This is a genomic window from Hyalangium gracile, assembly GCF_020103725.1.
Taxonomy (GTDB): Bacteria; Myxococcota; Myxococcia; order Myxococcales; family Myxococcaceae; genus Hyalangium; species Hyalangium gracile.
In genome coordinates, this window is record NZ_JAHXBG010000022.1 from 1 (window position 1) to 55,369 (window position 55,369).

The 55,369-nt window shown below is 69.9% G+C and carries 55 protein-coding genes (1 of these 55 cut by a window edge); 30 read left to right on the plus strand and 25 right to left on the minus strand.

Going from position 1 to position 55,369, the window contains the following annotated elements; translation table 11 throughout:
* Positions 1-168: 168 nt before the first annotated feature.
* Positions 169-651 carry an FKBP-type peptidyl-prolyl cis-trans isomerase gene (locus tag KY572_RS34245; protein WP_224247884.1) on the minus strand — a complete coding sequence of 161 codons (483 nt, stop codon included), beginning with the start codon at positions 649-651 and terminating at the stop codon, positions 169-171.
* A gap of 305 nt (positions 652-956) precedes the next feature.
* Here KY572_RS34245 and KY572_RS34250 point away from each other — a divergent pair, with 305 nt between their 5' ends.
* Positions 957-3,350, plus strand: coding sequence for an ABC transporter permease (locus KY572_RS34250; RefSeq protein WP_224247885.1), 2,394 nt, complete (start codon positions 957-959; stop codon positions 3,348-3,350).
* 25 nt (positions 3,351-3,375) lie between these two features.
* Here the strand turns inward: KY572_RS34250 and KY572_RS34255 are convergent, their stop codons facing one another.
* From KY572_RS34255 to KY572_RS34265, 3 genes are all read right to left on the minus strand, one after another.
* Positions 3,376-3,870, minus strand: a complete 495-nt coding sequence (locus KY572_RS34255) for a DUF4112 domain-containing protein (RefSeq protein WP_224247886.1) — start codon at positions 3,868-3,870, stop codon at positions 3,376-3,378.
* Between the two features lie 64 nt (positions 3,871-3,934).
* Entirely contained in the window at positions 3,935-5,974 is a 2,040-nt protein-coding gene (locus KY572_RS34260; protein ID WP_224247887.1) for an ABC transporter permease subunit/CPBP intramembrane protease, read from the minus strand.
* An 11-nt stretch (positions 5,975-5,985) separates the two neighbouring features.
* The gene (locus KY572_RS34265) at positions 5,986-6,711 is read right to left on the minus strand and encodes an ABC transporter ATP-binding protein (RefSeq protein WP_224247888.1); all 726 of its coding nucleotides are present in this window, start codon (positions 6,709-6,711) and stop codon (positions 5,986-5,988) included.
* Positions 6,712-6,784: 73 nt separating this feature from the next.
* Between KY572_RS34265 and KY572_RS34270 the strand changes: the two genes are divergently transcribed.
* The gene (locus KY572_RS34270) at positions 6,785-7,255 is read left to right on the plus strand and encodes a YqaA family protein (protein ID WP_224248018.1); all 471 of its coding nucleotides are present in this window, start codon (positions 6,785-6,787) and stop codon (positions 7,253-7,255) included.
* Between the two features lie 18 nt (positions 7,256-7,273).
* Here KY572_RS34270 and KY572_RS34275 read toward each other — a convergent pair whose 3' ends face one another.
* The 3 genes from KY572_RS34275 to KY572_RS34285 all read right to left on the minus strand — a co-directional run bounded on the left by KY572_RS34275 (position 7,274) and on the right by KY572_RS34285 (position 10,547).
* On the minus strand, positions 7,274-7,918 hold the full coding sequence (locus KY572_RS34275; RefSeq protein ID WP_224247889.1) for a hypothetical protein: 645 nt from the start codon (positions 7,916-7,918) through the stop codon (positions 7,274-7,276).
* A 65-nt stretch (positions 7,919-7,983) separates the two neighbouring features.
* A complete protein-coding gene (locus tag KY572_RS34280) occupies positions 7,984-9,501 on the minus strand; it encodes an alginate lyase family protein (protein WP_224247890.1) in 1,518 nt (505 codons plus the stop codon).
* 200 nt (positions 9,502-9,701) lie between these two features.
* Positions 9,702-10,547 carry an alpha/beta hydrolase gene (locus tag KY572_RS34285; RefSeq protein ID WP_224247891.1) on the minus strand — a complete coding sequence of 282 codons (846 nt, stop codon included), beginning with the start codon at positions 10,545-10,547 and terminating at the stop codon, positions 9,702-9,704.
* A gap of 62 nt (positions 10,548-10,609) precedes the next feature.
* On the opposite strand from KY572_RS34285, the gene KY572_RS34290 reads away from it, so the two are divergent.
* The 8 genes from KY572_RS34290 to KY572_RS34325 all read left to right on the plus strand — a co-directional run bounded on the left by KY572_RS34290 (position 10,610) and on the right by KY572_RS34325 (position 21,015).
* On the plus strand, positions 10,610-11,923 hold the full coding sequence (locus KY572_RS34290; protein WP_224247892.1) for a bifunctional folylpolyglutamate synthase/dihydrofolate synthase: 1,314 nt from the start codon (positions 10,610-10,612) through the stop codon (positions 11,921-11,923).
* A gap of 9 nt (positions 11,924-11,932) precedes the next feature.
* Positions 11,933-13,210, plus strand: coding sequence for a lysophospholipase (locus tag KY572_RS34295; protein WP_263452238.1), 1,278 nt, complete (start codon positions 11,933-11,935; stop codon positions 13,208-13,210).
* A gap of 86 nt (positions 13,211-13,296) precedes the next feature.
* The gene (locus KY572_RS34300) at positions 13,297-14,793 is read left to right on the plus strand and encodes an AMIN domain-containing protein (protein ID WP_224247894.1); all 1,497 of its coding nucleotides are present in this window, start codon (positions 13,297-13,299) and stop codon (positions 14,791-14,793) included.
* A 12-nt stretch (positions 14,794-14,805) separates the two neighbouring features.
* Entirely contained in the window at positions 14,806-17,367 is a 2,562-nt protein-coding gene (locus tag KY572_RS34305) for an LPS-assembly protein LptD (protein ID WP_224247895.1), read from the plus strand.
* A gap of 74 nt (positions 17,368-17,441) precedes the next feature.
* Positions 17,442-17,792, plus strand: a complete 351-nt coding sequence (locus KY572_RS34310) for a helix-turn-helix domain-containing protein (RefSeq protein ID WP_044193679.1) — start codon at positions 17,442-17,444, stop codon at positions 17,790-17,792.
* A gap of 146 nt (positions 17,793-17,938) precedes the next feature.
* Positions 17,939-19,489, plus strand: coding sequence for a hypothetical protein (locus KY572_RS34315; protein WP_224247896.1), 1,551 nt, complete (start codon positions 17,939-17,941; stop codon positions 19,487-19,489).
* Positions 19,490-19,576: 87 nt separating this feature from the next.
* Positions 19,577-20,287 carry a TetR/AcrR family transcriptional regulator gene (locus KY572_RS34320; RefSeq protein ID WP_224247897.1) on the plus strand — a complete coding sequence of 237 codons (711 nt, stop codon included), beginning with the start codon at positions 19,577-19,579 and terminating at the stop codon, positions 20,285-20,287.
* A complete protein-coding gene (locus KY572_RS34325) occupies positions 20,230-21,015 on the plus strand; it encodes an enoyl-CoA hydratase/isomerase family protein (RefSeq protein WP_224247898.1) in 786 nt (261 codons plus the stop codon). Before KY572_RS34320 ends, KY572_RS34325 begins: the two co-directional genes overlap by 58 nt.
* 13 nt (positions 21,016-21,028) lie before the next feature.
* Here the strand turns inward: KY572_RS34325 and KY572_RS34330 are convergent, their stop codons facing one another.
* Complete coding sequence (locus KY572_RS34330; RefSeq protein WP_224247899.1) at positions 21,029-22,030, minus strand: M23 family metallopeptidase; 1,002 nt, start codon at positions 22,028-22,030, stop codon at positions 21,029-21,031.
* A gap of 260 nt (positions 22,031-22,290) precedes the next feature.
* Between KY572_RS34330 and KY572_RS34335 the strand changes: the two genes are divergently transcribed.
* The 8 genes from KY572_RS34335 (at position 22,291) to KY572_RS34370 (ending at position 26,634) form a co-directional block, all read left to right on the plus strand.
* Positions 22,291-22,773 carry a hypothetical protein gene (locus KY572_RS34335; RefSeq protein WP_224247900.1) on the plus strand — a complete coding sequence of 161 codons (483 nt, stop codon included), beginning with the start codon at positions 22,291-22,293 and terminating at the stop codon, positions 22,771-22,773.
* Positions 22,774-22,786: 13 nt separating this feature from the next.
* Positions 22,787-23,554, plus strand: coding sequence for an endonuclease/exonuclease/phosphatase family protein (locus KY572_RS34340; RefSeq protein WP_224247901.1), 768 nt, complete (start codon positions 22,787-22,789; stop codon positions 23,552-23,554).
* A 139-nt stretch (positions 23,555-23,693) separates the two neighbouring features.
* The gene (locus tag KY572_RS34345; protein WP_224247902.1) at positions 23,694-24,146 is read left to right on the plus strand and encodes a phage holin family protein; all 453 of its coding nucleotides are present in this window, start codon (positions 23,694-23,696) and stop codon (positions 24,144-24,146) included.
* The gene (locus tag KY572_RS34350) at positions 24,136-24,351 is read left to right on the plus strand and encodes a DUF3618 domain-containing protein (protein WP_224247903.1); all 216 of its coding nucleotides are present in this window, start codon (positions 24,136-24,138) and stop codon (positions 24,349-24,351) included. Before KY572_RS34345 ends, KY572_RS34350 begins: the two co-directional genes overlap by 11 nt.
* A 55-nt stretch (positions 24,352-24,406) precedes the next feature.
* Positions 24,407-24,607: a hypothetical protein gene (locus KY572_RS34355; protein WP_224247904.1), complete on the plus strand. Its 201-nt coding sequence runs from the start codon at positions 24,407-24,409 to the stop codon at positions 24,605-24,607.
* A 34-nt stretch (positions 24,608-24,641) separates the two neighbouring features.
* On the plus strand, positions 24,642-25,091 hold the full coding sequence (locus KY572_RS34360) for a hypothetical protein (protein WP_224247905.1): 450 nt from the start codon (positions 24,642-24,644) through the stop codon (positions 25,089-25,091).
* 48 nt (positions 25,092-25,139) lie between these two features.
* The gene (locus tag KY572_RS34365) at positions 25,140-25,421 is read left to right on the plus strand and encodes a YtxH domain-containing protein (RefSeq protein WP_224247906.1); all 282 of its coding nucleotides are present in this window, start codon (positions 25,140-25,142) and stop codon (positions 25,419-25,421) included.
* A 121-nt stretch (positions 25,422-25,542) separates the two neighbouring features.
* A complete protein-coding gene (locus KY572_RS34370) occupies positions 25,543-26,634 on the plus strand; it encodes a hypothetical protein (RefSeq protein ID WP_317987938.1) in 1,092 nt (363 codons plus the stop codon).
* 88 nt (positions 26,635-26,722) lie between these two features.
* Here KY572_RS34370 and KY572_RS34375 read toward each other — a convergent pair whose 3' ends face one another.
* Positions 26,723-27,586, minus strand: a complete 864-nt coding sequence (locus KY572_RS34375) for a hypothetical protein (RefSeq protein WP_224247907.1) — start codon at positions 27,584-27,586, stop codon at positions 26,723-26,725.
* 94 nt (positions 27,587-27,680) lie between these two features.
* Between KY572_RS34375 and KY572_RS34380 the strand changes: the two genes are divergently transcribed.
* Together KY572_RS34380 and KY572_RS34385 are read left to right on the plus strand one after the other, a co-directional pair.
* Complete coding sequence (locus tag KY572_RS34380; protein ID WP_224247908.1) at positions 27,681-30,272, plus strand: CHASE2 domain-containing protein; 2,592 nt, start codon at positions 27,681-27,683, stop codon at positions 30,270-30,272.
* A complete protein-coding gene (locus tag KY572_RS34385; protein ID WP_224247909.1) occupies positions 30,244-31,392 on the plus strand; it encodes a M48 family metallopeptidase in 1,149 nt (382 codons plus the stop codon). Before KY572_RS34380 ends, KY572_RS34385 begins: the two co-directional genes overlap by 29 nt.
* On the opposite strand, the gene KY572_RS34390 is transcribed toward KY572_RS34385, so the two are convergent.
* Positions 31,369-32,061, minus strand: a complete 693-nt coding sequence (locus KY572_RS34390) for an OmpA family protein (protein ID WP_224247910.1) — start codon at positions 32,059-32,061, stop codon at positions 31,369-31,371. The genes KY572_RS34385 and KY572_RS34390 overlap by 24 nt on opposite strands.
* 532 nt (positions 32,062-32,593) lie before the next feature.
* Between KY572_RS34390 and rnk the strand changes: the two genes are divergently transcribed.
* Together rnk and KY572_RS34400 are read left to right on the plus strand one after the other, a co-directional pair.
* Complete coding sequence (rnk, locus tag KY572_RS34395; RefSeq protein WP_224247911.1) at positions 32,594-33,013, plus strand: nucleoside diphosphate kinase regulator; 420 nt, start codon at positions 32,594-32,596, stop codon at positions 33,011-33,013.
* A gap of 29 nt (positions 33,014-33,042) precedes the next feature.
* The gene (locus KY572_RS34400; RefSeq protein ID WP_224247912.1) at positions 33,043-33,300 is read left to right on the plus strand and encodes a hypothetical protein; all 258 of its coding nucleotides are present in this window, start codon (positions 33,043-33,045) and stop codon (positions 33,298-33,300) included.
* Between the two features lie 122 nt (positions 33,301-33,422).
* Here KY572_RS34400 and KY572_RS34405 read toward each other — a convergent pair whose 3' ends face one another.
* From KY572_RS34405 to KY572_RS34440, 8 genes are all read right to left on the minus strand, one after another.
* On the minus strand, positions 33,423-33,779 hold the full coding sequence (locus KY572_RS34405) for a (2Fe-2S) ferredoxin domain-containing protein (RefSeq protein ID WP_224247913.1): 357 nt from the start codon (positions 33,777-33,779) through the stop codon (positions 33,423-33,425).
* Between the two features lie 168 nt (positions 33,780-33,947).
* Complete coding sequence (locus KY572_RS34410; RefSeq protein ID WP_224247914.1) at positions 33,948-34,676, minus strand: NuoI/complex I 23 kDa subunit family protein; 729 nt, start codon at positions 34,674-34,676, stop codon at positions 33,948-33,950.
* Positions 34,677-34,712: 36 nt separating this feature from the next.
* Complete coding sequence (locus KY572_RS34415) at positions 34,713-36,209, minus strand: complex I subunit 1/NuoH family protein (RefSeq protein WP_224247915.1); 1,497 nt, start codon at positions 36,207-36,209, stop codon at positions 34,713-34,715.
* The gene (locus KY572_RS34420; protein ID WP_224247916.1) at positions 36,210-38,093 is read right to left on the minus strand and encodes a 2Fe-2S iron-sulfur cluster-binding protein; all 1,884 of its coding nucleotides are present in this window, start codon (positions 38,091-38,093) and stop codon (positions 36,210-36,212) included.
* On the minus strand, positions 38,090-39,346 hold the full coding sequence (gene nuoD, locus KY572_RS34425) for an NADH dehydrogenase (quinone) subunit D (protein ID WP_224247917.1): 1,257 nt from the start codon (positions 39,344-39,346) through the stop codon (positions 38,090-38,092). The genes KY572_RS34420 and nuoD overlap by 4 nt, the downstream gene beginning before the upstream one ends.
* A 15-nt stretch (positions 39,347-39,361) precedes the next feature.
* Entirely contained in the window at positions 39,362-39,880 is a 519-nt protein-coding gene (locus KY572_RS34430) for an NADH-quinone oxidoreductase subunit C (protein WP_224247918.1), read from the minus strand.
* Between the two features lie 164 nt (positions 39,881-40,044).
* On the minus strand, positions 40,045-40,464 hold the full coding sequence (locus KY572_RS34435) for an archease (RefSeq protein WP_224247919.1): 420 nt from the start codon (positions 40,462-40,464) through the stop codon (positions 40,045-40,047).
* 87 nt (positions 40,465-40,551) lie between these two features.
* Positions 40,552-41,826, minus strand: a complete 1,275-nt coding sequence (locus KY572_RS34440; protein ID WP_224247920.1) for an adenylate/guanylate cyclase domain-containing protein — start codon at positions 41,824-41,826, stop codon at positions 40,552-40,554.
* A 727-nt stretch (positions 41,827-42,553) separates the two neighbouring features.
* Here KY572_RS34440 and KY572_RS34445 point away from each other — a divergent pair.
* Positions 42,554-44,032, plus strand: coding sequence for a sulfatase-like hydrolase/transferase (locus KY572_RS34445; RefSeq protein WP_224247921.1), 1,479 nt, complete (start codon positions 42,554-42,556; stop codon positions 44,030-44,032).
* Between the two features lie 26 nt (positions 44,033-44,058).
* Positions 44,059-44,529, plus strand: a complete 471-nt coding sequence (locus tag KY572_RS34450; RefSeq protein ID WP_224247922.1) for a PaaI family thioesterase — start codon at positions 44,059-44,061, stop codon at positions 44,527-44,529.
* 18 nt (positions 44,530-44,547) lie between these two features.
* Here the strand turns inward: KY572_RS34450 and KY572_RS34455 are convergent, their stop codons facing one another.
* The 3 genes from KY572_RS34455 to KY572_RS34465 all read right to left on the minus strand — a co-directional run bounded on the left by KY572_RS34455 (position 44,548) and on the right by KY572_RS34465 (position 46,215).
* Positions 44,548-45,057 (minus strand): response regulator, encoded by a 510-nt coding sequence (locus KY572_RS34455; RefSeq protein ID WP_224247923.1) that lies wholly within the window; start codon positions 45,055-45,057, stop codon positions 44,548-44,550.
* A gap of 216 nt (positions 45,058-45,273) precedes the next feature.
* Entirely contained in the window at positions 45,274-45,840 is a 567-nt protein-coding gene (locus KY572_RS34460; protein ID WP_224247924.1) for an NADH-quinone oxidoreductase subunit B, read from the minus strand.
* A 6-nt stretch (positions 45,841-45,846) separates the two neighbouring features.
* Positions 45,847-46,215, minus strand: coding sequence for an NADH-quinone oxidoreductase subunit A (locus KY572_RS34465; RefSeq protein WP_224247925.1), 369 nt, complete (start codon positions 46,213-46,215; stop codon positions 45,847-45,849).
* A 245-nt stretch (positions 46,216-46,460) separates the two neighbouring features.
* Here KY572_RS34465 and KY572_RS34470 point away from each other — a divergent pair, with 245 nt between their 5' ends.
* Positions 46,461-48,020: a methyl-accepting chemotaxis protein gene (locus tag KY572_RS34470; protein ID WP_224247926.1), complete on the plus strand. Its 1,560-nt coding sequence runs from the start codon at positions 46,461-46,463 to the stop codon at positions 48,018-48,020.
* Positions 48,021-48,031: 11 nt separating this feature from the next.
* On the opposite strand, the gene KY572_RS34475 is transcribed toward KY572_RS34470, so the two are convergent.
* Genes KY572_RS34475 through KY572_RS34485 form a run of 3 tightly spaced genes read right to left on the minus strand, consistent with a single transcriptional unit; the run spans position 48,032 to position 51,133 of the window.
* On the minus strand, positions 48,032-48,409 hold the full coding sequence (locus KY572_RS34475) for a response regulator transcription factor (RefSeq protein WP_224247927.1): 378 nt from the start codon (positions 48,407-48,409) through the stop codon (positions 48,032-48,034).
* On the minus strand, positions 48,406-49,986 hold the full coding sequence (locus tag KY572_RS34480; protein WP_224247928.1) for an ATPase domain-containing protein: 1,581 nt from the start codon (positions 49,984-49,986) through the stop codon (positions 48,406-48,408). Before KY572_RS34480 ends, KY572_RS34475 begins: the two co-directional genes overlap by 4 nt.
* A 16-nt stretch (positions 49,987-50,002) precedes the next feature.
* Positions 50,003-51,133 carry a hybrid sensor histidine kinase/response regulator gene (locus tag KY572_RS34485; RefSeq protein WP_224247929.1) on the minus strand — a complete coding sequence of 377 codons (1,131 nt, stop codon included), beginning with the start codon at positions 51,131-51,133 and terminating at the stop codon, positions 50,003-50,005.
* A gap of 167 nt (positions 51,134-51,300) precedes the next feature.
* Here KY572_RS34485 and KY572_RS34490 point away from each other — a divergent pair, with 167 nt between their 5' ends.
* Positions 51,301-51,816, plus strand: a complete 516-nt coding sequence (locus KY572_RS34490) for a hypothetical protein (protein ID WP_224247930.1) — start codon at positions 51,301-51,303, stop codon at positions 51,814-51,816.
* Between the two features lie 110 nt (positions 51,817-51,926).
* Entirely contained in the window at positions 51,927-52,409 is a 483-nt protein-coding gene (locus KY572_RS34495; RefSeq protein WP_407660054.1) for an SMI1/KNR4 family protein, read from the plus strand.
* On the opposite strand, the gene KY572_RS34500 is transcribed toward KY572_RS34495, so the two are convergent.
* Positions 52,406-53,236: a PHP domain-containing protein gene (locus tag KY572_RS34500; RefSeq protein WP_224247932.1), complete on the minus strand. Its 831-nt coding sequence runs from the start codon at positions 53,234-53,236 to the stop codon at positions 52,406-52,408. The genes KY572_RS34495 and KY572_RS34500 overlap by 4 nt on opposite strands.
* Before the next feature lie 156 nt (positions 53,237-53,392).
* On the opposite strand from KY572_RS34500, the gene KY572_RS34505 reads away from it, so the two are divergent.
* The 3 genes in view from KY572_RS34505 to KY572_RS34515 are tightly spaced (at most 43 nt apart) and all read left to right on the plus strand, a layout consistent with a single transcriptional unit that may run on beyond the window.
* Complete coding sequence (locus KY572_RS34505) at positions 53,393-53,659, plus strand: hypothetical protein (protein ID WP_224247933.1); 267 nt, start codon at positions 53,393-53,395, stop codon at positions 53,657-53,659.
* A gap of 43 nt (positions 53,660-53,702) precedes the next feature.
* Entirely contained in the window at positions 53,703-54,923 is a 1,221-nt protein-coding gene (locus tag KY572_RS34510; RefSeq protein ID WP_224247934.1) for a deoxyhypusine synthase family protein, read from the plus strand.
* 28 nt (positions 54,924-54,951) lie between these two features.
* Positions 54,952-55,369, plus strand: the 5' portion of a protein-coding gene (locus KY572_RS34515; protein WP_224247935.1) for an OsmC family protein. Its footprint extends 29 nt past the window's final position; the window shows 418 of its 447 coding nt (coding positions 1-418); it begins with the start codon at positions 54,952-54,954; the stop codon falls past the right edge of the window.

The following is a 55,369-nucleotide window of genomic DNA, read 5'->3' on the forward strand; positions in this document are numbered from 1 at the left end:
CGCAGGGGATTGGCGTGCCACTGTCTCTCCCGGGCCCTCACGCCGTATTTCGACGGTCTGCTTGTCATACCAGTTCGGTCCCGGTCCGCTCACAGGGCGCCTCCCTGGCCAGGCCGGTCCCCTGGCACAGGTGAATCCCTCGAGGGGGCAAAACTTCTTTGGATCTGCTCAGTGCTCGTGGCCAGGGCTGTGCGCGTGCCCGTGCTCGAGCTCCTCCTCGGTGGCCTTGCGCACCTCGCGCACGGTGACCTCGAAGTGGAGCGTCTTGCCCGCCAGCGGGTGGTTGAAGTCCACCACCACCGTCTTGTCGCGCACCTCCTTCACCAGGAAGTCCACCTCATCGCCCTCGTCGTCCGTGGCGCTGATGATGCCCCCTTCCTCGATCTCCATGTCCGCGGGGAACTCCTCGCGCGGCACCTCCTCCACGCCGTCCGGGTCGTATTCCCCGTAGCCCTCCTCGGGGGAGACCTTCACCTTCAGGGCGTCGCCCGCCTTCTTGCCCTCGAGCGCCTTCTCCAGCCCCGGGACGATCTCCTCGTACCCGTGCAGGTAGACGAGCGGATCGCTCTCCTCGCTCTCCTCGATGACCTTCCCGTCTCCCAGGGTCAGCCGGTAGTTGATGGTGACGACGCTGTCCTTCGTGATTTCCATGGATGCTCTCCTCGCCTGCCCGGGGGTGACTCCATCCTCAATGAGGCTCACCTGCCTTCCAGGCGAGTCCGAGCCGGGGCCGTCTACCACAGACACCCTGGGGCGTGTCCGCATTCGGGACAAGGTGTCCCATCCCCGAACAGTTTCCCTTCCGCCCCGCCTCGCGCCCGCTCCTGTTCCGAGGGGATGGGGCCTCCTCCTGCGGTTGGTGCGGAACCTGCTTGGTATCCTCCCGGGAGTCCCTGAATCCCATGCCTGGCTCGATGTGCGCCAAGGCAGGTTCCCCAGCGGAGGCGGCAGTCACCATGGAAGCGTTCCTCAGAGATGTCCGCTTTGCCTGGCGAGGCCTGCGCCGGACCCCCGGCTTCACCCTCGCCGTGGTGCTCACGCTGGGACTGGCGCTGGGGGCCAACACCGTCATCTTCAGCATGGTGCATGCGCTGACGCTGCGCCCGCTGCCCTTCCCCCACGGCGAGGAGCTGGTGCGGCTGTATTGCATGCAGCCCGAGCAGGGCGGCGTCAGCGCCTCAGAACCCGAGACCGCGGCCTGGGCCGAGGCGTCCGGGGCCTTCAACGGGGTGGTGGGCTTCCACTACACCCCCGTCAACCGCACGGGAGGCGAGGTGCCCGAGCGGCTCAACGCGGTGCGCACCACTCCCAATATCTTCTCCGTGGTGGGCGTGGCTCCCCTCGCGGGCCGCCTCTTCGAGGCCGGGGATGCGCAGGCGGGCGCGGCCCCCACGGCAGTCATCTCGCACGCGCTGGCCACGCGCCTGTTCGCCACCGCGGAGGCCGCACCCGAGCAGCTGCTCTGGCTGAATGGCGCCGCGGTGCGCATCGCGGGGGTGCTCCCTCCGGGCTTCACGCTGGGGAACTCCGCTCGTGAGATCGACGTCTGGCTGCCCCTGTCGCTGCGCACCGAGCTGGAGGCGCAGGGGCACCACCACCTGACGGTGCTCGCCCGGCTGAAGCCGGGGGTGTCTCTGGAGTCCGCGCGTCTGGCCGCCGCCCAGCGCATCGCCCATCTGCGCGCGGGAGAGGACGCGGCCGAGGATGCCGAGCCTCCGCACGGCGTGCAGGTGCTCTCCTGGCAAGAGGAGATCACCGGACGCGTCCGCCCGGTGGTGTTCGCCCTCTGGGGCGCCGCCGCCTTCGTCCTCCTCATCGCCTGCGCCAACGTGGCCAACCTGCTGCTGGCGCGCGTGGTGCACCGTCGGCGCGAGGGCGCCATCCGCTCCGCGCTCGGCGCCAGCCTCAGCCACCGCCTGAGCGAGTCGATCGCCGAGAGCCTGCTGCTGTCGCTGCTGGGCGGGGCGCTCGGGCTGCTGCTGGCGCTCTGGGGCACCGATGCGCTCTCCTCGCTGGTGCCGCCCGCCCTGCGGAGCATCGCGAAGCCCGAGCTGCACCTGCCGGTGCTCCTCTTCGCCTCGGGGCTGTGCGTGGGCGTCGCGCTGCTGCTCGGGCTGGTGCCCGCGATCGACTCCTCTCGCGTCGCGCTGCTGCCGCTGCTGGCCGGGGGCCACGGCACCACCGGTGTCCGCCACCCGCTCCGCGCGGCGCTGGTGGTGGTGCAGCTCGCGCTGGCCCTCGTGCTGCTCACGGGGGCGGGCCTCCTCGTGCGCACGCTCGGGCACCTCTCCGAGGTGGATCTCGGCTTTCGGACCGAGGGCGTGGTGTCCGCGGCGGTGCAGCTGCCCGCCCAGCGCTATCCGGACGAGGATGCGCGCACCCACGCCGCCACCCAGCTGGAGGCGGCCCTGGCCTCGCTCCCGGGCGCTCAGGCGGTGGGGCTCCTGCGAGAGATCCACCTGGGCGGCTCCACCACCTCGTCGGGCATCCGGGTGGAGGGGATGGACGACACCGGCACTCGCCGGCACGCCAACCACCGCGTGGCCAGCCCCGGCGCCTTCGCGGCGCTGGGAGTGCCGCTGAAGAGCGGCCGGCTCTTCGAGGCCACGGATGCGAAGGGCGCGCCTCCCGTGGCCCTGGTCAACGAGACCTTCGTGCGCATGTTCCTCGACAAGAAGCCCGCCCTGGGCTCCCGCCTCTCCTTCGATGGGACCCACTGGTGGACGGTGGTGGGCGTCGTGGGGGACGTGCGCCACCAGGAGCTGACCCAGCCCCCGGCCCCCTCCTTCTATCTGCCGATGGCCCAGGCGGCGCCCGCGGAGATGCACCTCGTCGTCCGGGGCACGCCCGGGCCCACGCTCGCGCAGCTGCGCTCGGCGGTGGCCAGCGTGGACCCCGAGCTGCCCGTGCCCGCGCTGGAGAAGCTCGACGCGCTGGTGGCGCGCGGCAGGCAGCGGCATGAGCTGATGCTCTCCTTGCTCTCCGGCCTCTCGGGGCTGGCCCTCCTGCTGGCGGCGCTCGGCATCTGGGGTGTGATGTCCTACAACGTCACGCAGCGCATGCGGGAGCTGTCCATCCGCCGCGCCCTCGGGGCCACCGAGGGCAGCCTGATCCGGCTGGTGGTGGGCGCCGCCGGGAAGCTGGTGGGGTTCGCGCTCCTGGTGGGGCTGCCGGCGGCGGTGGGGCTCGGGCAGGCGGTGCGCAGCCTCCTGTATGGCGTCACCCCCACGGACCTCCCCACGCTGCTGGGCGTGGCGGCGCTGCTCGGCGCGGTGGGCCTGATCGCCGCGTGGCTGCCGGCGAGGCGCGCGGCCCGCGTGGATCCGGGCCTCTCCCTAAGGGCCGAGTAGCTCTCGCGCGGCCCCTCGCGGTGGCTCAGCGCGGGCTGCCCAGGGAGGCGATGGCGCTCAAGGTGAGCACGGCCAGCGCCACGCCCAGCGACAGCAGCGCCACCAGCAGCACGACGACGCCGACGACCCAGGCCCGGCTGGCACGGCGAGCGGAACCCGGGGCCTCCAGGTGCTGCTCGAGCAGCCGCACGTTGCGCACGTTGGCCTTCCAGGCCGCGTCGAAGACGTCGCCCAGGAAGGGCACCGCGCCGATGAGCGCCTCGATCGCCACGTTGCCGAGCATGCGCAGCAGCACCTCGCGCGAGGCCCCCATGCGCACCGCCTGCACGACGATATAGGCGGAGAGCAGGGCGCCCAGCCCGTCGCCCACGCCCGGCACCAGCCCCAGCACCGCCTCCCAACCGATGCGGAAGCCACCTGGCAGGCGGATGGAGGTGTCCAGCTGATGGGCCAGGCGCCGCACGTGCTCGAGCGCGGCGGGGGAGGTGGGAGGATTCACGGATGCAGGCGGTGGGCTCATGCGCTCTGCGCAGAGGAGCGCGCACGGGAGCGGCCGTCAACCGTCCGCGTGCGCTCGCCATCGGCTACGTCACAGTCGAGCCTGGCGCTCCCGGCGCAGGGGGCACCGAGGGCCTGGCGGCTTCGTGAGGCTCCAGCGGGGAGGCTCCTGGCAGCAGCCACAGCCCCACGAGGCCCGGCGCGCACAGCGCGAGCCCCACCATCCACGAGCTCATCCAGGCCGGCTCCACGCCGCCCCGAGTGACGAGCACGGCGGTGGCGTTGTTGGCGAGGTGGAGGAGCACGCCGGCCAGCAGCGAGCGCGTCCTCAGGGTCACATGTCCCAGGAGGAGGCCGACCATCGCGGCGAGGACGGCGTGCACCAGGTGCATGTGGAGGATGCCGAAGGCGAGCGCGCTGCCCACCACCGCCACCGTGCGTGAGCCCGTGCGAGACAGCCCCGCCAGCACCACGCCGCGGAAGGCTGCCTCCTCGCAGATGGCGGGGGCCAGCGCGATCACCGCCAGCGCCAGCGGCAGGGGCCAGGCGGCGGCTTCCTTCATCCGCTCGTCCATGAGGCGGACGAACTCTTCCATGCCCGGGAGCGAGACGACCCGGAGCGCCGTGTTCAGCAGCACCTGCAGGCCGATGATGCCGGGCACGAGCAGCAGGAGCGCCCCCGCGCCGCGCGGTGTGGGGAGCCGCAGCGAGAAGGCCTCACGCAGCTCCGCTCCCGAGCGTCGCACCCACAGGACCGAGGGCACCAGGAACAGGCCCACCTGCACGATGGCGATGACACCCCACAGTGGCAGCCGCCGCATCAGCAGCACACTCGTATAGAGAGAGCCCGCCAGCACCACGACGACGAAGAGCAGGGCGCTGCCGGGGGACAGGCGGTCTGCCCGGTGCAGCTTCCGGCCGAAGATGTCGCGCCAGGGCTTCTCTCCGGACAGCAGCACCTGCTCGCTCTCGAAGACGCGGGCCGCGAAGAGGACCCCCGCCATCGCCCAGACCAGGGTGCTGACGAAGACCAGCGAGAAGGTGGCCACGTCCACTCCCGTGGTGAGCAATTCCCGCAGCAGCAGGGCCATGTTGAGGAAGGGGATGAGCGCGAGCCCGGGCGTCAGCGCCACGTCCGGCATCATGGCTCCATGGGCGGCGACGATGACCAGCAGCAGCACGGGCGTGAGGTAGTTCTGGGCTTCCTTGAAGGTGCGTGCCAGCACGCCCACCGCGACGAGCATGGAGCTCACCAGCATCCCCAACGGGATGAGCGCCGCGAAGGCCGCCACGAGCACGCCCGCGCTCACGTGCACGCGCCCCAGCGTTCCGCCCGCGAACCCCAGGAAGGCCAGCCCGATGCCCAGCAGGTTCACCAGGGCGCCGCCCAGCGTGAAGAGGCTCACCACGCCGTACTTGCCCAGCACCACCTCCAGCGGGTGCACCGGCGCGCACAGCAGCGTCTGGAGCGTCCCGCGCTCCTTCTCGCCCGCGGTGACGTCGATGGCCGGGTAGAAGCCCGACATCACCAGGGCGAACAGGAGCAGGTACGGCACGCCCCACGCCAGCCACATGCCCGTGGAGCGGTAGTCCGACTCCTTCACCTGGAGCGGCTCGGCCAGCTCCGGGGCGAGCCCCGCCTGCTGGAAGCGCGCCTGCACCGCATGGAGGCGCACCGCGTCGAGCACCGTGATCAGCCGCCGGCGGGCGAGCCCTCCTCCGGGCTGCCCCGAGTCGAAGTAGAGCTCCACGGCGAGGTTCTTCCCGCCGCTCGCCAGCGGCACGGGTGTCACCACGAGCACCGCCTGGGCCTTCCGCGCGTCGATCAGCGCGCGCGCTTCGGGCGAGGGCTGCGCGGGGACGGCCTCGCGGCGGTCCACCCACTCCACGCGCTCGGCCTGGGCCACCTCCTCCAGCAGCAGCGCGGGAGCGGGGCCCCAGACGGCGAGCTTCAGCGGCTTCTCCTGGGACTGCCGCGAGAGCATGCCGGACGTCAGCATGGCCAGCCCCAGCAGGAGCGGGTAGAGCAGCAGCGGGACGATGACCAGGAGCGTGATCATCCGGCGGTCGCGCAGGGCCTCTCGCAGATCCTTGCGGAAGAGGGTGAAGGCGATGGAAGGGCGCACGGGCGGCTTCCTCAGGCGGACCGCGAGGGCAGGTAGTGGAGGAAGGCCTCGGTGAGCGTGCGGACGCCCGCTCGGGCGCACACCTCGGGGATGGGGCCCTGGTCGAGCACCTGTCCCTGGTGCAGCAGCACCACCCGATCACAGAGGTAGTCGACCTCTCCCATCACGTGCGTGGAGAAGAGGATGGCCTTGCCCGCGTCTCGCGCGGCACGGATGGCGTCCAGCAGGAAGCGCCCGGAGAGCACATCGAGCGCCGTGGTGGGCTCGTCCAGAATGAGCGCCGGTGGATCGTGCAGGAACGCGCGCGCCACGTTCGCCCGCTGCTTCTGCCCCGCCGACAGCGTGCCGCACGGCTTGTCAGCGAAGGGCCCCATCTCGAACAGGGTGATGAGCTCGTCCGTGCGCCGCTTCAGCTCGGCGGGCTTCAGCTCGTGCAGCTCGCCGAAGAAGGTGAGCACCTCGCGAGGCGTCAGCCGCTGGGAGATCGCCGTGTCCCCGGAGAGGAAGCCCAGCCGCTGCTTGACGCGGAAGGGCGCCTCCGCGGTGCTCGCCCCGGCGATGAGCCCCTCACCCTCGGAGGGCGTGAGGATGCCGGCCAGCATGCGCAGGAGCGTCGTCTTCCCCGCGCCGTTGGGCCCGAGCAGGCCCACCACCTCTCCGGCGGCCACCGTGAAGCTGGCCTCCCGGACGGCGGTGAAGGTTCCGTAGTGCTTCGTCAGCTTTCGGGCTTCGATCATGGCGTGTCCACTAGGCGGCGAATGAATCTACACCCTGGAGTGAAGGCATGTGACGTACCCTGCGTGCCGCGTGCTGCCTGATCCTTCCACGCTCGCCGCCTGGGGCCTCCCCGGCCTCTTCGTCGTCGCGATGCTGGCGGGCTCGATCGTGCCCATGCCCTCGGAGGCGTTGCTGGTGGCCATCATCTCCGGTGGCGTCTCGCCCGTGGCGGCCGTCACGGTGGCCACCGTGGGCAACGTCCTCGGAGCGCTGTCTCTCTACCTGCTCGGGCGGTGGGTGGCGCGGGGCGGGGGAGGGCGCCTGGGCCGGTGGCTCGAGCGCCGGAGTGCCCGCGAGGGGCCTCGGCTCGAGCGCGCCCGGCAGCGGCTGCGGACCTGGGGCTCTCCGATGCTCGTGCTCTCGTGGCTGCCCGTGATCGGAGATGCCTTCGTGCTCGCGGCGGGGCTCGTCGGCGTCCGCGCCGCTCCCTTCCTCGTGTTCACCACGGTGGGCAAGGGGCTGCGCTACCTCTTCGTGGCGGCGTCCACCCTGGCCGCGATGTGAGCCTCGGCGGGCGCAGGCTCACCGCAAGAACTGCTCGGTCTGCGCGAAGAGGCGCTTGAGCTCGTCGGCTCGGTCGATCAGCGGGTCCACGTCCAGCTCCTCCTGGCGCGAGGGCGTGTCGATGATCTTCGCTCCCCGCATGCGGCGCAGCTCGCGGCCGTCCTTGAAGTAGAAGCGCCACTCGCCGCGCGGCTGGAGGAAGTCCTCCTCTCCCTCGGCGTCCTCGGGCTCGGCGGGCCGCGAGTGGCAGAAGATGACCTTGCCGTCCGGGCCGAAGAGGAAGGTCAGGCGATAGCTTCGCCCGGCGATCACCGACTCCTCCGTGGCTCGGAGCAGGCGCACGTCATACGGCTTCTCCTCCGTGTCCTCGTTCCACTCCCACTCGTAGGTGATCGTGCTGTGCCGGACGCCGACGGCCGGGAAACCGCCGGTGGCGCGAGCGTTCGCCTTCACCTCGGTGATGTAGAAGCCTCCTTCCTCCGTGGAGGCGCGGGCTCGCTGCTCCACCGCCTGCCAGCGGTTGCGGATGCTCGCCACCTCCGCCTCGTTCTTCCCCTTGGCGGCGGAAGCCGGAGGCGCGGCGAGGGCCGAGCCTCCCACGAGGCACAGCATCAGGAGGCAGGAGCGCACGGAGGTGGCGCGGGCGGGAGTGAGAGGGCGCATGGCACCGGACATCATCCCTCGATTCAGCCCTTGGCTTCACCTCCGCCGAGCCGTCTGCGCCCGGATCATCCGAAGAGCATGAGGTTGGGGAGGGGGAAGCCCACGGCGGAGCCGTCCTTCATCTGCCCGCGGACGCGCTCGCCGAGCCAGCCGCTGTTCTTCTCCGCCTTCGACAGGAGGCCGGAGGCCACCGTGCGCAGCTCGCTCGAGTGGAAGCGCTCGGCGGCCAGCTGGTAGACGGCCTCCATTCCGTGCGAGGCGTTGCGCTTCATCTCCTTATAGGGCCACTTGCCCTGGTCGAGCGTGGCGGGGCCCACCGCCTCCAGCCCCTTGCGAAGGAGCTGCCCCTCGCGGGTGTTGTAGAGATCGTACCCCTCGGAGCGCGCCAGCTCGGCGAAGGCCACGAGCGGCTTGAGGGCATAGAGGTGGTAGTGCAGGGACTGGGTCCGCTTGAGCTCCGCGGGCTGCAGGCCGTCCGAGGCGCGGATGGAGTGCGACACGGCGTCGCGCCACTCCGCCACCTGCTTGTTCAGGAGCGACTTGTTGCCCGTGAGCGACGCCGCCGAGGCGATGAAGAGCATCCGCCAGTCGTGCCGGTTGTTGTACTTGTCCCCGTTGAAGATGGCGCGCTCGCCGTACTTGGAGACCCAGTCCATCACCTGGGCCTTGGATTCGGGCTTCCAGCCCGGGTAGTCCTTCAGCGCCTTCATCGAGGTGAAGACCGAGGCCAGCGGGTGGTAGCTGGAGATGCCCGCCTGGCTGGAGCCGAACCCCGGCGTCGTCGTCTTCGCCCACGCGTCCATGATGCTGATGGCCTTGTCCGCGTACTTCGAGTCCCCCGTCATCGCGTAGGCGTGCGTGAGCGAGTTCATCTGCTCCGTGAACCGGTTGAGCTGGTGGGTCTGCGTCATGTCGCGGTTCGGGTTCACCACGCCGTCCTGGCCGGGCAGGTAGCGCGGCTCGGGCTTGAAGATGCCGCGGATGGGATCTGGCGAGGACTTCAGGTAGCGGTCGGCCATCGCGATGACCTGCTTGCCCGCGGGCGTGTGGGCCTTGGCGCGCAGCGCGGCGTGGTTGCGCGGATCCAGCGCGTTGCCATACGGCACCAGCAAGTCCTTGCCGCCCGCGCTCGCGGAGGCCGGAGGCGGCGTGCCGGTGGCCCCCGTCGTCGGAGGAGGCGGCGTGCCAGGACGGGGCGTCGCGGGCGCGCCGGAGAACCCGTCATTCTCCACCTTGAAGCTCACCGTGTGGACGGTGGGCTTGCCGGACGGATCCGTCACCGTGACCTTCAGGCTGTACTGCCCGGAGGGGAAGCCCTGGGTGTCCCACCCGTTGGGCTTGCCGTTCTTGTCGCCGAACAGGGCGAAGGGCGGGTGGATCTCCCGGTGGGAGAAGGACTTGGGGCCCTGGAGGGCGAAGTCGACGCTCTTCACCGAGCCACGGTCCCCCGGCACGTCGACGAACACGCGCCCCTTCACGGTCTGTCCGTCCGTCAGGCCCCGGATGCCAGCGCGGTTGGCGCGCTCCGGAGCGCGAGCTTCCGGGGACACAGCCAGGGACTGCCGGGTGGAGGTGACGTGCATGGCGGAGGACCTCGTGAGGGGGAGGAGCCGGAGGCCGGATTCCTCGAAGAAGGCGTCGAGGGGCCTCTGTGCAACTCCATGGCCACACGGAAGGTCCTGGAATCACTGGGGTTGGAGTGCGCCCGCACCCGCGCTGGAGCGGAGGGGCGCAGTCCACGTGTCCCAGGTTGGGGACAGCCGCTGGGGCTTCCCGGGCGGGCCTACGGCTTGCGGCTCGGCGCCTCGGGAGCGAACCACTTGCGCAGCACCTGCGGCGATGAGGAGCGGTAGATGTTGTCGTGGCGCAGGTCCGGCCTGGGCTCGTACTGCCACTTCAGCTCGGCCGGGGCCTTCTTGCGGAGCACCTCCGCCAGGCTCGCGGCCGCCGGGGCGATGTTGTCCTCGTCGGCGGACGACAGGTACAGCCTGGCGCGCGGCGCGGGCCAGCGCTCGAGCCGCTGGCTGGCCTTCTTCACCAGCGCCTCGTTGTTCCACCACAGGCTCGGGCTCAAGGCGATGTAGGTGCCGAACAGCTTCGGCTCCAGGAAGAAGGTCTCGACGATGAACAGCCCCGCCAGCGACTCGCCGATGATCGCCGTCTCGCTCGTCACGCGATACTTGCGGCTCACGTGGGGCATCAGCTCGTCGCGGATGAAGGCGCGGAACGCCGCCGACCCGCCCACCCGCTTGGCGATCTTGCGGTCCTCGTCGACCTCGGTGGGGCCAGTCATGTCGCGTCGCCGCTCGGTATTCTCGATGCCCACCAGGACTAGCGGGCGCATCTCCCCGGCCCGGATGGCCGTGTCGATGGTGGTGGCCACGTGCGGGAAGTCCTCCTGCAGGCCACCATCCGGCATGTACAGCACCGGATAGCTCGTGGAGCCCGCCGCGTCGTAGCCCGGCGGCGTGTAGACGTTGATGCGCCGGGTCTCCTTGAGCTTCGCCGACTCGAGGGTGAACGACTGGTGCGGAGGGGTTGGCTCGGTCTCGGCCAGGGCACGGCCCGCCAGGCCCAGGGTGAGCACGGCGAACAGGAACAGGCGGGCCAGCTTCATCGACGGTTGCATCACAGGGCTCTCCTTGGCGCGTTTGCGGCGCGCAGGCGCGAGAGTGTAAGCCTCGCGGCCTCATGACGATGCCCCGAACACCGGACGAGGCGCTGGACTTCTTCTCCCGGCTCAACCCCTCCGTCATCAAGCCGGGCCTGGAGCGCATGCGAGTGGCGCTCGAGGCCCTGGGCCACCCGGAGCGCCGCTATCGCTCGCTCCATGTGGCGGGCACCAATGGCAAGGGCAGCACCTGCGCCTTCTCCGCTACCGTCCTGCGCGCCGCCGGCCACAAGGTGGGCCTCTACACCTCGCCGCACCTGGAGCGCGTCACCGAGCGCATCCAGGTGGATGGGGCGGAGATTCCCCGCGAGCTGCTCGGCCGGCGCATCCTCGAAGTCCTGGAGCGCTACCCCGACGCCGCCGGCACGCCCGCGCCCCTCACGTACTTCGAGTTCGGCACCGTGGTGGCCTTCTGGCACTTCGCCCAGGAGGCCGTGGACATCGCCGTGCTGGAGACGGGGCTCGGCGGGCGCCTGGACGCCACCAACACCGTGACGCCGCTCGTCACCGCCATCACGCCCATCTCCTTCGATCATATGGAGTACCTGGGCAACACCCTCGGGGCCATCGCCGGCGAGAAGGCCGGCATCCTCAAGCCCGGCGTCCCCGTCATCGTCAGCCGCCAGGAACCCGAGGCCCTCGAGGCCATCACCCGCATCGCCGCGCAGGTGGGCGCCCCCGTGCTGCTGGAGGGCAGGGACTTCACCGGGGCAGACGCTCCCGGCGGAGGGCTCTCCTACCGGGGGCCGAGGTGGAGCCTGGAGGGCCTCTCGCTCTCCCTGCGTGGGCCCCACCAGCGGCAGAACGCGGCCGTGGCGCTCGCCGTGCTGGAGCAGCTCGACGCGCGCGGCGTCACCGTCCCTCCGGACGCGGCGCGGACCGGGCTGGCCTCGGCGTACTGGCCCGGCCGGTTGGAGGAACTGAGCAGGCGACCCACCGTCGTCCTGGACGGTGCCCACAACCCGGGCGGCGTGGCCGTGCTTCTCGAATCGCTCGACTCCGTGTACCCCGGGCGGCGGCTCCACCTTGTATTCGGCGTGGTGGCCGACAAGGACCGCGCTCTAATGATGCGGGCCCTCTTCCCGCGCTGCGCCTCCGTCCACCTCACGCCGCTGGACACTCCTCGCTCCCTGGCCCCCGAGCGCTACCTCGAGGAGGCGCGGGCTCTGTGCGCGAATGTACGTGCCTATGCCAGCCTGGACGAGGCCCTGGCAGGCGCAAGGGCCCTCGTGATGGAGGATGACGTCCTCTTATGTGCGGGCTCCCTGTTTCTGGTGGGAGCAGCCCGCGTTCGGCTCGTGCGAAGCCTTGGCGCGGTGCAGCAGCGGCAGTAAATTTCAGACATGCGCCTGCCGGATGATTGGAGAAACGCAGCTCCAGGTCCGCGGTTACCGACCGTGGACGAGGTGGACTTCCGGGCGCTGTACCAGAAGACCAAGTACGTGGTGGAGACGGCGGACGGCTGGTCGCTGATGATGACGCGCTACCGGCCGGTGAAGCAGCCCTTCCCGCAGCCGCTGTTCGGCGAGGTGCTGCTGCTGGTCCACGGCTTCTCGCAGAACCGCCACGCGTGGACGAGCGGGCAGTTCGTGAAGAACCTGCTCTTCTTCGGCGTGGACATCCACATCCTGGAGCTGCGCGGCCATGGCAAGAGCTCGCTGGAGTTCCAGCGCGAGCGCGCCGAGCGCTTCCGCCGCCCGCTGCCGCCGGACCTCGACTACGACTGGGACATCGACAGCTACTTCCTCTATGACCTGCCCGCGGCCGTCTCCGGGGTGAAGCGCATCACCCGGCGCGACAAGATCTTCTACTGCGGGCACTCGATGGGCGGGATGCTGGGCTACGGCTACGCCGGCATCCACGACGACTTCGAGGGCCTCATCACCATCGGCTCGCCGGCGGACCTGGGCCGCGGCTTCTTCATGCTCAAGGCGCTGGCCATGAGCGCGCCGGCCCTGGGCGGCATGGTGGACATGACGCTGGCCGGGCTCAACGTGCAGGGCAAGCTGGGCCACCTCGGCCGCTCGCTGCTGGCCAGGGGCGCCAAGGTGGTGAGCGGCGAGCTCGGCAAGCGGCTCGCTCCCCAGCAGGAGCACCGCGACACGCGCTTCAACTACGTGCCGGTGGACACCTGGCTCAAGTTCGCGGAGAAGCAGCTGGCCCGCGCCGAGGGTCACCCGCTCTACGAGCGGCTGGCCGCGCGCATCAACCGGCTGAGCAACCCCGCCCGCGTCAGCGGCAAGGACATCCGCTGGCTGCTGCGAGAGGGCGGCGAGCGCGAGCCGCGCAAGGTGCTGGAGCAGTTCGCCCGGTGGATCCGCCGGGGGGAGATGGTCTGCTACCGCACCGACTACGACTTCAAGCGCGGGTTCTCGAAGATCAAGGTCCCCATGGCCATCATCTTCGGGGATCTGGATCCGCTGGCCTCGGTGGAGTCCACCCGGAGCGTCTACCGCGCCGCCAAGAGCGAGTACCTGCTGTGGCGGCCAGTCAAGGGCAACAGCCACATCGAGCTGACGATGGGGCACGACATCCGGCAGATCTGCTACGACATCAAGAACCTGATCGAGTACGCACGCACCCACCGTGTGCGGTCGCCGGTGCTCCCGCGCATCCGGTAGCCCGTCGAACAGGTCCAGGGCCGGGAAATTGGAGCCAGGGGGCGCTTGCTCTACATTCGCGCTCTCTGAAGAAGGGGTGTCGTTCGATGAGGTCCCTGGCGGTGTTCATGCTCGGCTGGGTGCTGGTTCCCCTCCTTGCGTTCGCGCAAGAGAAGGTGGAGCTCAACACCATCACGGGCGTGAAGGTGAACGGCAGCACGGTGGAGATCACCGGCACCAAGAAGCCGAACTTCACCACCTTCACCATGACGGATCCGCCGCGCCTGGTCATCGACATCTCCGAGGCCATCCTCAAGGGGGTGCCGGAGGAGACGCGGGTGACCAGCGGCCTCATCACCGGCCTGCGCTCGGCCAACTACGGCTCGGACTCGGCCGCCCTGGCCCGGGTGCTCATCGGCTACGACCGGGAGGTGGAGACCGACATCCAGGTGACGGGCAACGTCCTGATGGTGAGGGTGCTGGAGGGCGGAGGGCCGCTCGTGGCCCAGGTGTTCCCCGGCCCCGAGCAGTCCGGCGAGGCCGCCACGGGCCCCACCGCGGCGGAGGCCCAGGCGGGCGCCAACCAGGCGACCGTGGCGGCCCAGCAGGACCGGGCGGCGCAGGAGAAGGCCGCCGCGGATTCGGCCGCCGCGGCCCAGCAGGACCGGGCAGCCCAGGAGAAGGCCCAGGCGGATGCGACCGCCGCGGCGAAGCAGGCCGAGGAGGATCGCCGCAAGCAGGAGGAGGCCGCGCGCGCCGAGGCGGCGAAGAAGGCCGAGGACGAGCGCCGCGCCCAGGAGCTGGCCGCCGCCGAGGACAAGAAGCGCCAGCAGGAGATTGCCCGCGCGGAGGAGGAGGCCCGCAAGCAGGCCGCGGCCGAGGAGAAGAAGCGCAAGGAGGCGGAGGCGCGCGCGGAGGCCGAGGTTCGCAAGCAGCAGGAGGCCGACGAGAAGAAGCGAAAGGCGGAGGAGGCCGAGCAGAAGCGTCTGGCCGCCCTGGAGGAGAAGAAGCGCCGGGCGGAGGAGGCGCGCGCGGAGGTCGAGGCCCGCAAACAGCAGGAGGCCGACGAGAAGAAGCGCAAGGCCGAGGAGGCCGAGCAGAAGCGCCTGGCCGCCCTGGAGGAGAAGAAGCGCCGGGCGGAGGAGGCCGAGCAGAAGCGCCTGGCCCAGGCCGAGCCGAAGCCGCGTGACGAGGGCGCGCGCCCACCCCGAGTGGCCGCCGCCGAGCCGCCTCGCCGGGAGGAGCCGGAGAGCCCCTCGGCGGGCTCCGTCTCCGGGCGCCGCGGCATCCTGGAGATCGTCGGTTTCCAACAGCGGGACGGCGGCTCGCGTGTCTACGTGCGCACCAGCGAGCCGGTGAGCTACAAGGTCTCCGAGGGCCGCAACGAGATCGTCCTCATGCTGGAGAACACGCAGATCGGCAAGGGCAACAACACCCGTGCGCTCGACACCTCGTTCTTCGACACCGCCGTCACTCGCGTGGACCCCACCGTCGGGCCGGATCGCTCCGTGCGCGTGTCCATCAAGCTCAAGGAGCAGGTGCCCGTCCAGACGCGCCAGGAGGGCAACACCATCTCCCTGGAGTTCGCGCGCCCGAGCCGCTGAGCCGAGAGGCCCATGAGCCTGTTGCTTCCGGCGACCGTCGCGCTGCTCGTCTCGGCGCAGATTCCGCTGTCCACCCAGATCCAGCTCCCCACCGGGGAGACGGTCGAGGTGGCGGCGGACTACGTCGTCTACGAGCCAGACCGCCAGCTGCTCACCGCCAAGGGCCACACCGAGCTGCGCACCGCCGAGACGCTGCTGCGCGCGGACGAGGTGACGTACGACCAGTCCGCCCAGACGGCGCGCGCCAGCGGCAGTGTGATGTTCGTGAGCGGACAGTTCGCCGCCGTGGCGGACGAGGTGACGGTCGACCTCCAGTCCAACGAGGCCAACGTCAAGGGCGGCCTCTTCATGCAGAAGCGCAACGTCACCGCCGAGGCCCTGCGCGCCGCGGAGACGCCCCAGCAGCTGCGCCAGATGGGCGAGACGCCCGTCCTCATCAGCGGCACCCGCATCAAGCGCACCGGCCCCAACGCCTTCCAGGTGGATGATCTCGCCTTCACCCCGTGCGAGTGCGGCCCCGGCGAGCCGAGCTGGCGCGTGGAGGCCAACAACGCGAACGTGGCGATGGGCGAGCGCGCCATCCTCACCTGGCCCGTCGTCTACGTGCACTCGGTGCCGGTGTTCGCGCTGCCCTGGCTGTACCTGCCGCTGGCCGAGCGCCGCTCCGGCCTGCTGGTGCCGCGCCCCACCACCTCCGGGCTCAACGGCTTCAGCATCGACCAGCCCGTCTTCTTCACGCTCGGGCGCAGCTACGACATCACCTTCACGCCCGGCTACTACACCGGCGCCTCCCGCGAGAATCACGATCTCGGCGGCGGCATCACCCGGCTCGAGCCTCGCTATACGGGCATCCGCGGCCCCCGCCTGCTCACCGAGTTCCGCTACGTGCCCAGCGAGCAGACCCGCGGGCGGGCCACGCTGGGCGTCGTCTATGATCTGCAGCCCGTCCGCAACCCGGTGGACGGCCTGTTCTTCCGTCCGGGAGGCCCCACCGAGGAGGCCGTCACCGAGGCGCGCGGGCTGCGCGGCGAGGCCTCCTGGCAGCACGTGCAGGATCTCGGCAACGGCTTCCGCAACCGGATCGACGCGGCGTTCGTCTCGGACGGCTACTACACGCGCGATCTCACCGCGGACATCGTCGCCCGGGAGAACCAGTACCTGCGCAGCACCGGCGTGCTCTACCACCGGGGCGAGGAGCACTACGCCGGCGTGGAGGTCTCCCTCCGCCAGGACATCCGCTGGGCCTTCCACTTCCTGCGCGAGGATCGCGTCCCCGCCGCGGTGGATCCCTCCCGGCCCGTCATCCCGGGCCCCATCACCTTCCAGGAGCTGCCCGCCCTCACGGTGGCGCTGCCCGAGCAGCGGCTCTTCGGCAGCCGCTGGGCCGCCGGGCTGCGCGCGGAGTTCACCCGCCTGTCTCCCTTCACCCGGAGCTTCGGGGACGAGGGAGAGGATGGCCTCTTCGAGCCCTCCCGCCTTCGCGTCATCCCCGGCCCCGATGGGACGCCCCAGGTCCTCGTGGAGGAGACCCAGTCCGATGGCGTCTTCAACGCCTCGGACCGCGAGGCCCGCGACCGGCTGGACTTCTTCCCCCGGATCGCCACGTCCTTCGGGGTGGGGCCCTACGCGCGGGTGACGCCCTCGCTGGCGCTCCGGCAGGACTTCTATGTGGGGGAGGTGTCCGGGCGCGTGGCCCAGCGCGGCTATCCCTTGCTGGGCGTCGTCGCGGACTCGGAGCTGGCGCGCACCTACGAGCGGGGCGACTCCGCCTGGCGCCACACACTCATGCCCTCCGTGGAGCTGCGATACGTACCCGGCGTGTGGGGAGGCGTCCCCTCGCCAGGTGCCTCGCCCGACCGACCGCCGCAAATCTACGACGAGATTGACGCGGCGCTTCCGGTGGGAGCCGACGGCCAGGGGCAAGGCTTCCTCCAGGCGGTCGTCGAGGTCGCCCAGTCCCTTCAAATCAAGAAGGGCGACCAGCGCCGCGAGGTGCTCCGCCTGCGCCTCGGCCAGGGGTTTGATCTGACCCGGCCGGGTCTGACTTTCGGAAACTCAACACAGACCGAGCAGGCTCGAAGGGTGCTGCGCGACTCCTACGCTCGCCTCCATGCCAGCGCGGGCGTGCTCAACGGCGGGGCCCTGGTCCGCTTCGACCCGAACACCACTCGCATCACCCAGCTCAGCGCGGATGCCTCTATAGACAACGGGAAGGGCGAGGCGCTCTACGCCCGTTACGATGATCTGCTGGCGGTGGGGCCTGACCGGCTGCGTCGAGGCATCGACGCCCTGGTTGGTCCGGCTGCGGAGAGCCAGGCCCGCGCCCAGCTCCTCGTGGCGGGCGCGCGTTTGTCGCTCGGAATCGGACTCGGTCTGCGGTACGAAGCCATCGTGCAGCCACTCGCGAAGACGGAGTCGCCGCTCGCCCAGCAGGTTCTGGGCGTGTCGTACGGTCCCGCGTGTGACTGCTGGCGCATCGAGGGAGTTGCCACGCTGCGCCGTGGGCAGAGCAGGCCGGACTTCGGGATGAACCTGAATGTGGCCGGAGTCGGTGCCTTCGGGTCTGGAGGTTGACGGACAGAGGAATCCCCGAACGCCGACAGTGGTTGTCATAACCTTACAACGACCCCCAGGAGGGCAGGATTTTCGTGTCGGAACTCGGAAAACGTATCGGCCAACGCATCCGCGAGCTTCGCACGCAGCGGCCTGAGCGTTGGACCCAGGAAGAGCTCGCGGAGCGGGCTCAGATCAGTGTGTCCTTTCTCTCCATGATCGAGCGAGGTGAGCGTGTTGCCCATGTGGAGACGCTCGCCGCGCTCGCCAGCGCCCTGGGCGTGAGCCTCGGGGAGCTGTTTGCCGGAACGGAGCAGTCCCTGGCTCAGACCGAGGATCTGCTCCGCCCGCTGTCGGATTTTGCCCGCGCTCGAGGGCTGACGGCTCGAGATGTCGATCGCCTGCTCGGCGTGGCGCGGGTGATGTTCAACGGATCCACCGCCTAGCCATGGCGCCGCGGTGCCTGGAGCAGGCCCGCGGCGCCGTGCCCTGTCCTTGACTCGACACAGGGCAGCCCTGGAAGATGGGGAACTGTTGGCTGGGCGCCATCTGTGGCGCGCGGTCGTTCCTCTTCCGACAGGAGTAACAGCAGATGCGTCTGGGTCTGGCCTCATGCGTGGTGCTCGCGAGCGCCTTCATGGCGTGCTCGCCGCCGCCCCCCGCCACGCTGGAGTTCGTCGATCAATCTCCGACCAATCCCAGGCTGGGGGAGATCACCACCCTGCGATTCCGGGCGATCGACAGTCGCGGCGCTCCTCAGGCGGGAACGCCGGTTCATTTCGAGCTGCAGTCTCCGGTGCCGGGGGTGACCCTGTCTCCGACGGACTCCTCCACCAACGTGGGCGACGGCATCGTGTCCACCCAGCTGGTGGCCAATGGCCGCGTGGCCTCGGTGGTGGTGATCGCCTCCTCCGGGGACAAGGTGGCCATCAGCCCGGCGGTCTCCTTCGCCGGCGCGGGCGCCAACGGCAAGCAGTTCACCTTCCAGTGCGGCCAGATCGCGGGCGACGCCTCGGGCGGCTTGCACGCCCTGGGCGCCTGGGATGACACGCGCTACCTCATCGCGGGCGTGAAGGCGCGCTGCGTGGCCCACGTGGGCGACCGCAACGGTGACGGCATCGCCGGCGCCCAGGTGTCCTTCCTCACCGAGGCGGGCACCGTGGGCCCGACGGCCACCTCCGTGTCGGACGTGGTGGGCAACGCGGAGATCCTCTACAAGACGTCCTACCCGCTGCCGGTGGAGACGGATCCGGGCACGTTCACCTGGAATCCTCCCAACGACGCCACCCACACGGGCGAGTACCTGGCCCCGCTGTGGATGCACCCCTTCTACTGGACGCAGAACCCCATCCGGGACTACGGCACCCTCATCAACCCGCAGGAGCCGCGCCCCGAGCCGTTCCGCGACGACCCGATCCGCCCCAACCAGCGCAACAACCCGCGCGACAACCTGGTGGCGATGATCGCCGTCACCACGGGCGAGGAGGGCTACAACGACAAGAACAACAACGGCGTGTTCGACGAGGCCGGCGGCGAGTTCGATCCGAGGTTCGATCTGACCGAGCCCTTCGTGGACAACAACGACGACGGCACCTGGCAGGACACCGAGCGCTACGTCGACACCAACGGCAACGGCCGGTGGGACGGCAAGAACGGCAAGTACGACAACTCCACCCTCATCTGGGTGCAGGAGCGCATCATCTGGACGGGCTGGCCGCACCCGCTGGACCGCGAGGAGTCCGCGCTCAACCGCGCGCCCGTCGTCCGGCAGCTCAAGCCGCCCTCCGGCACCACCATCACCCTGCAGCACTTCGGCGCGACGGATGCCGTCTTCCTGCTGGCCGACCCCTGGTTCAACCGCCTCGCCCAGAACGACGGCGGTGACGGCTGCGAGGGCGGCAATGTGGGCCCCGTCATCGTGGAGAACCTGCCCAAGGGTGTGGCCTTCACCTACCCGTCCTACTCGGTGGAGCAGTTCTCCATCCGCGATCAGCACGATCCGGCCACCAACCCGCAGCCGGCGCCGTACCCGGCCCCGGGCATCCCGTTCTCGGTGGCGGCGGCCTGCTCGTACACGGCGGCCCAGGAGGACGGGCACATCGTGCAGGTCCCCTCGCCGACGATTCCGGGCGTGGTGTTCTAGCCACCGCGCAAGGGCATTGACCGGCGGCCCCGCCGTCCGTAGGGTCCTCCGCGGCTGATTTCCGAGTCAATCGGCCGCGGAGGGCGTGTGAGCCAGCAGCAGAGCAGCAATGCGGCCGACGGAGGAGGGCGTGAAGGCGAGCGCCGCCGCACCATCCTCCGCGCCGCGATCAACGTCTTCGCGAGCAAGGGCTACCACGGCTGCCGCATCGCGGACGTCGCCAAAGAGGCGGGCGTGGCCTACGGGCTCGTCTACCACTACTTCAAGAACAAGGATGAGCTGCTGGAGACCGTCTTCGAGACGGGCTGGAGCGGCTTCGTCTCGCGCGTGAGCGCGGTGGCCCTGGGCGAGGGCACGCTGGCGCAGAAGGTGCGCGGCATCACCGAGGTGGCCTTCGAGGCGTACCGGGTGGATCCGCGGGCGGTGAAGGTGCTCATCCTCGAGATCGCCCGCAGCCCCGGCGGCCGGGTGAACCGGCAGACGGCCTTCCTGGATGCCATCCGCCTGTGCTCGGAGATGCTGTCGCGGGCCCAGGCCCAGGGCGAGCTGCGGCCGGAGGTGGACCCTCAGCTGGCCGCGGCGCTCTTCTTCGGCAACATCGAGATGGGGTTCACCGCGCTGGTGATGGGGCTGGTGGATCCCCGGGACACCGAGAAGCTGGAGCGGGCCAAGGAGCAGATCGCCGGCTCCTTCCTGCACGGCGTCCTCGCCGTGGACGGTGACGCAGACCCGGAGGTGCCATGGAAGAAGGAGCAGGGGAAGTCCGCTACGCGGTCCAAGGTAGCCAGGCGCTCATAACCATCGACCGGCCGCGGGCGCGCAACGCGCTGTCGCACGCCGTGGTGCAGGCGCTGATGGAGGCGCTGGGCCGCGCGGAGGCGGACGCGGCGGCGCGGGTGGTGGTGCTCACCGGCGCCGGGGAGAAGGTGTTCTGCGCCGGAGGCGACTTGGGGCAGATGGGGGAGGGCGGCTTCCTGGCCACCCATGACGGCCGGCGCGCCTACGCCGCGCTGCTCGCCCGGGTGCAGGGGTGCCGCAAGCCCACGGTGGCGCGGGTGAACGGGCACGCGCTCGCCGGAGGGCTGGGGTTGATGCTGGCGTGCGACCTGGCGGTGGCCGTCGAGACGGCGGAGTTCGGCACCCCGGAGATCGACGTGGGGCTGTTCCCCATGATGATGATGGCGCTGCTGCAGCGGCACGTGGGCCGCAAGCGGACGCTGGAGATGGTGATGACGGGCGAGCGGCTGCCGGCGCGCGAGGCGCTGGCGCTGGGCATGCTCAACCGGGTGGTGCCGGCGGCGGAGCTGGACGCGGCCGTGGGCGCGCTGGCCACGAAGCTTGCGGGGAAGAGCCAGGCGGTGCTGGCGCTCGGCAAGCGGGCCTTCTTCACCGCCGAGGATCTGCCGCTGCCCGCGGCCCTGGAGTTCCTGGCGTCCCAGCTCTCGCTCAACGTGATGGCGGAGGACGCCGCCGAGGGCATCACCGCCTTCCTGGAGAAGCGCCCCCCGAAGTGGAACGACCGGTAGGCGCTCTTCCGGGCTACGGGCTGCCGCTGGTGGTGACGGGAGCGGCCGGCTCGCCCTTGCCGGCGAGCGGCTCGGTGGGTGCGGCCTGGACCGGGCCGGGCGCGGCGGTGGCCACGCGGGGCTCCGGCGTGCCGAAGAAGTCCAGCTTGAGCAGCGACAGGCCGTCCACCCAGAGCCCATCCACCTTCACGCCCCAGTGGAGGTGGGGGCCGGTGACGCGGCCCGTCTTGCCCACCAGGCCCAGCTTGTCGCCCTGCTTCACCTGGGTGCCCGACTTCACGTCCATGCGCGACATGTGGAAGTACGTGGTGTACAGGCCCGCGCCGTGGTGGAGGATCACCGTGCCGCCCGAGCTGTAGCAGTCGCGCGTGAGCACCACCTCGCCGTCGTTGGCGGCGTAGATCGGATCGCCCGTGTTGCCGTCGATGTCCGTGCCGAAGTGCTGGCTCTGGAGCTTGCCGTTGAAGGAGCGCCGGTCGCCGTAGGGCGCGGTGATGCGATCCTGGCGCGGCCAGGCGAAGTTGCCCTGGAAGCGCGGCGGGCTGAACTCCTGGGAGAAGGCGGTGGCGAAGGCGGCGCGATCCTCGGCCATGCGGGCCTTCACGGAAGGGGGCGGCTTGACGTACTTGCCCGCCACCTGGAGCTGGCGCTCCGGGTAGCCCGGCTCCACCACGTCCAGCGTGCCCGCGAGCTCAACGCGGGAGCCGTCCCGCTGGCGGGGGGCCGTCACCTTCACCGCCACGGTGCCCACGGCCTGCTCCACCGCGAGCCCGGAGAGGGCCTGCCACGCGCCGCCCGCGGCCTCGAAGAAGCGCAGGGGCCGGCCCGCCACGGTGCCCGAGGGGAGGTTGTCCACGCCGCGCACGGTGATCAGCACCGGATCTCCCGGCTTCGCCGTCCCGGGCTGCACGGAGAGGCTCGGCTGGGCGTCCGCCCCGAAGGCCACCAGGCCCAGGGAGAGCAGCGCGAAGGGGAGCAGGCAGCAGGAGCGGGGAAGAAAGGGCGCAAGCGGCATGTGGCCGCCTTTGTACACCGGGATTCGTGACGCGCCGACTTCCCGAATGCCTCGCTCGCTCGGGCGCCTGCTCCTCGTGGCGACCAGGCGTCAGTGCGAGCGGCGGAGCGCCGCCTGGTGAACACCCAGGCCGTACTTCGGGCCGCGCTGGTCGAGGAGCGAACGTCCGAGCGTCTTGGCCTCTCGCGCGGTGTTCCGAGGGACAGGTGGGCTCCCTAGCTTCTCGGACGGACTCGCTTCCACAACTTGGGGGATGTTGGATGCCTCGTTCCTATAGCTTTGATCATTTCCAGGTGCCTGCCGCCGAGCCTCGCAGCCGGAGCCTGCGCCGCCAGGACAAGCAGCACCTGGCGGACTCGCGTCACGCGCTGCCGGAGCAGGATGGGGGCATCCACTACGGCAAGAGCCACGCGCAGACGGAGGAGATCCTCAAGGCGCGCGCCCTGGCGCCGCCGCCGCCGCCGCGCAAGGAGCCGGAGGTCGCCGCTCCGCGCGCCGAGCCGGAGAAGGTGGCCACCACGCCACGGATCAACCGGAACACCACGCCCATTGGCGCGCTGCCGGCCACCGACGAGCTGCCGCCTCGCGGGCGCTTCCAGGACCTGATGGACGAGGCCACGCGCCAGCTCGAGGCGCTCCAGAGCGGCATCGGCGATGTGAGCAAGGCGGCGGTGAGGCTGGCCTCGCTCCCGCTCGAGGTGGTGCGACTGGCGGCGCGCCGTCTGCGCCTCGTGCACGGCTGAGGAACGCGCGTCCGTGGAGCTGACGCTCGTCTCGTACAACATCCACAGCGGGATCGGCACCGACGGGCGCTTCGATCTCCACCGCGTGGGCGAGGTGCTGCGGGAGATCGACGCGGACATCATCGCCCTGCAGGAGGTGGGGGACTTCCGGGGCAAGACGTCCCGGGAGGACCAGCCCGAGCACCTGGCGGATCTGCTCGGGCTGCACATGGCCTTCGGCCCGAACGTGGTGCGCCAGGGCCGCCGCTACGGCAACGCCGTCCTCACCCGGCTGCCCATCCTCAAGTCGAAGAACTACGACTTGAGCGTGGAGAGCCGCGAGCCGCGCGGGGCGCTGCGCTGCGATCTGGATCTGGGCGGGGGGCGGCAGCTGCACATCTTCTGCCTCCACCTGGGGCTGTCGCTGGGGGAGCGCCGGCGGCAGGAGGGGCTGCTGCTGTCGTCGGACATCCTCCGGGACACGGTGCGCAAGGATCCGGTGGTGGTGTGCGGCGACTTCAACTACTGGGGGAACAAGCCGGTGCCCGCGCTGGTGCGCCGGGCCATCCATGATGCGGCGCTGGAGCTGCGCATGCCTGCACGCACCTACCCCTCCCGACTTCCGCTGCTGCGGCTGGACCGCATCTTCGTGGACACGCAAGTCCGCCCGCTGACCATCCGGCCTCACCGTTCCCCTTTGGCCACGGTCGCTTCGGACCACCTGCCGCTGGTGATGCGCTTCGAGGCGCCCATCGCCACCGAGCCCATGGCGGTCTCGGCACCCGTGCAGCTCATCGGGTAGCGTTGTCCCGCCGGTGGCGTTCAATGGCCGACGCTTACGACCGCCGGACACAAGAAGCACGCGACGGGTTGTCGTGGCGAGGATGGATGCCTAGGTTGGCTCCGCCTGTGGGACACCAGCAGCGCCGGCCGGAGAGCAGATGAACTTGGGGACGGAACAGACGGATCGCGGAATCTCCGCGCTCGTCGGACGGATGGCGGACAGCTTCAGCCGCCTGGTGTCCCAGCACATCACCCTGGCGCGCATGGAGCTGGCCGAGGATGCCAAGGCCATGGGCCTGGACGCGGCGCGCATCATCGCGTTCGTGCCCTTCCTGCTGGTGGGCTACGTCTTCCTGTGCGGAGCGCTCTCGGTGGTGCTCGGCGCGTGGATGGGCTACGCCGGGGCGCTGGCGGTGGTGGGCGGGCTCAACCTGGTGGGGGGCGGCATCGGCATCTGGCATGCCGTGGCGCGCCTGCAGAACCGCCAGGTGATGGATGACACCAGCGACGAGATTTCTCGAAGCGTGGCGGCGCTCACCACGGTGAGCGCGCCCGCGGCAGTGCCTTCGCAGCCCCGGAACGTGCTCAAGGAGCCCTCGAATGCCCAGTAATGGACAGCCCAAGATCGCGCCTCGCAACCCCGCCGCCCTGCGCGCCGAGATCGAGCGCACCCGAGCGGAGCTGGCCACGTCGGTCAGCGCGCTGCGCGAGGAGGTGGCCACCGTCACCGACTGGCGCGCCTGGGTGGACAAGCGCCCGCTGCTGTGCGTGGGGGCGGCCTTCATGATCGGCTTCCTGCTCGGCCAGCGGCGCTAGCCCGAGCCCGGCTTTACCCAACACCCGTATTTCCAACCGATAGGAGATGGCCTCGATGGAAGTGAATCCTCAGCAGATCCAGGACCGCGCGCGGGAGATCCAGGAGCGTATCGTGCCGCAGATCGACGAGGCGCGGCGCAACCTGATGGACATCAACAACCGGGCGGTGAGCTTCATCCGAGCCAACCCGGGCACGTGCCTGCTGGGCGCGGTGGCGGTGGGCTTCCTCATCGGCAAGATCGCCTCGCGCCGCTGAGCCTTCCAGTTTCCTGCCTCTTCGAGAGAACGACATGACGACCTTTCAGAACCCCCCAAGCAATGGCACGGGCGTGAGCAGCGACAACCAGGGATTTGGCCAGCGCGTGGACCAGATCGGTTCGGAGGCCCAGCACCTGTGGAGCAACGCGCGCGGCGCGGTGTCGGATCTGGGCCAGACGCTGGACATCAAGGGCCGGGTGGAGCGCAACCCGTACGGCATGGTGGCCGCGGCGCTGGGCGTGGGCTACGTGCTGGGCGGTGGGCTCTTCACGCCGCTGACGGGGCGCATCCTGAAGCTGGGCGTGCGCCTGGCGATGCTGCCCTTCGTCAAGGACGAGCTGCTCGGCATGGCCGAGGCGGCGCTGCAGGGCTACCAGGCGGGCCAGTCCAGCGTGGGCGGGGGCTCCAACGTGGGGGGACAGGTCGGTGCTTCCGGCATTGGCACGTCGCCTCGGACGGGTGGCTCTGGCAACATCAGCTGACCCGTCGTACGCGCGCCTCACCTTCACCTCAACCCGGGGAGTTGCCTCATGTTCGGAGTCAGTGATCTCAAGGAGCTGAAGAAGCTGGACAAGGATGATCTGCTCAACCTGATCGGGCTGGAGACTCGGAAGGAGACGACGGACTATCTCCTGCCGGCGCTGGGCGCGTTCACGGTGGGCGTGCTGCTGGGCGTGGGAGTCGGCCTGATGCTGGCGCCCAAGCCGGGCAACGAGCTGCGCAATGATCTGCGCAACCGGTTCGAGGGCGGCAAGGACACGCTCACGGGCGCGGGCACCCAGCGCACCGAGACCGTCACGCGCGGCGTGTAGCAGGACGTTCGAGGCCTTGAGCCTCGGTTCGGGCCTCCCTGGGCGCGCCACCCGCGCTCGGTGGAGGCCCGTCGTCTTTGCGGGGTGAGGTGGACGAGGGCTTGGGGGTAGACTCCGCGCCATGGCCAAGGGCAGGACCCCGAAGCAGCGTCGGGCGGCGTCAGGCGGCAAGCGCAAGTCCGACCCGTCAGCGTCGAAGAAAGCCACTGCCGTCGTCACCACGGGACGGCGGAGGCCCGTCCCGCCACAGCCGAGCCCCAAGCCCCCACCGCCCGCGCGGGGGCTGGCGCGCCTCCGCCGGGACACTCCGAAGGATCTGCCCGCCGTCGTCCCCCCGGCGCAGGAAGGGGAGGGCGCCCACTCTGTCCTCGCCCGGCTGCGCAGCCTGGAGCACCTGGAGACCGCTTATGAGGCCTGGCTGGCCCTGAAGCTCGAGCACGGCACCGCCCGGCTCCGCTTCCAGGAGGAGCGCGAGCGCCTGGATCAGCAGGGCGCCTTCCTCGTGGGGGCCGTCCGGGCCGCTGGCGTCGAGCCCAAGCCCGGCAGTCAGCCCGGCATCATGCCCGCGGGCGCGGACACCTTCCTGCGTGGCGCCGAGGCCCGGCTCTCCCAGGCCCGCGAGGAGCTCGCGCGCAAGGAGGCGGAGTCGGAGTCCTTCTACCAGCAGGCCTTCGCGGAGATCCGTACCACCCTCTCCGATCGTGTCCGGCGTTACCTCGACGGCTCGCGCCCGCGTCTCCACCTGCTCCTGCGCAAGGTGGGCGCCACGCGCTCCATCCTCCATGTGGCCCGCGTCGGCGGCGACGAGGCCGTGCTGCTCTGCTTCCTCTTCAGCGGCCGGATTCCCTCCCGTTACGGCTTCCTCTTCGACGACTCCACCGAGGATGTCGCGCTGCCACCCGCGCCGCTCTACCCGGACGAAGGCGTCACGCCGCGGGACACCCGTCCGGAGCCCGCCGCCCTGGAGGCGCGGCTGGGCGCTCCCGGAGAGGTGATTCCCCTCAAGGGATTCCTCCCCGTGTTCGTGCCGCGTCCGGCGGGCGGTGAGGACTTCTTCCGCATGCTCCAGCGCGGACCCGTGATGGAGGTGGAAGTGGCCGACGGGGCCCAGTTCCGCAACATCCTCTCGCGCGAGGAGGCGGAGCGCTTCGCCGGCCACCTCTTGCGCCTCAAGCTCGAAGGGAAGCTCGAGCTCGAGGTCGAGGCGGGCTGAGGCTCGCTCAGTCCTGGACGCCCCCTGGGCGCGGACCAGTAGCGAACTGGTATGACAAGCAGACCAGTTCGCACAGCTTCGGACCGCCTCAGTAGGTGCGCACCACTCCCACGTCCGCCGTGCCCGCCAGCAGCGCGCTGCCGATGAACAGGTTGTCCGTCTCGGGGTCGCCGAGCCGCACCGCCTGGAAGATCACCATGTACGTCTGGTTCGCCTGTGGGAAGGCCGAGCCGGGGATGGTGACGCGCTTGGCCCGCCACTCGGTGGGCACGGCGACGAGCTTCAGGAAGTCGAGCGGCGCCTTCGGGGCGTTGGTGTAGGTGGGCTCGCCCCGCTGCCCGTTGTCGCTCACCGGCACCACCGTGACGAAGCCCAGCGTCCGGTCCTGGTCCTGCGGCGGATCCGCCCGGTCGAACGAGAGCTCCGTGTTGGCCTGCTTGCGGACGATTCCTCCGGGCGGGTGCAGCGCCGGGATGTTCTCGCGGGTGGGCGCGTTCTTCACCTGGCCCACGTACTGCTGACCCTGGTGGTCCGCGATGAACTGGTAGGTGGCGCCATCCTGGTACTCCAGCGAGTCGTCGCCGTTGTTGGTGCGGCTGTACGAGCCGGACCCATCGCTGGGGAGCGGCACCTTCTGGGTGCCGTTGATCTGCAGGGTGACGGTGGCGCCCGTCAGGCCCTGGGGCGCGGAGTTCTCCCCCTTGCGGGTGCCCAGGAAGACGATGGCCGCCGTCTGGCCCGGAATGGTGACGTTGTACAGCCCTCCGTCCGGGTTGACGCCCCCGTCGAAGCCCGCGGCGACTTCGGGCGAGAAGGGGACGTCCGGGGTGGAGAGCATGGTGCCCACCATCACCGTCTCGGCGGAGATCTGGTTGGCGGTCTTCTCGAGATCGCAAGCCAGGGGAGCGAGGAAGCAGGCGGAAACAGCGGAGAACAGCAAGAGGCGTTTCATCGGAATCGAATCCTTCCGGAAGGTGGCCGGCCCACCGAAGGACCATATCAGTCCCCAGGCAGGACGCGCGTGAGCGCGCTATCCTCGCGCCCCCGTGCAGAACCCCTCCGTCCAGTCTCCCGGCCGCCGCTTCCTCAAGCGGCTGGGGTTTGCCCTGCTCCAGATGGCCATCTTCGGTGGCCTCATGGGAGGGCTCGTCTCCGTTCGCGTGCCGCGGACGCAGCTCGAGACGGAAGGCGCGCCCCAGACGGTGCTGGCCCACCTGGTCGAGCTGCTCGACCGCCCCGAGCGCGTCACCTACGACGCGCGCGTCCGTGCCCTGGGCGAGTCGCTCCAGCGCCAGCGCCCCAAGGAGTCCAAGCCGCAGGACCGCGTCGTCGTGGTGACGGTGGACGACGACACGCTGAGCAGCGCGCGCCAGAGCCAGCACCCGGGGCTCGCCTCCTACCCGTGGCCGCGGGAGCTCATCGGTCAGATGACAGGGCGGCTGGTGGAGGAGGGCGCCTCCGTCGTGCTGATCGACATGCTCTTCCCCGAGCTGAGCCCGCGCGGGTGCTCCGCCTCGCAGCCCGGCGCCGAGGAGGCCTCCGATGACGGCTCCTTCCGCCGCCTGCTGAACCAGGAGCCCGGCCACTCCGCGCTCGCCTTCTCCTGGAGCGTGCCCCGCGTCAGCCCGCCCGCGTTCCAGCTCTGGCCCTACCGGGTGCGGCTGGGCAGTCACGCCAACCAGTCCCAGGCGCGCACCCAGGCCCAGGAGGTGCTCGCGGCGCAGCGGCCCGCCTTCTTCATCCCCTCGGAGGACAAGGTGGAGGTGTGGGCCGGCGTGGAGGACGAGCGCGAGGGCCAGACGCTCGCCGCGCGGTTCGGCGCCAGCCCTGCGCCCGTGCGCGAGCGCCGTAACTCCGACGACGCCTCGCGCTTCACGGCCTTGGATCTCTTCGTCTCCCTGGCCGAGGTGGAGGTGGAGGGGCTGGATGCCTCCCGGCTGCTGCAGGTGCGCACGCTCCAGCACCCCGTGGTGCAGCTGCTGGGCTCGCAGAGCCTCTATGGCGCGGTGACCGGCTTCCCGGACGCGGACGGCACCGTGCGCGGCATGCTCCACCTGGTCAGCTACGCCCCGCGCGAGGGCGAGCGCCACGTGCTGCCCTCCCTGCCGCTGGCCGCGGCCATGAAGCTGGCCGGCACCCGGAAGCTGCGCTACGCCGACGGCCGGCTCCACGTGGGGGACGCCTACTCCTTCCCCATGGACGAGACGGGCTACAGCCTCATGCGCTGGGAGGCGGGGGACGCGGGCCGCACGGCGGGCGCCTCGGTGTTCCGCTCCATCCGCGCGTGGAACATCCTGCTCAACCTCTTCGACGTCAGCGAGGGGCGGCCCGCGCGCTCGGCGCACGATCTCGAGAAGCGCGCCGTCATCCTCACCAACACCTCCACCTACGCCACCGACTACAAGGCCACGCCCATCGGCAAGGCGACGCCCGGTGGCTCCGTGCTGGCCCAGTCGCTGGAGAACATCCTCCAGTCCCAGGGCATCCGCCGCGCGGCGCCCCGGCTGGATCTCCAGGCCACCATGGGCATGGCCTTCCTCGGGGCCGCCTTCGCCTTCTTCTTCAGCCGCAGCTTCCGCTCGGGCTTCGGCGCCGTCCTCTACTTCTCCAGCGCGGTGCTGCTGGGCGTGGGCTACTTCCTGGTGGCCCGCTACGTCTTCATCGAGCGGCAGCTGTGGATCGCCGTGGCGGGCCCGGTGCTCGCGATGGTGGCTACGTTCGGGTTCACCACCCTGTACACCGTGCGCACGGAGGATGAGATCCGCGACTTCGTGAACCACGCGCTCGGGCGCTACGTGAGCCCCGAGGTGGCGCGGCTGGTGACGCGCGACCTCACCCTGCTGGTGCACCCCGAGCGCCGGCAGATGACGATGTTCTTCTCCGACATCGCCGGCTTCACCCGGCTCTCCGAGCAGATGGAGCCGGAGCGGCTCGTGCAGTTCCTCAACGAGTACCTCACGGAGATGACCATGGCCGTGCGCTCCTCGGGCGGCCAGGTGGACAAGTACATCGGCGACACGGTGATGGCCTTCTGGGGCGCTCCGGTGCGCACGGACCGGCACGCGCACCTGGCCTGCGAGGCCGCCCTGAAGATGCGCGCCGTGCTGCTGGAGCGCCAGCCGCTCTGGGAGAAGAAGTACGGCCACCGCATCCAGTTCCGCGCCGGCATCAACAGCGGGACGGTGGTGGTGGGCGACATGGGCACCGAGCTCAAGTCCAACTACACCGTCTTCGGCGACGCGGTGGGCGTGGCCTCGTGGCTCGAGGGCTGCAACAAGTTCTATGGCACCCTCGTGCTGGTGGGCGAGAGCACCGCGCAGATCGCGCGCGACGCCTATGTCTTCCGCGAGGTGGATCGGGTGCTGGTGCGCGGCAAGACGGCGCCCATCCGCCTTCATGAGCTGCTGGGGCGCCACGGAGAGATCTCCCCGCGCATGCAGGAGATGCTCGGCGTGTACGAGCAGGCGCAGACGGCCTATCACCACCGCCGCTTCGACGAGGCGCTCGCGCTGTTCGAGCGCTGCGCCTCGGAGTATCAGGACTCGGTCGCGGACGTGTTCGCGGGCCGGTGCCGGCGCTTCCTGATCGCGGCTCCGTCGGAGGACTGGGATGGTGTCTACGAGGTCGGAGAGAAGTGAGCGGAGCCCGTGGCGGCTCGGAGCCGGCGCGCTGCTCGCCGGGCTGCTCTCGGCCTGCCAGGCGACGGACAAGCCCGCCTTCATCGCTCGGGCGGAGGAGAAGATCGAGGTCCAGCGGCGCAAGCTCAACCGCACGCTGGCCGAGCGCACGGAGTGGCTCGGCTCGATGTCGTCCGTGCTCTCGGGCTGCGACCTGGAGCGGCGCAAGGCCTACGAGCTGGGGCCGGAGCAGGAGGATGCGCTCGGCCGCGGGGTGACGCAGCGCCAGCTCGCCGCGCTCGGGGCGGAGCCGCTGCCGGCCAGCGATCCGGTGGCCCGCTACGTGGAGCAGGTGGGCCAGTACCTCGCGCTGGTCGCCGAGGCGGTGGGAAATGGCAACGGGCCGGACCGAGCCCGGCGCCCCGAGCGCTACCTCGACAACCGCCCGTGGCCGCTGGCGGGCTACCAGTTCGTGGTGATGCCCTCGGAGGAGCCTCGGGCCGTCGGCAATCCGGGGGGCGTGGTGATGATCTCCACCGGCTTCCTGCGCTCGCTCGAGAGCGAGGAGGAGCTGGCGGCGGTGCTCGCGCACGAGGTGGCGCACGTGCAGCGGGGCCATGGCGTGGAGGTGCTCAAGGCCTTCATGTGCGATCACGCGTCGCGCAAGGAGTCCTCGCCCGCGCTCACTGCCTTCGGCCAGGGCTCCCCGCCCCAGGAGGGCTCCGCCTCCGGTGCTCCCCCGAGCGGGTCGGAGACGGGAGGCACCGAGTCGCTGCTCGGAGGCGCCGGGCTGGAAGCCGCGAACCTGTACCGGGAGGGCTTCCCCCGAGACTTCGAGCTGGAGGCGGACCGCATCAGCGTCCGCATCCTTCAGGCCGCGGGGTATGACGCGCGAGCGCTCCCCGCGCTGCTCCAGCGGATGGCCCGGGAAGTCCCGGCGAAGCATGCCTGGCTCCGGATGCACCCTCCACCCGTGGAGCGGCTGGAGATCATCGGCGAGCGGCTCGAAGCGCTCGGCGCGGCGAGGAGCTGGCCCTCGGCGGAGGCGGTGTCCGCGCGCACCAGGCGCTTCCTGGAGGCCATGGCGTCCGTGAAGGCTTCGCCTGAGGTGCGGGCCTCACATGGAGCGCAGAGCCCTTGAGGAGGTTCGGCCCCGCTCGTCAGGGCGCGTGTTCTGGCTCACGCCCTGCGCATCCGGGGGCACCGAGATGTGGAGCTCGACGCGGCGGTTGGCGGAGCGGCCCGCCGAGTTGTCGTTCGAGGCGACCGGCTGGTTCTCGCCCATTCCCAGGACCAGGATCTGGTTCGGGGCCACCCCGCGTGAGGTGAGCACTCGCGCGACGGCCTCGGCGCGGCGGAGGGAGAGCGCCTCGTTGTAGGAGAGGGTGCCTCGGCTGTCGGTGTGGCCCTCGATGCGGAGCTGGTCCTCCGGGTACTTCACCAGGATGTCGCCGATGCGGGTCACCTGGGTGATGGCGTCCTCGGTGAGCACGGCGCTGTCGGTCTCGAAGAGCAGCTCGCTGCGCAGGTTCAGGAGGATTCCGTGGTCCGTCCGCTCGGTCTCCGCGACCTGCTCCAGCTCGCGCGCCTGCTTGTCGAGGTAGTTGCCCACGGCCGCGCCGGCTGCCGCGCCGGCCGCCGCGCCAACGGCGGCTCCCTCGAAGTCCTCTCCGATCAGCCCACCCGCGGCGCCGCCCACGATGGCTCCCGCCGCGGCCCCGGTGGCCGTCCGCTTGCCAGGAGTCGCGCAGCCCGCCGCGCCCAGGAGCACCACTGGCACCAGCACCCAGCCCATCTTCCTTGCGTTCACGTGAAGCCTCCTTGTGTCTCCTGATTCGAAGGGACTTCAGGAGTGGGCATTCACGGAGCCGTCTTCATGCCTCGACCGCTTGCTCGCTGGCCTGCAGGCAGGAGCAGGCAGGGGAGCGTGAGCCACAGGGAGAGGGGAGGGGTGTCGCTCGTCGGACTCCTTGGCCCTCAAAGCTTGTGTGAGGAGATCGCGCTGTTATCATCCGCGATGTGTGCCACGCACACGTGTCCAGGTGATTGAGCCCGTGAAGCCCTCGTACCCAGTGCCGATGAAGTCGTGGACGCACGGGGCGGCGGTGCGCCGGGTGCTGTTCGCCCACAGTCAGGCCACGGCTTGGCTTGGGCTCCACGCCGCCCGTCGCTGACTTCCAGGTCTCGGCGAGCGGCGTTTCCGGGACTCCCGCGCGTCTCCGAAGGAGGAAGCGGGAGGCTGTCTTCGGCCGTGCCCCACGGGGCGGGCCGTGGCCCCGTTCCACCTCACCTCGACTGAACCCGGGCCGCGACGCGGCCCCTCTGCACAGGAGGAGCACCCCATGACGACCCAGGAGCGCCGCATCATCGTGACGGAGACAGACCTCGACCGCCTGCAGCGAGTGATCGAGGTGCATGGCGCCGGGCGGAACGCGGAGCTGGCCGAGATGCTGGAGCAGGAGCTGGCCAGGGCCGAGGTGCGCAGCTCGCATGATGTCCCACCGGGGGTGGTGACGATGAACAGCACCGTCATCTACGAGGACGTGGAGACGGGCCAGCGGCGGCAGGTCACGCTCTGCTACCCGCAGGATGCGAGCAGCGATGAGGGACGCATCTCCGTGCTGGCGCCGATTGGGAGCGCGCTCATCGGACTCTCCGAGGGCCAGGCCATCGAGTGGCCCGTGCCCGGCGGGCGCACCCGCCACCTGCGCATCGTCGCGGTGCCCTATCAGCCCGAGGCCGCTGGCCACTTCCACCTGTAGCCCGGGCCTCGCGCCCAGGAGTGAACGACATGCGCCAGGACCGATGGCAGAACGTCATCCACGCCGCCTTCCTGCTCGAAGAGGCGCCAGAGAACGAGGCAGGCGGCGCGGCCGGGGCGGAGGAGCGCCTGCGCCGGGTGCAGGCCATGCTCGACAGCCTCCTCGAGGTGTTCCCCGCGAGCATCGACCCGGTGGATGACTTCGAGGGGTTCGCGATGCGGCGACTCGCGCAGGCGCTGCGGCGGACGCTCGGCGAGGAGCTGGAGCCTCCCTCCAAGGAGTGCTGAGCCGACGGCGCTCCGAAGCCGCCGGAGAGGGAGCCCGTCGGGCGCGTCGTTCCCGAACCTGTCTGCTTGTCATACCAGTTCGGAAACCGCGCTCGGGACAGGGGGCTCCCCGAAGGTGTGGCCTACTCCTGCTCGTCCGGATCGCCGAAGAACTCGCGCACGGGCTTGTCCTGCGCGATGTGCTCGGCCACCACGCGGCGCATCTTCTCCGGCGTCATGCGCGAGTAGTAGACCTCGCCCGGCCAGCCCATCAGCTGGTAGTCCTCGGGCGAGAGCGGATCGCGCTTGCGGCCCGTGTCCTCGCGGATCACCACGTTGGGACCCATGTGGCAGAAGCCGTAGCAGCCTCCGCGGTACGCCTCGCAGCGAGGCCCCACCGCGTGCTTCGCCAGCTCTTCCTTCGCCGCGGCGAACACGGCATCGGACCCATTGCCCTTGCAGTCCATGCCCTTGCACACGGAGAGGCGGTAGCGCTTCATCGAGGCTTCAACCTACGGGACTTGTCTCCAGTGGGGAAGGTGCGCTGCCGTAGGCCTCCAAGCTTTCTCATTCGGTGAGAGAGCACCCGGGCAGCCCCGAAACGGCACCGGCCCGCCAGCTCCACCGGGGACGGAGGAGGGCGGGCCGGAGGCACGTCAGGCTGGTTGCTACTTGGTGGGGTGTGACTTCTGGGACTCGCCGGAGCCCAGCTTCTTCGGCTCGTGGCCGTGGCCCACCGAGTGCGGCGTCTTGAGCTGCACCAGGCCCTCGCCGATGCGCGTGTGGGCCTCCTTGTGCACGTGGTGCGGCTGCTCCGAGCCCTCGCGCTTGTTCCACGGATCCGACGGGTGCGACACCGCCGGGCCCTTCAGCAGCTTGGGGATGTCGTAGACGAAGCCCTGCCGGTTGTACTCGGGCTTGGTGTGCTCGTAGGTGTCCATGCGGATGGCGTCCTTGGGGCACGCCTCCACGCACAGGCCGCAGACGATGCACCGCAGCTCGTCGATGACGAACTGGGTCGGGAACTTCTCGATGACGCGCGACTCGCCATCCTTGGCGTCGTGCTCGTACTCGCCCGCCTCGATGTAGATGCACTGCGCCGGGCAGATCGTCGCGCACATGTAGCAGGCCACGCAGCGCGGCTTGCCGTCATCTCGAGGCACCAGGCGGTGCAGCCCTCGGTAGCCCGGAGGGTAGGGGATCTTCTCCTCCGGGTACTCGACGGTGGTGATGAGGCTGGTGCCCTTGCGGTCTATCACCTGCGTGTTCGTGTCCCGCGTTCCGAAGAGGTTCCGGAAGAAGTGACGCGCGGTGATGCCCAGGCCCTTGAGAAGCTCCGGGAGGTAGGCCCGCTCGCGGACATCCGTGCGGGGATCTTGGGTCGCCTTGTAGGCCATGGCCGTCCTTGTCTCGCTTCCTCGAAAGACTGATGCCTAATGCGTGGAGCCCGCGTGCGCCGCCGGCGCGTGCCCGCCCGCGTGAGAAGCCGCGTGGCCGTGGGGCAGCGCGTGACCGTGCGCGGCGCCGGGCAGCCCGTGGGGATCATGTCCATGCCCCAGCGCCCCGTGCCCGTCCCCGTGGCCGTGGGTCGTCTCTCCGCTCTCCTTCCGAGAGAGCGTGAGCGCCACCAGGATGCCGATCTCCAGGATGCCGAACAGCGCCAACGAGCGCAGCGTCGGATCCCACAGCACCAGCGCGCCGCTGACGAACACGTTCACCAGTCCCACGGGCAGCAGCATCTTCCAGCCCAGCGTCTGGATCTGGTCGTAGCGGAAGCGCGGGAACGTCCAGCGGATGAGCAGCTGGATGAAGCAGAGCACCAGGACCTTGATCCAGAAGAAGGTGCCCAGCAGCGTGGCGTACACCAGCGGGTAGTCCTTGAGCTGGCTGGCCACCCACTCGCCGCCGAAGGGCAGGTGGTAGCCGCCGAAGAAGAGCGCCGCGGTGACGCCCGAGAGCACCACCACCTCCACGAACTCGGAGATCATGAAGAGGCCGAACTGCATGCCCGAGTACTCCACGAAGTAGCCGATGATCTCGGACTCGCCCTCGGGCACGTCGAACGGGGCGCGCTTGGTCTCCGCGAAGGCCGCGGCGAAGAAGAGGATGAAGCCCAGCGGCTGCAGGAAGATGCCCCAGGCCGGCAGGCCGAAGTCGAAGCCCTGGCCCGCGGCGCCGCCCGTCCACTGCCACAGGTAGCGCGCCTGGCCGGAGGACTCGCCGCCCGTCTCCGCCGCCAGGTTGCCGACGATGGCCGGCAGCTGCACCGAGGAGAACGCCAGCATGATGCCCACCAGCGACAGGCCCAGCGCCACCTCGTAGGAGATCATCTGCGAGGAGGCGCGCACGCCGCCCAGCAGGGCGAACTTGTTGTTGGAGGCCCAGCCCGCCAGCGCCGTGCCGTACACCGCCAGCGAGGCGATGGCGAACAGGTAGAGCAGGCCGAAGTCCGGGGTGGCCACCACCATGTCCACGTTGGCGCCCCACAGCGTGACGCTCGGGCCCGCCGGCACGATGGCGAACAGGGCGAACACCGGCGCGAAGGCCAGCATGGGGCCCAGGTTGAAGAGGAACTTGTTGGCGTTCTCCGGGTGGAAGGCCTCCTTGGTCAGCATCTTCAAGGAGTCCGCCGCCACGAAGGGCAGGCCCGCCAGCGAGCGGTTCTTCAGGCCCGGCAGGGCGATGCGCGCGCGGTTGGGGCCGATGCGATCCTGCATCAGCGCGCTCCACTTGCGCTCGGCCAGCGTGAGCAGCGTGGCGATGATCATCACGAAGACGAGCATCAGGAAGAGGATGTTCGTCAGGCGGCTGGCGCCGGCGAACCCGTGCTTCTCCGCGAGCCCGCCCACGGCGTAGGAGGCCAGCACCACGCCCGCGAGCAGGGCGATGATGAAGCCGATGGCGAAGAGGACTGTGATGACGCGCTTCATTTAGATTCCTCGCACGCGGGGAGTACCGAACTCGCGGTAGCCCGGGGGACGGCCGTCGGCGCCAGTGGGAATGGGGTTGATGCCCGGCTTCTCGCGATCCGGCGGAGAAGACTGCTCCCAGTTGAACGTGGAGAGCTCGGCCACCTGCGAGGCCAGCTCCCGGAACACCTCACGCGCGGAGCTCCACGCCGCCGCGCCACCCAGGGCCTTGCTGAGCTCCGACACCCAGCGCCAGTGCGGCACCGCGTCTCCCTTGGAGGGGTACGCCTTGCGGAAGCGCTGGATGATGCCCTCGAACTGCACGAAGGAGCCCTCGTCCTCGATGTGGGCCGCGGCCGGCAGCAGCACCGTGGCCTGCGCGGTGACGGGCGACTCGTTGAGCGCCTGCGCCACGAAGACCTCCGCCTTGGCCACCGCCTGCGCGAAGGCCTCCGCGTCGCCCGGCACCTCGGTGCCGATGGCGTACAGCGCCTTCACCTTGCCCGAGTGCAGCGCGGGCGCCAGCTCCTCGAAGGACTTGAGCGTCAGGCCCAGCCCCTTGGCGATGAGCTCCAGGCCCTTGCGGTTGGGGTTCTTGTCCGCCGTCATCAGGTAGTGGTCCGCGGCGCCCGGAGCCCGGCCGCCCACGTACACTTCCTTCACGCCCAGGGTGCCCTTGGCGAACGACAGGCCCGCCAGCAGGTCCTCGTTGGAGCACACCGGCGAGGCCAGCACCGCCAGCTGCGCGCTGCCCACCAGCGGCTTGAGCGCCTGGGCGGCGGCCTTGGCGGCCTCCACGCGGGAGAGCTCCGGACGGGCGGTGTTGGCCGCCTGCGTGGCGCGCCGGCCCACCGAGGCGCTCAGCACGCGGTTCAGGTTCAGGTACTTGTACGAGAGCCGGCCCTGATCGCACATCCAGCTCTTGTTGATCTGCTCGTTCTCGCGCGGGCGGTAGCGGTAGGTGTCCTGGGACATCCAGTCCGCGTAGATGTTGCAGCCGCGCGAGCAGCCGGTGCACACCGACGGGGTGGCGGACAGGAACCACGCGCGGGCGCGGAAGCGGAAGTCCCGGCTGAGCAGCGCGCCCACCGGGCACACGTCCACGGTGTTGAGCGAGTAGTTGCTGTTGAGCTCGTTGCCCGGGAAGACGTCGATGCGCTCGTGGCTGCCGCGGCCGAACACGCCCAGCTGCGGCTCCTTGGGGATCTCGTTCATGAAGCGCACGCACCGGGTGCAGATGATGCAGCGCTCCTGATCCAGCACCACGTGGGGCCCGAGCACCTTGCGCTTGTTCTTCAGCGCCTTACCGCCCTCGAGCCGCGAGGGGCGGTAGTCGTACTTCATGTAGTAGTCCTGCAGCTTGCACTCACCGGCCTGGTCGCAGATGGAGCAGTCCACCGGGTGGTTCAGCAGCAGGAACTCCATCACCGCGCGCTGCTGCTCCTTCACCTTGGGCGTGGTGGTCTTGATGACCTGGCCCTCGGCGAGCGGCGTCTGGCAGGCGGGCACCAGCTTGGGCGCGTTGGAGGCCTCGATGAGACAGATGCGGCAGTTGGCCGCGATCGAGAGCCGCGGGTGGTAGCAGTAGAAGGGGATCTCCACGCCGACGCTCTTGGCCGCGTCGATCATGTTCGTCCCCGGCTTGGCCACCACCTCCCGGCCGTCCACGGTGCAGGTGACGAAGCCCGGGTTCTTCGGCGGGGGCGGCTTGGGCGGCCCACCGGCGGGCGGGGGCGGCTTGGGCGGCGTGGTGCTGCTGTGCGCCACCGGCGGGTTGTCCACCTTGGGCCCCGCCGGAGGGTTGGAGGGCTCGGGACCGATCTTCGCCGCGGGGGTGTCCGTGGGCGCGCCCTTGGGGGGCGTCTGCGCGTCACCGGTCGGCTTCTTGTTGTCGTTGTCGCTCACTGCTCGACCTCGCCGCCGATCATGTTGATCATGTCAAAGGTGGGGATGAGGTCCGCCAGCATCTTCCCCTCGATGATGTGAGGGATGGCGGAGAGGATGGGGAAGCCCGGCGCGCGGACGTGGACCTTGTAGGGCCGGCCGCCGCCGTCGCTCACCAGGTACCAGCCCAGCTCGCCGTTGGACGCCTCGGTGCTGTCGTACACCTCGCCCGGGGGCACGGGGATGCCCTCCATCACCAGCTTGAAGTGCGACATGACGCCCTCGATGGTGCCGTACACCTCGGGCTTGGGCGGCAGCGCGATGCGCCAGTCGTCCACGATGATGGGGCCCGCCGGCAGCTTCTGGAGCGCCTGGCGGATGATGCGGTCGGACTGCTTCAGCTCCTCCAGCCGCATGATGTAGCGATCGTAGTTGTCGCCGTGCTCGCCCACCGGCACGTCGAAGTCCAGCTGATCATAGACCCAGTAGGGCCGCGCCTTGCGGATGTCGTAGTCCACGCCGCTGGCGCGCAGGCACGGGCCGGTGTAGCCGAAGTCCAGCGCGTCCTCGGCCGAGAGGATGCCGGTGCCCTTCATGCGGTCCACGAAGATGCGGTTCTTCATCAGCAGCCCCTCGACCTCCACGAGGAGCTCCTGGATCTTGTCCAGCGACTTGATCGTCTTGGGGATCCACCCCTCGGGCAGATCGCGGTTGAGCCCGCCCACGCGGCCGTAGCTGGTGGTGAGCCGGGCGCCCGTCAGCTCCGTCACCCGGTCCATGATGAGCTCACGGCCCTCGATGGAGTAGAGGAACGGCGCGAAGCCACCCAGCTCCAGCGCCGTGGCGCCCACGCACGTGAGGTGATCGTGCATGCGGTGCAGCTCGGAGGCGATGACGCGGATGAACCTGGCGCGCTCGGGGATCTCCAGGCCGATGAGCTTCTCCACGGCGTTGAGGAACCCGAAGTTGTTCATCATCGCCGAGTTGTAGTTGAGCCGGTCCGTGTACGGCAGGCACTGCGTCCACGTGACGTTCTCGCAGCTCTTCTGGAAGCCTCGGTGGAGGAAGCCGATCTCCGGGTCCGCCTTGACGATCGTCTCTCCCTCCAGCTCCACCTTCATGCGCACGGTGCCGTGCATGGCCGGGTGGGAGGGGCCCATGTTGATGTACATCCGCTTGGTCTGGAGGTGGGCCTCCAGCTCCGACTCATGGGCGTACGCGTCGGTGTCCGGGTTGGGAACGGCGGGCTGCGGATGCTTGGAGGGGTCCGACATGAAGTCCTCGCGAACTCAGGAGAGGCCGCTGGTGCCAGGGCCGCGGAAGATGTCCTTGATGGGGCGCTCGGGGATCAGCGGCTGCCTGTCGCGCAGGGCGTAGTCCTTGCGCAGCGGGTGGCCCTGGAACTCGTCGTACAGGAGGATCCGGCGCAGATCCGGGTGGCCTACGAACTTGATGCCGTAGAAGTCGTAGGTGAGGCGCTCCCACCAGTTGGCGCCCTTGAAGAGAGGAACAAGCGAGGGCACCTCGGGATTCGACTCGGTGACGCGCACCTTCAGGCGCACGTGCTCATGCCGCGTGAGCGAGTAGAGGAAGTAGACCACCTCGAAGCGCGGATCGTTCTCGGCCAGGTGCAGCCGGTCCACCGCGTCGATGGAGACGAAGAGCTTGAAGTTCAGCTCGGGGTCGTTCTTCAGATACGCCACCACCTTCGGCAGGTGCTGGGCATGGATGACGGACCAGGCGCCGCCAGCCCGGTCGACATAGCGCTCCGCGACCGCCTCCGGGAGGTGGGCGGAGACCCTGTCCAACGCGAATGTGCTCAAGGGGGCCCCAATGGCAGAAGAATCCGCGGCTTTATAGGGACGAGGGCCCGGGGCGTCAACGTAAAACCCCCAACCATGTAGGGCACTTACGCGCGCTAGAAGTGTGGGTCCCCTGGGACGCCAGCACCGGTGGAAGCGGCGGGAATGACTCACAGGGTGAGCGCGAGGGTGGCGCGGAAGCCGTCCTCGTGCTCGTGGATCTCCAGCCCGTGGCACGTGGCCGACTTCACCGGCCACTCGAGCATCAGCGGCTGGAAGCCCCGGATGCGCGCGCGCAGGCTGCGCTCGGACAGCTCATCCACCAGGAACCAGGCGTAGACCTTGCCCGTGGACCCCCATCGCGCCAGCAGCGCGTTGAGCCAGTCCACCATGAGGGAGTGGGTGTCCGCGGACTCCAGGGTGAGCAGCTCCTCCTGCCCGTCGAGCGGCACGTCCCACGGCGCCTCGCCCAGCAGCACTTCCGCCAGGGCGTACCCGGCCTCCTCGAACAGCTCGGGGAGATCGGCGCCTTCGATGGGGAGCTGGACCTCGGGGGGGTGAGACTCGAACGACTGGGGGCTCGTCTCCATGGGGGCCTCCCCGGGGTAGGGGGATATCACCAAAGGTGGGGCCGCGCGGGGGTGGGGGCAATGAGAGGGAGAGCGTTCGCCGGGGGCTCAGGCGGCGGCGGAGGTGTCGCCGGGCAGGAGGGCGCCACGGGGCTCGGGGATGAAGAGGGCCACGGGCAGGCTCTTTCCGGGCACCATGGCGGCAGGGGCCTCGCGCCACTGGAAGGCCTCGCCTGCCTGCTCGTGCGTGGCGCGGGAGACGAGCACGGGCGTGCCCACCGTCTTGGTGAGGCGCTCGATGCGGCTGGCCAGGTTCACCGTGTCTCCGATGGCCGTGTACTCCATGCGCCGCGAGGCGGAGCCGATGTTGCCCAGCACCACCGGGCCGGTGTGCACGCCCACGCCCATGCGCAGCCCCGGCTCGCCCCGAGCCTCGCGCTCGGCGTTGACGGCCTCCAGCTCGCGCACCATGTCCAGCGCGCACTGCACGCCCTGGCGGGCGTGGGCCGCATCCGCGATGGGCGCGCCGAAGTACACCATCAGCGCGTCCCCGATGAACTTGTCCAGGGTGCCGCCGTGGCGGAACACCACCTCCACCATGCGCCCGTAGTACTCGTTGAGGATGGCCACCACCTGCTGTGGCGGCAGCCGCTCGCTCAGGGCGGTGAAGTCCCGGATGTCCGCGAAGAGCACCGTCACCTCGCGCAGCTCTCCCACCGTCTTCGAGATGGCCAGATCCTGCAGGCGCTCGGCCACGGCGGGGGAGAAGTAGCGGCCGAGCCGGGCGCGCTTGAGCTCCTCGCGCGTCACCGCCGTCAGCAGCGCGCGGATGCGCACCAGCAGCTGCGAGGCTCCTCCCGCGCTCGCCGCCAGCACCACCACCGCGGTGATCTGCGCCCCGACGGAGATGTCCGCCAGCGCCTGCAGCCGCACCTCCGCCAGCGACGCCGTCACGGTGACGATCACCGTCACCAGCCGGCGCAGCGTCAGGGCCGACAGGAGCACCAGCGTGACGTAGATGCCCAGCGTGAAGCCCGCCACGCCGCCCGGAGACGGCGACAGCGGCAGCGACAGCGACTGGAGCCAGAAGATCGCCGGCACATCCACCACGGCCAGCATCAGCCCCGCCCACTGCGTCAGCCACCGGGAGCGGTAGACGCCCACCATCGCCACGGCCGTGGCCGCCCAGTACGCGGCGAAGGGCGTGATGTAGATGGCCCAGTCGGCCAGCCCGCGCAGGAGGCCCAGGTAGAGGGTGATGCCGAAGATGGCCGTCACCGCCAGGAAGCGCACCCACGACAGGCGCACGGCGTTGCGCACGCGCTCCGCATCCAGCGCGCGCGTCAGGCTCTCGTCCGTGCTCTGTCCCGAGACTTCCTTCATGCGCCGGGCTGCCCCACGCTCTGTGTGTAACGCGGTTGCACACTCTGGCATGGGTCCCGTGCCCGTGCACCTCACTGGCAGCGAGGGCCGGCTCGCCTGCCAGCGCAGGAAGTTTCTCGGAGGTAACCGGGTGGGTAGGGTGAGGTAGGCAGCCAGGCGTGGCGGGGCGGAGGTTTTTCGGGTAGAGGCCGCGCGTCGCCATGTCCGCGCCCGCTGCTCCCAGTCGCCTGCGTTGGTTGCTCCGCCTCGTCCTGCTGGGCGCCGGGCTGGGGCTCGCGCTCTTCGGGCTGGAGACGGAGCGGCTGCTCAGCGCCGGGGTGGTGGGCGTGGGCATCGACGTGCAGGGCCCCTATGCGGCGCTGATGGGCGCCATCCGCCCCCTGCTGCCGGGCCTGCTCGTCCGAGTGGCCCTCGTGTACGCGGTGGGGGGCGCCGCGCTGGCGCTCGTGGCGGGGGCGCTTGCCCGGGTGTGGGGGCCCACGGCGGTGCGGTGGGTGGTGCCGCACTGGCTCGTGCTGCTGGCGCTGCTGGCGTGGCACCGCGCCATTACCCGGCCCGCCCTCTTCGATGATCTGCCCGCGCTGCGGCCGGTGCTGGGCTGGCTCGTGGACCGAGGAGAGCCCTGGCACCCGTGGGTGGCCCTGGGGCTGTGGCTCGCGCTCCACCTGGGCCTGTACTTCTGGCGCGCGTACAAGAAGGAGCGCGTCATCTCCCTGGTCCTGTCCCTGTGGGCCCTGGGCGGGGTGGCGGTGCTCGCGGGGGATGGTTCCTCGCCCGGAAGGACACAGGCCGGCACCACCCGCTCGTCGTCATCATCGGCGTGGATGCGTTCCGCCCGGATCGGCTCCGAGCGCTCGGAGGCAGCGGCGAGGTGGCGCCGAACCTCGATCGCTTCGTGGCGGAGGACGCCACGCTCTTCACCCGCGCGTACACGCCCATCGCCCAGACGGAGCCCGCCTGGCGCTCCCTGCTCACCGCGCGCTGGCCGCACCGCACGGGCGTGCGCTACTCGCTGGCCGCCGAGTCCCGCCACGTCAGCGCCCCCACCTTCGCCCAGCGCTTCGCGGAGGCCGGCTGGCGCACCGTGTTCGCCACGGACTGCTCGCGCTTCCACTTCGAGGGGCCGGACTCCGGCTTCACCACGCGCCTGCAGCCGCCCCGCGGCGCGGTGAACTTCCTGCTGGAGAAGCTGCGCTACCGGGCCGTGGGCCTGTTCGCCGACAACCGGCTCGGCGCCGCGTGGCTGCCCGAGTTCATCGACAACCGCGCCCTGGCCGGCATCCATGATCCGGTGGGCTACGCGGAGCGGCTCTCCGAGCGGCTCGTCTCCGAGGCGGGCCAGGGGCCCACGCTGTTCGCCTTCCACGCCACGGCGGCGCACTTCCCGGGGGACCCCACCTATCCCTTCTACCGGCGCTTCGTGCCGCCCTCCGAGCCGCTCGAGCGCCGGCTGCGCATGCACTTCTCCCCGGTGGTGCCGGGCGCCGCAGGAGGCGCCGGGAGCTGGAGCCGCTCGGGCGCGGAGGGCCTCTATGACGAGCTGCTCGCGCAGGCGGACGCGCAGGTGGGCCAGCTCTTCGCCGCGCTGAGGAAGTCCGGGCGCTACGACGATGCGCTCATCCTCGTGCTCTCGGACCATGGCGAGAGCTTCCACGCGGACCGGCCGGAGCTGGCCGGAGCCACCTCCGTGCACGGCGCCCGGCTCTCGGAGGAGGAGAACCGCGTGCTGCTGGCGGTGAAGCTCCCGGGATGGAGCCGCGAGCTCGCCCAGGTGGACACGCTGGTGCGCCTCATCGACATCGGGCCCACGCTGCTGGAGCGGTTCGAGCTGCCGGCGCTGCCGGGCGACGTGGACGGCGTGTCGCTGATGCCGCTGCTGCGCGGAGAGCCCTTCCTGCCCTCGCCGCTGTACGCCGAGACGGGCTTCACCCACGTGAGCCCGGAGGTGTTCGATGCGGGCCACTGGCCGGGCGCCCCTCGGAGCTTCGACACCTACCGCATCCGCCCGGATGGCGTGGTGGAGGTGGAGGGCGCCGCGCACGAGGCCATGGTGCGCGAGAAGGATCGCGGCGCCTTCGACGGGCAGCGGTGGCTGGTGGATCGCCCCCGGGCCGATGGCACTGTCCAGCGCGCCTGCTCCGGCGAGTGCGAGCAGACCGCCGTGTTGTCTTCCTGGCTGGACGCTGTGCTGACGCGCGCCCCCTGACACCGGCTGGAGTAGGGTGCGGCGCCATGTCGACGACGAACACCCAGAGCCTTCAAGAGCGCTACGCCCCCCACAACGCCTGCTTCGGCTGCGGCCCCGCCAACGAGAAGGGCCTGCGCATCCGCAGCCTGCTGGAGGGAGAGCTCGTGGTCGCCGAGTGGACGCCCGCCGAGCACCACCAGGCCGTCCCCGGAGTGCTCAACGGGGGAATCATCGGCTCGCTGCTGGACTGTCACTGCAACTGGACGGCGGCCTACCACCTGATGAAGCAGAGCGGCCAGGAGTCGCCGCCGTGCACGGTGACGGCCGACTACAGCATCCAGCTCAAGCGCCCCACGCCCATGGGCCTGGTGCGCCTGGAGGCCCGGCCCGTGGAGCTGAAGGAGGACCGGGCCGTCATCGAAGGCAAGCTCACGGCGGGCGGCAAGGTGACCGCCCTGTGCCGGGGCACCTTCGTGGCCGTGAAGCCGGGCCACCCCGCCTACCACCGCTGGTAGCCCGGCGCGACGGCTCGCTCAGGCCGCCGGAGCGGGCGCCATGTCGGGGGTGAGGGTCTGCGCCAGCCGGCGTAGCTCATGGCCGTTGAACGGCTTGCGCAGCTCTCGCAGCTGCGGCAGGTCCCCGAACTCCTGGAGCACTTCCTCCCACGAGTAGTCGGAGTAGGCGGAGCAGAGCACCACCCGGAGCTCGGGCGCGATCTTCCGCAGGTGTCGCAGCGTCTGGATGCCGTTCCACCCGGGAGGCATCCGGTAGTCCAGGAACACCATCGAGTAGGGGCGGCCCGTGTTCATGGCGTGCTGCACCTTGGCGATGGCCTCCTGGCCCTGGAAGGCCGAGTCCAGCTCGAACATCGGACTGACGGGAGTGCTGATGGCCTGCGCCGCGCCGAAGAGCACCTCTTCCATGAGATCGAGATCGGCGCTCCGGTCGAGCCGCGGTGGACAGAGAATCCGCCGGAAGTCCCGATGGATCGCTTCGGAGTCATCAATGACGAGAATGCGTCTCGTGCTCTCGGAGCTGCTCATGTCGACTCCTGGGCCGGAAGTCGGGGCCCCCCCATGACATGGGAACTGGAAAATTATTTCTATAATATAAGGGAGACTCCTAATGTGCAGCAGTGGCCACATTGAGGCGGAGCCGAAGGGGCAGGTGCTCCTGGCCGTAAAAAACCGAAGGCCCCGGCACCTCCGATGGGGGAGGTACGCGGGGCCCTGGGCTCACCCGGTATCGGGAGATGTGCGCTACTTGTTCATGGAGGCCAGCAGGTTGTGCTGGGCCGCGGTGGGGTTGGGCTCGCCCTTGTCGGCGATGCGGTGCACCTGCCGGCCGATCTTGTCCTGCAGCAGCATGAGGCCGTCGAGCACCTGCTCGGGGCGCGGCGGGCAGCCGGGGATGTAGACGTCCACCGGGATGATGCGGTCGATGCCCTGGAGCACCGCGTAGTTGTCGTAGAAGCCGCCGGAGGAGGCGCACACGCCGAAGGCGACCACCCACTTGGGCTCGGTCATCTGCTCGTACACGCGCTTGAGGATGGGGGCCTGCTTCAGGTTGATGGTGCCCACCACCATGAGCATGTCCGCCTGGCGGGGCGAGAAGCGGGGGAACTCCGCGCCGAAGCGGGCGATGTCGTAGCGGCTGGCGGCCACGGACATGAACTCCATGCCGCAGCACGCGGTGGCGAACGGATAGGTGAACAGCGAGTACTTGCGGGCCCACCCCAGGCCCTTGGAGACCATCCGCTGGAAGAAGCCCATGGCCTCGTCGCGGCGGGTGGCAATGACTGGAGCGTTGTCGATCTCAGAAGCCATGTGTCCTCAGTGCTCCCACTCGAGAGCGCCCTTCTTCCATACGTAGATAAGGCCCACCACCAGCGTCGCCGCGAAAACCACCATCTCGGCGTAGCCGAACCAGCCGAGCGCCTGGAAGTTCACCGCCCAGGGGTACAGGAACACGGCTTCCACGTCGAACACGATGAACAGCAGCGCCACCACGTAGAACTTCACCGCGAAGCGCTGGCGCGCCAGACCGCTCGACTCGGAGCCGGCCTCGAAGGTGGCCGACTTCACGGCGCTGGGCCGACGGGGACCGAGCAGGCCCGCGAGCGTGGGGATGATCAGCGCCAGGATGCCCGACAGCAGCAGCACCACGGCCATTGGCAGATAGGGAGCGAGGGGAGTGCTCATCGGCGGCGGACCATAGGAAGACCCGCCGCGCGCTGTCAAAGAGAAAGTCCGTCCTCGCCGAGGCCTAAACCGTTGAGATGACAGTGAAAAGCCAGCCCGCGCGCGGCCCCTTCCGCCGCGCTGCCCGGCCGGTGCCCGGACGGGCGGCAGAGAGTGCGACCGGGCGCGCACTGTGGGTTTGACGCTCTGCGCCCGTGGGGCCTACCGTCGCATCCGTTTCGCTCGAGGTACCGGGAGAAGAAGGCATGTGGGGTCGGCTCAGTCTTCGGTGGCAGGTCGCGCTGGCGGTGCTGGTGCCCTCCCTCGTCATTTCCGCCCTCAGCAGCTTCTACTTCCCGAAGCAGCAGGGGGAGATCGGGCTGAACCGGTTGAGGGAGCGCGCCAAGGCCGTGGGGCTGCTCGCCCAGGAGCAGACGGCGTCCATCCTCGAGGGGCCCGAGGCCGAGCGCCAGGAGCGCTTCAGGCACCTGTTCGCCCTGGTGGACAAGGGCGGCAACGTGGTGAGCCAGGCGGTGCTCGAGCCCAACGGCAGCCCGCTCATCCAGCACGGCGCCGCCCTGCCGTCGGGGCTGAGCTCGAGCCGGGCCTCCGAGGGGTGCGCGGACGCGCTCATCAAGGACAAGGACGAGGACAAGGACGTCCTCGTGGTGCGCTGCGCGCTGGCCAATGGGCGCAGCTACGTGATGGGCCTGAACTCCTCCGTCGTGGGGCAAGACGTCCAAGCCTTCATGGCGCCGGGGGCGCTCGTCTTCGCGGGCGCGGCGCTGGTGGGCCTGGTGCTGGCCTTCTTCATCGGCCGGGCCATCACCGAGCCCGTGTCGCGGATGACGCGAGCGGCGCAGGACGTGGCCAAGGGGGACGTGTCCCGCAGCGAGCTGGACGTCACCCAGGCGGCCGGCGAGGTGAAGATGATGGCGCAGAGCTTCAGCGAGATGCTGGGCACGCTGCGCGGCACGGTGGCGGAGCTGGTGTCGCGCACCGAGCAGCTCTCCAGCGCCTCGCGTGGGCTGACGGGGGCCTCCGCGGACCAGGAGCACGTCATCAGCCAGCAGGCGGCGTACGCGCAGCAGATCGCCGCCACCTTCGAGGAGCTGAGCCGCACCGCCGAGCAGATCTCCAGCTCCACCGAGGTGGTGGAGTCCTCCGCCCGCCGCACGCACGAGGCGGTGGCCGAGGCGATGGCCGTGGTGGCGCAGGTGGTGGCCGGCATCAACGACATCCGCATCGAGTCCAAGGGCGTGGCGGACGCCATCGTCGGGCTGAACCAGGACCTGCAGCAGGTGTCGAAGATCGCCCAGGTCATCAACCAGGTGGCGGAGCGCTCGGACCTGCTGGCGCTCAACGCGGCGCTCGAGGGCACCAAGGCGGGCGAGGTGGGGCGGGGCTTCTCGCTGGTGGCCGCGGAGATGCGCAAGCTGGCCGAGAACGTGTCGGGCTCGGCGCGGGACATCGCCCGCATCGTCGAGAAGGTGCAGGACTCGGGCGAGGAGGCCGCCACCAAGGCGCGCGTGGGCATGGCCACCTCGGATCGCGGCGTGGAGGTGGCCGAGCAGGCCTCGTCCGTGTTCGAGCGCATCGTCGAGCTGGCGCGCGGCACCAGCGAGGCGGCGCGGCAGATCACCATCGCCACGCGCCAGCAGCGCCAGTCCAGCGAGCAGGCCGTGCAGGGCGCGCGCAACGTGGCCGAGCTGGTGAAGCAGGGCGTGGACGCCACCGGCCGCACCACGCGCATCGCCCAGGATCTGCAGGCGGTGGCCGAGGGGCTCACCGCCGTCACCAGCCGCTTCAAGGTGGCGCGCGACTGAGCGCCCCTGGCCTACGCGGACTCCTGATCCGGATCCTTGGGGGCCAGCGTGTGCACGTGGGAGAGCAGCTCCTTGAGGGAGAAGGGCTTCTTGAGGAAGCCCGCCCACGAGTAGTCCCTGGCCTTCACCGTGGGGGCGATGGCGCTCATGATGAGGATGGGGAGCTTCTCGAACTCGCTCTTCTGGCGGATGGCCTTGATCGTCTCGTAGCCGTTCATCACCGGCATCATGATGTCCACGATGGCCAGGTCCGGCCGGGTCTCCATGAGGCACTTGAGCGCCTCGCGGCCGTTGCCGCAGGTGAGGACCTTGTAGCGCTCCTCCTCGAGGATGGCCTTCACCGCCTCCACGATGTCCAGCTCGTCGTCGACGATGAGGATGGTCTTCATGACTTCCTCCGCCGCAGCAGGCCCCGCCGCTTGGACTTCTTCTTCGCCCCGTCCGAACCCATGGGCGGCGCGACATCCTCCGCGCGGGCGCCCTCGCGCAGCCGGGCGTGGCCGGTGAGGATGGCCTCGGCGCTCTCGAACGTGTCGGCGACGTTGATGCCCTCGTCGGTGATGGCGAACTCGCGGATGCCGCTGTCGTACTGGCTCTCGCGCATCTTCATGATGGAGATGAGCCGGTACAGCTGCGAGCGCAGCTCCACGTAGCGCATGAGGATGATGTTCTCCACGTACGCCGCGGCCTCCGGCAGCGGGGCGTCCACCCCGGAGCTGAGCAGGGGCGTCTCCTCGGAGTAGATGGTGGTGGAGTCCAGCATGCGCAGTTGGTGCGAGAGGGCGGAGAAGAAGCGGCCGATCCGGTCCGGGTACACGGCGGCGGAGCGGAAGCCGGACACCCCGTCGATGAAGAGCCGCAGCCGCTTCACGTTCCGCTCCTGGATGCGCTCCAGCAGCCGCTCGGCGAGCGAGTCCATGTTGTGCTCCAGCGGGGGCTGCCACTGGATCTCGATGAGGCCCTTGTCCACGTACTTCTTGAGGTCCTTCATCCCCACGCCGGCGGCCTTCTCCAGCAGCCGGGGAGGCGTCTCGTAGAAGCCGAAGTAGACGCCGGGCTGTCCCTCGCGGGCGCCCTGGAGGAGGAAGTGGAGCCCCAGCAGCGTCTTGCCGGTGCCGGGAGCGCCCAGCAGCATGGTGGTGGAGCCGGACAGCAGCCCGCCATGGAGCGACTCGTCCAGGCGGGGGATGCCGAAGGACATCCGGATGCGATCCTCGCGGCCCTTCTCCTCCGGGTTGGCGAACTGCACCTCCGTGCGCGGGTGGATGACGATGCCCCTCTCGGAGATCTCCACCTCGTGGCGGCCCAGCAGCGAGTCACTGCCGCGGAACTTGAGCGCGACGAGCTCTCGCACCGCCCGCGGTCCGGAGAGCCAGAGCGACAGCTCGAAGACGCCGTCCACGGCGGTGTTCTCCGGGTGGAGCTCTCCCTCGTGGTGGGGGGACAAGAGCAGGGTGGTGCACCCGAGCAGGCCCACGAACGTCTGGAGATCCTGGAGGAAGCGCTTGAACGTCAGGTCCGAGCGGGCGAACTCCTTGGCCGCGTCCATGCCGTCGATGATGAGCAGGGAGGCCTGGTGCTGGAGGGCGGTGCGCCGCACCATGTCCAGCAGGCCCTTGAGGCCCTCCTTCTCCAGCTCGGCGTAGCCGCTGATGTAGTGGAGCCTCTCGGGGATGACGCTCGCGTCGAAGAACGTCATCTCCTGGAGGTTGGCGAGCATGCGCGCGTGAGACTCGGACAGGAGCGTCACGTAGAGGGCACGGCCACCGTTCTTGACGTGGTTGAAGGCGATCTGGTTGGCCAGCACCGTCTTTCCGGAGCCGGGCGGGCCCAGCACCGAGTACGAGGCCCCCTTCAGCAGGCCGCCCTTGGTGATGAAGTCCAGCCGCGGGACGCCGGTGATCAGGCGCTCGTGGCCCGTCTTCCGGTCCTTCTCTCCTTGTCCAGCGCCTTGTCCTGTCGACACCGCACGTTCTCCCTTCTCAATACCGCTCGGTCCGGCGCCGGGGCAGGAGCACCTGGAAGGTGGCCCCCTGGCCGGGCTGGCTGGTGACCGAGATCGTCCCTCCGTGCGCCGTGACGATCTCCTTGGTGATGTAGAGGCCCAGCCCCAGGCTCTGGGACTGCTGGGTGCTCGTGGCGCGCTCGAAGCGGCCGAAGATGCGGGACTGATCCTCCGGGGCGATGCCGATGCCCTCGTCGCGGACCTGGAGCATGGCCCACTCGGGGCGCTCCTCCACGCTGATGTGCACCGGCCGGCCGGCGCCATACTTGATGGCGTTGGTGACCAGGTTGGTGACCACCTGCTCCAGGCGCAGGCGGTCTCCGAAGAGGACGACGGGCTCGTGAGGCAGCTCGAACTGGAGCTTGACGCCCACGGCGCGGGCCTGGGCCTCCAGGCGCAGGGCCATCTCGCCGACGACCTCCACGAGATCCACGGCGCTCACCTCCAGGCGAAGCCGGTGGCTGGTGACGCGCGAGACGTCCAGCAGGGCGTCGAGCAGCTGCTGCAGCCGTTCGATCTGACGGACGGCGGGCGAGAGGCTCTTCTCGACGGAGGACTTGGGGATGGTGTCGGTGGAGCTGCGGAGGGCCAGGTAGAGGGCGCGCTCGAGGTTGAGGCGCAGGGCGGTGAGGGGCGTCTTCAGCTCGTGGGCGGCGACGGAGAGGAACTCGTCCCGGGCGCGGATGGCGCTCTGGGCGCGGCCTTGCAGGCGCAGGAGCGCCTCGATGTTGGCGAGCAGCTCCTCCTCGTCCATGGGAGTCGTCCAGTAGGCGTCGGCGCCATGGGCGAGGCCCCGGATGCGGTCCTCGTGCTGGACGGAGACGGCCGAGAGGTGGGCGATGAGGAGATCCCGGGTGTCTTCGTTCTGGCGCAGGCGGCGGCACACCTCGTAGCCGTCCAGGTCCGGCAGGTGGACGTCGAGCAGGACGAGATCCGGCTGGCCCGCGGCGATGGTGAGCGCCTGCCGTCCGTTGGCGGCCTCCAGCACCTGGTAGCCCGCCATGCGCAGCATGTGGGAGACCATGTAGAGGGTCGCCGGGTGGTCGTTGACGTTGAGGATGGTGGCCTTCGGAGGTGGCCGTTCACCCGTATGTCCAGGCGCGTTCACAATTCTTCCTGCCAGGAAGAGTGCAGACCGTAGTGCAGAAGCGGAATCCCCGAATGTGCGCGCGCATGCACGATTTTTGCTGAATCCCGCGCCGGTGTTGGGTGGTGGTCAGAAGCGGGGCGGCCGGTAGCCGAAGGTAGCCGGGAGGACGAACCTGGGTAGTGGCCATGAGCGCTCTTGCTTCTTTCTATCTGCTCGATAGCGACCAACTTCGTCCTCTCCTCAATGCGGCGGCTCCTCGAAGGCACGAGGTGAGGCGGGCGCTGGGGCTCCTCAAGCCGAAGGTGATCGAGACCTACCCCATCCATCCGTTTCTCGAGGAGCACGCCACCCGATTGCCGACCTTCTGTGACTCGGGATGGGCCTTTGTCCCTCTGGAGCTCATGCTGGAGGCCCAGGGGGTCAGCCTCTTCCGTGGTGCCGCCCTCGCAGCCGAGAGCGAGCAGCTTTCAGCTCACCTGAAGAACTCGTTGGCCCTCTTCGACTACGCCCGCGCCCAGGCACTCCTCACGCAGCTCCAGGCTGTTGCGTTGACGCCGAACCAGGTCACTGAGTTTCTCGTAGCTGAATACGGCGAGGCCGAGCCCCTATCGGTTGAAGCTGTCTTGGCCGCATTCCGCCAGGCTCAAGCGTGGCTGGGGCAAGTAGGCCCCCATGGCCTAGGGCTGCTCTGGGTGGGGTAAGCAGCGGTACGAATCCACATCGTCTTCAACAGGGAGTACGACATCTGCTACGCGGGTGGTGCACCCTGGAATACGGTGGGGCCTGATCTGCCCTACGCGGACAAGTGACGATGCCAACGGCCATGAGGGCGCTCCTCGAAGAGATCTCCCGTCGCCATTTCCCGCATCCACCCGCGACGCTCGAGGAGATCGCGGCTCTCGAGAAGAGGATGGGCTGGCGGTTGGATCCGGATCTCCGTGACTTCTATCTGCACTGCAATGGAGCGGAGCTGTTCAAGCGACTCCCGGACGCGCCCTACCAGATCCTTCCGCTGTCGGAGATCGTTCGAGCTCGGGTCGCTGTTTTCGGCAAGGACGAGGATCGGCTGGGGCCCGTCTCCCAATACGCCATCTGCGATGTGCAGGATGGGAACTATGTCCTGATCGACGTGTCCAGGCAGGAGCAGGGGCGCTATCCGATCATCGATTGTGACCATGAGGCCTTCCCGGATCCGGCGTACTGCCCGCAGATCGCGGCATCGTTCGCGGAGTTCCTGGAAGGAGCGCTGCGCAGCCAGGGCCGGCACTTCTACTTGCAGACGGAGAAGAACTAGGAAGCGCGCTGGGAATCCGCCCGGGACCGCAGCTTCGCGAACAGCTCTTGCGGCATGGAGGCCGTGCCCAGGTGCCGCCCCGGTGCCACCTTCTCGCCGTGGAAATCGCTGCCGGCGGTGGGCACCAGATCGAACTCCCTGGCCAGCGACAGGTACTTCTCCCGCACGCTCGGGTTGTGATCCGAGTGGTGCACCTCCAGCCCCGCCAACCCCGCCTTCGCCAGCGTCTCCACCTCCATCCGGTTCATCTTCGAGGTGCCCGGGTGGGCGAGGGTGGCCGTGCCTCCCGCGTTGCGGATGAGCTTGATGGCGTCCGCCCCGTCCAGCCGGAAGCGATCCACCCACGCGGGCCGCCCGTCCCCCAGGAACCGGTCGAACGCCTCCTTCGTGTCCACGCACCAGCCCTTCTCCACCAGCACCCGCGCCAGGTGCGGCCGCGCCAGGTGTCCCTTCTCCGCGATGGCGTACACGTCCTCCATCCGCACCGGGAAGCCCAGCTTGCGCATCTTCTCCACCATCTGCTCCATGCGCTGTTGGCGCTCGGTGCGCAGCATGTCCGCGAACCGCGAGATGTCCGGATCCTCCGGCCGCAGGAAGTGTCCCAGGATGTGCGCCTCGCGCCCCAGCACGAAGGCGGACAGCTCGATGCCCGGCACCAGCTCCATCCCCCGGGCCTTCGCCGCCTCCTTCGCCGCCGCCAGCCCCGCCACAGTGTCGTGGTCCGTCACCGCCAGCACCGTGACCCCGGCCGCGGACGCCAGCGCCAGCAGCTCCTCCGGCGAGTGCTGGCCATCACTGGCGGTGGTGTGGGAGTGGAGATCGATCACGACAGGCTCCGGGGCTCGGGTGGAAGGGCTCCACTCCCTCTCATAGCCGAAGCCCGGTCCCCGGCGCACACCTTGCCGCCGACTGGCCATGACTGAACTGCGGGCCTCCGAGCCCTCGCCCGGCCCGACCGCCTGCGCGTAGATTCCTGGACACCTATGGCCAAGACGGACGACACCATCGAGAACCGGGTCTATCTCTTCGAGTCACTCGCCAGCAGCTATGTGGCGGCGGCCTCCGAGCTGCTGGGCTCCGAGGATGAGGCGGTGCGCCAGCGGGCCATGCGCGCGCTGGCCGAGCTGGCCTACGTCTCCTGTGTCGTCGCCGACACCCAGCACCTCACCCCCGAGCAGGTCCGCGAGCGCGTCCTGGGCTCCTTCGCGCCGGAAGAGGCTCCCAAGGCCCGGGCGGCAAAGCGCCGCTGAGCGTGCTCCCCACGACGCGCCGCGAGTGCTATAGCCGCGCGCCATGGCCAAGACCTCGAACCCCAAGAAGTCCCTGCGCTCCGCCTACTCGGGAGCGCGCAAGGCGGATCCTCGTCCCATCACGGGCAAGGAGAAGCCCACCGAGCTGCTCGCCCATGCCTTCAGCGCCTACGTGGGCCGGCAGGAGCGCACCGCCTTCGAGCTGATGACGAAGTCGCTCGAGCAGGACGCCTCCATCTTCCTCACCCTCTCGGGCGCCATGACGCCGGCGGGCCTGCACCAGAGCTGCCTCATCCCGCTCATCGAGAAGGGCGTCATCTCCGCGCTCACCACCACCGGCGCCAACCTCTACCACGACGCCCACCGCATCATCGGCCACGCCATCCGCGAGGTGAACCCCAACGCGGGCGATCTCCAGTACCGGCTGGCGCGCATCATCCGCATCTACGACCTGGGCTTCTGGGAGGAGGCGCTGCTGGACACCGACCGGCTCTTCTCCGCCATCATCCGCGGCCCCGAGTTCCAGCGGAAGATGACCACGCCCGAGTTCCACTACCTGCTGGGCAAGGCCGTCTACCAGATCGAGAAGAAGCTCGGGGTGAAGCAGCCCTCGCTGCTGTCCACCTGCTACAAGCACGCGGTGCCCATCTGGGTGGGCGCGGTGCAGGACGGCTCCATCTTCCTCAACGTCGTGAAGCTCAAGCGCCTGCTGGGCGCCGAGTTCAAGTTCGAGCTCGACATCAACGACGACGTCTACTCCATGGCGGCGATGCAGCACTTCTGCCGCCACCACGGCTCGAAGAAGCTGGCGATCTGGATCCTCGGCGGCGGCGTGCCCAAGAACTACACGCTCCAGGGCGAGCCCCTGCTGGATCAGATCCTCAACGTGCCCACCACGGGCTTCGACATCGACGTGCAGTTCTGCGTGGACCCGGTGGACAACGGCGCGCTGTCGAGCTGCCCGGCCGGTGAGGGCCACACCTGGGGCAAGGTCTCCGTGGAGGCGGTGGAGACGGGCTCCATGTACGTGCACTGCGACGTGACGGCCGTCTTCCCCTGGCTCACCCACGCGCTGCTGTCCGAGCCGAAGAACAAGCGCAAGCCCATGCGGCTGATGGACAAGATGCAGGAGGCCATCGGCTTCCTGGACGCGGACGTGAAGAAGCGCAGCAAGACGCTGATGAAGACCCTGGACTGGAGCATCCAGGACGCCGAGCCCTCCACCGCGGAGGACGCGGAGAAGCACGAGGCCTACGTCCGCTGAAGCCACCCCCGCGCACAGGAGCACCGCCATGAGCCAGCCCTCGCAGCCCACCGGCGTGGTGATGACCGCCACCACCGCCCCGGCCTTCAAGACGCAGCTCCAGCACGGGCCCTCGGGCTCGTCCTTCGCCACCGAGGCCCCCAAGGACAACGGTGGCACGGGCGGCTCGTTCTCCCCCACGGACCTGGTGGGCGCGGCGCTCGCCTCGTGCGCGCTCACCACCATGGCCCTGGCCGCCTCGCGGGAGAACATCCCCTTCGGTGAGGCCAAGGCCACGGTGGAGAAGCGGATGACGCCTCCGCCGCGCCGCATCGGCGAGCTGGTGCTGAACATCCAGATGCCCGCGGGCTTGTCTCGCGCCCACCGGGCCCGGCTGGAGGAGGTAGCCCATGGCTGCCCCGTGGCGCGCAGCCTCCACCCGGACCTGAAGCTCCCCGTCACCTTCA

Excerpts from the sequence above, each read along its gene's own strand:
- KY572_RS34245 (WP_224247884.1), bottom strand. The coding sequence starts at position 651 with ATGGAAATCACGAAGGACAGCGTCGTCACCATCAACTACCGGCTGACC.
- KY572_RS34250 (WP_224247885.1), top strand. The coding sequence starts at position 957 with ATGGAAGCGTTCCTCAGAGATGTCCGCTTTGCCTGGCGAGGCCTGCGC.
- KY572_RS34255 (WP_224247886.1), bottom strand. The coding sequence starts at position 3,870 with ATGAGCCCACCGCCTGCATCCGTGAATCCTCCCACCTCCCCCGCCGCG.
- KY572_RS34265 (WP_224247888.1), bottom strand. The coding sequence starts at position 6,711 with ATGATCGAAGCCCGAAAGCTGACGAAGCACTACGGAACCTTCACCGCC.
- KY572_RS34275 (WP_224247889.1), bottom strand. The coding sequence starts at position 7,918 with ATGCGCCCTCTCACTCCCGCCCGCGCCACCTCCGTGCGCTCCTGCCTC.
- KY572_RS34280 (WP_224247890.1), bottom strand. The coding sequence starts at position 9,501 with ATGCACGTCACCTCCACCCGGCAGTCCCTGGCTGTGTCCCCGGAAGCT.
- KY572_RS34285 (WP_224247891.1), bottom strand. The coding sequence starts at position 10,547 with ATGCAACCGTCGATGAAGCTGGCCCGCCTGTTCCTGTTCGCCGTGCTC.
- KY572_RS34290 (WP_224247892.1), top strand. The coding sequence starts at position 10,610 with ATGACGATGCCCCGAACACCGGACGAGGCGCTGGACTTCTTCTCCCGG.
- KY572_RS34295 (WP_263452238.1), top strand. The coding sequence starts at position 11,933 with ATGCGCCTGCCGGATGATTGGAGAAACGCAGCTCCAGGTCCGCGGTTA.
- KY572_RS34300 (WP_224247894.1), top strand. The coding sequence starts at position 13,297 with ATGAGGTCCCTGGCGGTGTTCATGCTCGGCTGGGTGCTGGTTCCCCTC.
- KY572_RS34305 (WP_224247895.1), top strand. The coding sequence starts at position 14,806 with ATGAGCCTGTTGCTTCCGGCGACCGTCGCGCTGCTCGTCTCGGCGCAG.
- KY572_RS34315 (WP_224247896.1), top strand. The coding sequence starts at position 17,939 with ATGCGTCTGGGTCTGGCCTCATGCGTGGTGCTCGCGAGCGCCTTCATG.
- KY572_RS34325 (WP_224247898.1), top strand. The coding sequence starts at position 20,230 with ATGGAAGAAGGAGCAGGGGAAGTCCGCTACGCGGTCCAAGGTAGCCAG.
- KY572_RS34330 (WP_224247899.1), bottom strand. The coding sequence starts at position 22,030 with ATGCCGCTTGCGCCCTTTCTTCCCCGCTCCTGCTGCCTGCTCCCCTTC.
- KY572_RS34335 (WP_224247900.1), top strand. The coding sequence starts at position 22,291 with ATGCCTCGTTCCTATAGCTTTGATCATTTCCAGGTGCCTGCCGCCGAG.
- KY572_RS34345 (WP_224247902.1), top strand. The coding sequence starts at position 23,694 with ATGAACTTGGGGACGGAACAGACGGATCGCGGAATCTCCGCGCTCGTC.
- KY572_RS34350 (WP_224247903.1), top strand. The coding sequence starts at position 24,136 with ATGCCCAGTAATGGACAGCCCAAGATCGCGCCTCGCAACCCCGCCGCC.
- KY572_RS34355 (WP_224247904.1), top strand. The coding sequence starts at position 24,407 with ATGGAAGTGAATCCTCAGCAGATCCAGGACCGCGCGCGGGAGATCCAG.
- KY572_RS34360 (WP_224247905.1), top strand. The coding sequence starts at position 24,642 with ATGACGACCTTTCAGAACCCCCCAAGCAATGGCACGGGCGTGAGCAGC.
- KY572_RS34365 (WP_224247906.1), top strand. The coding sequence starts at position 25,140 with ATGTTCGGAGTCAGTGATCTCAAGGAGCTGAAGAAGCTGGACAAGGAT.
- KY572_RS34370 (WP_317987938.1), top strand. The coding sequence starts at position 25,543 with ATGGCCAAGGGCAGGACCCCGAAGCAGCGTCGGGCGGCGTCAGGCGGC.
- KY572_RS34375 (WP_224247907.1), bottom strand. The coding sequence starts at position 27,586 with ATGAAACGCCTCTTGCTGTTCTCCGCTGTTTCCGCCTGCTTCCTCGCT.
- KY572_RS34385 (WP_224247909.1), top strand. The coding sequence starts at position 30,244 with ATGGTGTCTACGAGGTCGGAGAGAAGTGAGCGGAGCCCGTGGCGGCTC.
- rnk (WP_224247911.1), top strand. The coding sequence starts at position 32,594 with ATGACGACCCAGGAGCGCCGCATCATCGTGACGGAGACAGACCTCGAC.
- KY572_RS34400 (WP_224247912.1), top strand. The coding sequence starts at position 33,043 with ATGCGCCAGGACCGATGGCAGAACGTCATCCACGCCGCCTTCCTGCTC.
- KY572_RS34405 (WP_224247913.1), bottom strand. The coding sequence starts at position 33,779 with ATGAAGCGCTACCGCCTCTCCGTGTGCAAGGGCATGGACTGCAAGGGC.
- KY572_RS34410 (WP_224247914.1), bottom strand. The coding sequence starts at position 34,676 with ATGGCCTACAAGGCGACCCAAGATCCCCGCACGGATGTCCGCGAGCGG.
- KY572_RS34415 (WP_224247915.1), bottom strand. The coding sequence starts at position 36,209 with ATGAAGCGCGTCATCACAGTCCTCTTCGCCATCGGCTTCATCATCGCC.
- nuoD (WP_224247917.1), bottom strand. The coding sequence starts at position 39,346 with ATGTCGGACCCCTCCAAGCATCCGCAGCCCGCCGTTCCCAACCCGGAC.
- KY572_RS34435 (WP_224247919.1), bottom strand. The coding sequence starts at position 40,464 with ATGGAGACGAGCCCCCAGTCGTTCGAGTCTCACCCCCCCGAGGTCCAG.
- KY572_RS34440 (WP_224247920.1), bottom strand. The coding sequence starts at position 41,826 with ATGAAGGAAGTCTCGGGACAGAGCACGGACGAGAGCCTGACGCGCGCG.
- KY572_RS34450 (WP_224247922.1), top strand. The coding sequence starts at position 44,059 with ATGTCGACGACGAACACCCAGAGCCTTCAAGAGCGCTACGCCCCCCAC.
- KY572_RS34455 (WP_224247923.1), bottom strand. The coding sequence starts at position 45,057 with ATGAGCAGCTCCGAGAGCACGAGACGCATTCTCGTCATTGATGACTCC.
- KY572_RS34460 (WP_224247924.1), bottom strand. The coding sequence starts at position 45,840 with ATGGCTTCTGAGATCGACAACGCTCCAGTCATTGCCACCCGCCGCGAC.
- KY572_RS34465 (WP_224247925.1), bottom strand. The coding sequence starts at position 46,215 with ATGAGCACTCCCCTCGCTCCCTATCTGCCAATGGCCGTGGTGCTGCTG.
- KY572_RS34470 (WP_224247926.1), top strand. The coding sequence starts at position 46,461 with ATGTGGGGTCGGCTCAGTCTTCGGTGGCAGGTCGCGCTGGCGGTGCTG.
- KY572_RS34475 (WP_224247927.1), bottom strand. The coding sequence starts at position 48,409 with ATGAAGACCATCCTCATCGTCGACGACGAGCTGGACATCGTGGAGGCG.
- KY572_RS34490 (WP_224247930.1), top strand. The coding sequence starts at position 51,301 with ATGAGCGCTCTTGCTTCTTTCTATCTGCTCGATAGCGACCAACTTCGT.
- KY572_RS34495 (WP_407660054.1), top strand. The coding sequence starts at position 51,927 with ATGCCAACGGCCATGAGGGCGCTCCTCGAAGAGATCTCCCGTCGCCAT.
- KY572_RS34505 (WP_224247933.1), top strand. The coding sequence starts at position 53,393 with ATGGCCAAGACGGACGACACCATCGAGAACCGGGTCTATCTCTTCGAG.
- KY572_RS34510 (WP_224247934.1), top strand. The coding sequence starts at position 53,703 with ATGGCCAAGACCTCGAACCCCAAGAAGTCCCTGCGCTCCGCCTACTCG.